53 protein-coding genes and 1 riboswitch (1 of these 54 cut by a window edge) are annotated in these 55,930 nt (G+C 73.8%); of the genes, 31 read left to right on the forward strand and 22 right to left on the reverse strand.

Features of this window, described 5'->3' with window-relative positions; translation table 11 throughout:
* Positions 1-132 precede the first annotated feature (132 nt).
* Positions 133-1,323, reverse strand: a complete 1,191-nt coding sequence (locus JJV70_RS07515; RefSeq protein WP_219046979.1) for a trans-acting enoyl reductase family protein — start codon at positions 1,321-1,323, stop codon at positions 133-135.
* A gap of 113 nt (positions 1,324-1,436) precedes the next feature.
* Here JJV70_RS07515 and JJV70_RS07520 point away from each other — a divergent pair, with 113 nt between their 5' ends.
* The 5 genes from JJV70_RS07520 to JJV70_RS07540 all read left to right on the forward strand — a co-directional run bounded on the left by JJV70_RS07520 (position 1,437) and on the right by JJV70_RS07540 (position 7,969).
* Positions 1,437-1,817 (forward strand): MmcQ/YjbR family DNA-binding protein, encoded by a 381-nt coding sequence (locus tag JJV70_RS07520; protein WP_219046980.1) that lies wholly within the window; start codon positions 1,437-1,439, stop codon positions 1,815-1,817.
* A gap of 139 nt (positions 1,818-1,956) precedes the next feature.
* Entirely contained in the window at positions 1,957-3,114 is a 1,158-nt protein-coding gene (locus JJV70_RS07525; protein ID WP_219046981.1) for a CaiB/BaiF CoA-transferase family protein, read from the forward strand.
* A gap of 117 nt (positions 3,115-3,231) precedes the next feature.
* Positions 3,232-4,374 carry an acyl-CoA dehydrogenase family protein gene (locus tag JJV70_RS07530; protein ID WP_219046982.1) on the forward strand — a complete coding sequence of 381 codons (1,143 nt, stop codon included), beginning with the start codon at positions 3,232-3,234 and terminating at the stop codon, positions 4,372-4,374.
* Between the two features lie 63 nt (positions 4,375-4,437).
* Entirely contained in the window at positions 4,438-5,652 is a 1,215-nt protein-coding gene (locus JJV70_RS07535) for an acetyl-CoA C-acetyltransferase (protein ID WP_219046983.1), read from the forward strand.
* 121 nt (positions 5,653-5,773) lie between these two features.
* Positions 5,774-7,969 (forward strand): 3-hydroxyacyl-CoA dehydrogenase NAD-binding domain-containing protein, encoded by a 2,196-nt coding sequence (locus JJV70_RS07540; protein WP_219046984.1) that lies wholly within the window; start codon positions 5,774-5,776, stop codon positions 7,967-7,969.
* Between the two features lie 27 nt (positions 7,970-7,996).
* On the opposite strand, the gene JJV70_RS07545 is transcribed toward JJV70_RS07540, so the two are convergent.
* On the reverse strand, positions 7,997-8,734 hold the full coding sequence (locus JJV70_RS07545; RefSeq protein ID WP_219046985.1) for a MerR family transcriptional regulator: 738 nt from the start codon (positions 8,732-8,734) through the stop codon (positions 7,997-7,999).
* 147 nt (positions 8,735-8,881) lie between these two features.
* Positions 8,882-9,910 carry a sphingomyelin phosphodiesterase gene (gene sph, locus JJV70_RS07550; protein ID WP_308294729.1) on the reverse strand — a complete coding sequence of 343 codons (1,029 nt, stop codon included), beginning with the start codon at positions 9,908-9,910 and terminating at the stop codon, positions 8,882-8,884.
* Between the two features lie 162 nt (positions 9,911-10,072).
* Between sph and JJV70_RS07555 the strand changes: the two genes are divergently transcribed.
* Entirely contained in the window at positions 10,073-10,441 is a 369-nt protein-coding gene (locus tag JJV70_RS07555; RefSeq protein WP_308294730.1) for a hypothetical protein, read from the forward strand.
* Here JJV70_RS07555 and JJV70_RS07560 read toward each other — a convergent pair.
* The gene (locus JJV70_RS07560) at positions 10,430-12,118 is read right to left on the reverse strand and encodes an ABC-F family ATP-binding cassette domain-containing protein (protein WP_219046986.1); all 1,689 of its coding nucleotides are present in this window, start codon (positions 12,116-12,118) and stop codon (positions 10,430-10,432) included. The two genes, JJV70_RS07555 and JJV70_RS07560, sit on opposite strands and share 12 nt — an antisense overlap.
* Positions 12,119-12,421: 303 nt before the next feature.
* On the opposite strand from JJV70_RS07560, the gene JJV70_RS07565 reads away from it, so the two are divergent.
* Entirely contained in the window at positions 12,422-13,096 is a 675-nt protein-coding gene (locus JJV70_RS07565) for a nitroreductase family protein (protein ID WP_219046987.1), read from the forward strand.
* 94 nt (positions 13,097-13,190) lie between these two features.
* Here JJV70_RS07565 and JJV70_RS07570 read toward each other — a convergent pair whose 3' ends face one another.
* The 3 genes from JJV70_RS07570 to JJV70_RS07580 form a co-directional block, all read right to left on the reverse strand.
* Complete coding sequence (locus JJV70_RS07570) at positions 13,191-15,563, reverse strand: Tex family protein (RefSeq protein WP_308294731.1); 2,373 nt, start codon at positions 15,561-15,563, stop codon at positions 13,191-13,193.
* A gap of 116 nt (positions 15,564-15,679) precedes the next feature.
* A complete protein-coding gene (locus JJV70_RS07575) occupies positions 15,680-16,543 on the reverse strand; it encodes a hypothetical protein (RefSeq protein WP_219046989.1) in 864 nt (287 codons plus the stop codon).
* A 33-nt stretch (positions 16,544-16,576) separates the two neighbouring features.
* The gene (locus tag JJV70_RS07580; RefSeq protein ID WP_219046990.1) at positions 16,577-17,380 is read right to left on the reverse strand and encodes an enoyl-CoA hydratase/isomerase family protein; all 804 of its coding nucleotides are present in this window, start codon (positions 17,378-17,380) and stop codon (positions 16,577-16,579) included.
* 348 nt (positions 17,381-17,728) lie between these two features.
* On the opposite strand from JJV70_RS07580, the gene JJV70_RS07585 reads away from it, so the two are divergent.
* Complete coding sequence (locus tag JJV70_RS07585) at positions 17,729-18,208, forward strand: ATP-binding protein (protein ID WP_219047123.1); 480 nt, start codon at positions 17,729-17,731, stop codon at positions 18,206-18,208.
* A gap of 131 nt (positions 18,209-18,339) precedes the next feature.
* On the opposite strand, the gene idi is transcribed toward JJV70_RS07585, so the two are convergent.
* Both idi and JJV70_RS07595 read right to left on the reverse strand, forming a co-directional pair.
* Entirely contained in the window at positions 18,340-18,885 is a 546-nt protein-coding gene (idi, locus tag JJV70_RS07590; protein WP_257573575.1) for an isopentenyl-diphosphate Delta-isomerase, read from the reverse strand.
* 83 nt (positions 18,886-18,968) lie between these two features.
* Positions 18,969-19,904, reverse strand: coding sequence for a cation diffusion facilitator family transporter (locus tag JJV70_RS07595; RefSeq protein ID WP_219047125.1), 936 nt, complete (start codon positions 19,902-19,904; stop codon positions 18,969-18,971).
* 449 nt (positions 19,905-20,353) lie between these two features.
* Here JJV70_RS07595 and JJV70_RS07600 point away from each other — a divergent pair, with 449 nt between their 5' ends.
* The 11 genes from JJV70_RS07600 to JJV70_RS07650 all read left to right on the forward strand — a co-directional run bounded on the left by JJV70_RS07600 (position 20,354) and on the right by JJV70_RS07650 (position 32,115).
* The gene (locus tag JJV70_RS07600; protein ID WP_219047126.1) at positions 20,354-22,171 is read left to right on the forward strand and encodes a DUF5941 domain-containing protein; all 1,818 of its coding nucleotides are present in this window, start codon (positions 20,354-20,356) and stop codon (positions 22,169-22,171) included.
* Positions 22,168-22,902 (forward strand): sugar phosphate nucleotidyltransferase, encoded by a 735-nt coding sequence (locus JJV70_RS07605; RefSeq protein ID WP_219046991.1) that lies wholly within the window; start codon positions 22,168-22,170, stop codon positions 22,900-22,902. The genes JJV70_RS07600 and JJV70_RS07605 overlap by 4 nt, the downstream gene beginning before the upstream one ends.
* Entirely contained in the window at positions 22,890-23,951 is a 1,062-nt protein-coding gene (locus tag JJV70_RS07610) for an iron-containing alcohol dehydrogenase family protein (protein ID WP_219046992.1), read from the forward strand. The genes JJV70_RS07605 and JJV70_RS07610 overlap by 13 nt, the downstream gene beginning before the upstream one ends.
* Complete coding sequence (locus JJV70_RS07615) at positions 23,929-24,708, forward strand: CDP-alcohol phosphatidyltransferase family protein (RefSeq protein ID WP_219046993.1); 780 nt, start codon at positions 23,929-23,931, stop codon at positions 24,706-24,708. Before JJV70_RS07610 ends, JJV70_RS07615 begins: the two co-directional genes overlap by 23 nt.
* Positions 24,709-24,761: 53 nt before the next feature.
* Positions 24,762-25,616, forward strand: a complete 855-nt coding sequence (locus JJV70_RS07620; protein WP_219047127.1) for a glycosyltransferase family 2 protein — start codon at positions 24,762-24,764, stop codon at positions 25,614-25,616.
* Positions 25,617-25,712: 96 nt separating this feature from the next.
* A complete protein-coding gene (locus tag JJV70_RS07625; RefSeq protein ID WP_219047128.1) occupies positions 25,713-26,624 on the forward strand; it encodes an ABC transporter permease in 912 nt (303 codons plus the stop codon).
* Positions 26,611-27,429, forward strand: coding sequence for an ABC transporter ATP-binding protein (locus JJV70_RS07630; RefSeq protein ID WP_219046994.1), 819 nt, complete (start codon positions 26,611-26,613; stop codon positions 27,427-27,429). The genes JJV70_RS07625 and JJV70_RS07630 overlap by 14 nt, the downstream gene beginning before the upstream one ends.
* 210 nt (positions 27,430-27,639) lie before the next feature.
* On the forward strand, positions 27,640-28,569 hold the full coding sequence (gene hpnC, locus JJV70_RS07635; protein ID WP_219047129.1) for a squalene synthase HpnC: 930 nt from the start codon (positions 27,640-27,642) through the stop codon (positions 28,567-28,569).
* 11 nt (positions 28,570-28,580) lie between these two features.
* Complete coding sequence (hpnD, locus tag JJV70_RS07640) at positions 28,581-29,588, forward strand: presqualene diphosphate synthase HpnD (protein WP_219046995.1); 1,008 nt, start codon at positions 28,581-28,583, stop codon at positions 29,586-29,588.
* Positions 29,585-31,045, forward strand: a complete 1,461-nt coding sequence (gene hpnE, locus JJV70_RS07645; protein ID WP_219046996.1) for a hydroxysqualene dehydroxylase HpnE — start codon at positions 29,585-29,587, stop codon at positions 31,043-31,045. Before hpnD ends, hpnE begins: the two co-directional genes overlap by 4 nt.
* Positions 31,042-32,115: a polyprenyl synthetase family protein gene (locus tag JJV70_RS07650; protein ID WP_219046997.1), complete on the forward strand. Its 1,074-nt coding sequence runs from the start codon at positions 31,042-31,044 to the stop codon at positions 32,113-32,115. The genes hpnE and JJV70_RS07650 overlap by 4 nt, the downstream gene beginning before the upstream one ends.
* A 77-nt stretch (positions 32,116-32,192) precedes the next feature.
* Here JJV70_RS07650 and JJV70_RS07655 read toward each other — a convergent pair whose 3' ends face one another.
* Complete coding sequence (locus JJV70_RS07655; protein WP_219046998.1) at positions 32,193-32,999, reverse strand: tyrosine-protein phosphatase; 807 nt, start codon at positions 32,997-32,999, stop codon at positions 32,193-32,195.
* A gap of 115 nt (positions 33,000-33,114) precedes the next feature.
* Between JJV70_RS07655 and JJV70_RS07660 the strand changes: the two genes are divergently transcribed.
* Positions 33,115-33,798: an alpha-ketoglutarate-dependent dioxygenase AlkB gene (locus tag JJV70_RS07660; protein WP_219046999.1), complete on the forward strand. Its 684-nt coding sequence runs from the start codon at positions 33,115-33,117 to the stop codon at positions 33,796-33,798.
* Positions 33,799-33,814: 16 nt separating this feature from the next.
* On the opposite strand, the gene JJV70_RS07665 is transcribed toward JJV70_RS07660, so the two are convergent.
* A complete protein-coding gene (locus JJV70_RS07665; RefSeq protein ID WP_374227255.1) occupies positions 33,815-36,001 on the reverse strand; it encodes a putative bifunctional diguanylate cyclase/phosphodiesterase in 2,187 nt (728 codons plus the stop codon).
* Entirely contained in the window at positions 35,998-36,810 is an 813-nt protein-coding gene (locus JJV70_RS07670) for an SAM-dependent methyltransferase (protein WP_219047000.1), read from the reverse strand. Before JJV70_RS07670 ends, JJV70_RS07665 begins: the two co-directional genes overlap by 4 nt.
* A gap of 251 nt (positions 36,811-37,061) precedes the next feature.
* Here JJV70_RS07670 and JJV70_RS07675 point away from each other — a divergent pair, with 251 nt between their 5' ends.
* Together JJV70_RS07675 and JJV70_RS07680 are read left to right on the forward strand one after the other, a co-directional pair.
* Positions 37,062-37,463 carry a ChaB family protein gene (locus JJV70_RS07675; RefSeq protein WP_219047001.1) on the forward strand — a complete coding sequence of 134 codons (402 nt, stop codon included), beginning with the start codon at positions 37,062-37,064 and terminating at the stop codon, positions 37,461-37,463.
* Between the two features lie 350 nt (positions 37,464-37,813).
* The gene (locus JJV70_RS07680) at positions 37,814-38,059 is read left to right on the forward strand and encodes a DUF6480 family protein (RefSeq protein ID WP_219047002.1); all 246 of its coding nucleotides are present in this window, start codon (positions 37,814-37,816) and stop codon (positions 38,057-38,059) included.
* A 54-nt stretch (positions 38,060-38,113) separates the two neighbouring features.
* Here the strand turns inward: JJV70_RS07680 and JJV70_RS07685 are convergent, their stop codons facing one another.
* Positions 38,114-39,199, reverse strand: coding sequence for an NAD-dependent epimerase/dehydratase family protein (locus JJV70_RS07685; protein WP_219047003.1), 1,086 nt, complete (start codon positions 39,197-39,199; stop codon positions 38,114-38,116).
* A gap of 140 nt (positions 39,200-39,339) precedes the next feature.
* Here JJV70_RS07685 and JJV70_RS07690 point away from each other — a divergent pair, with 140 nt between their 5' ends.
* The 3 genes from JJV70_RS07690 (at position 39,340) to JJV70_RS07700 (ending at position 41,021) form a co-directional block, all read left to right on the forward strand.
* The gene (locus tag JJV70_RS07690) at positions 39,340-39,681 is read left to right on the forward strand and encodes a hypothetical protein (protein WP_257573576.1); all 342 of its coding nucleotides are present in this window, start codon (positions 39,340-39,342) and stop codon (positions 39,679-39,681) included.
* A 221-nt stretch (positions 39,682-39,902) separates the two neighbouring features.
* Complete coding sequence (locus JJV70_RS07695; RefSeq protein WP_219047004.1) at positions 39,903-40,349, forward strand: SRPBCC family protein; 447 nt, start codon at positions 39,903-39,905, stop codon at positions 40,347-40,349.
* Between the two features lie 225 nt (positions 40,350-40,574).
* Entirely contained in the window at positions 40,575-41,021 is a 447-nt protein-coding gene (locus JJV70_RS07700; protein WP_219047005.1) for a hypothetical protein, read from the forward strand.
* Between the two features lie 25 nt (positions 41,022-41,046).
* Here the strand turns inward: JJV70_RS07700 and JJV70_RS07705 are convergent, their stop codons facing one another.
* From JJV70_RS07705 to JJV70_RS07735, 7 genes are all read right to left on the reverse strand, one after another.
* The gene (locus tag JJV70_RS07705) at positions 41,047-42,384 is read right to left on the reverse strand and encodes a transglycosylase family protein (RefSeq protein WP_219047006.1); all 1,338 of its coding nucleotides are present in this window, start codon (positions 42,382-42,384) and stop codon (positions 41,047-41,049) included.
* A 115-nt stretch (positions 42,385-42,499) separates the two neighbouring features.
* Positions 42,500-43,306 carry a DUF6227 family protein gene (locus tag JJV70_RS07710; protein WP_219047007.1) on the reverse strand — a complete coding sequence of 269 codons (807 nt, stop codon included), beginning with the start codon at positions 43,304-43,306 and terminating at the stop codon, positions 42,500-42,502.
* 467 nt (positions 43,307-43,773) lie between these two features.
* Positions 43,774-43,983, reverse strand: a complete 210-nt coding sequence (locus JJV70_RS07715; RefSeq protein ID WP_219047008.1) for a DUF2277 domain-containing protein — start codon at positions 43,981-43,983, stop codon at positions 43,774-43,776.
* A 19-nt stretch (positions 43,984-44,002) separates the two neighbouring features.
* Positions 44,003-44,647: an IucA/IucC family C-terminal-domain containing protein gene (locus tag JJV70_RS07720; RefSeq protein WP_308294733.1), complete on the reverse strand. Its 645-nt coding sequence runs from the start codon at positions 44,645-44,647 to the stop codon at positions 44,003-44,005.
* A 67-nt stretch (positions 44,648-44,714) separates the two neighbouring features.
* A complete protein-coding gene (locus JJV70_RS07725) occupies positions 44,715-44,984 on the reverse strand; it encodes a DUF1876 domain-containing protein (RefSeq protein ID WP_219047010.1) in 270 nt (89 codons plus the stop codon).
* Positions 44,985-45,092: 108 nt separating this feature from the next.
* Positions 45,093-46,583 carry a glycine hydroxymethyltransferase gene (locus tag JJV70_RS07730; RefSeq protein ID WP_219047011.1) on the reverse strand — a complete coding sequence of 497 codons (1,491 nt, stop codon included), beginning with the start codon at positions 46,581-46,583 and terminating at the stop codon, positions 45,093-45,095.
* Between the two features lie 30 nt (positions 46,584-46,613).
* Positions 46,614-46,709: riboswitch (ZMP/ZTP riboswitch) on the reverse strand.
* A 61-nt stretch (positions 46,710-46,770) separates the two neighbouring features.
* Positions 46,771-47,007: a hypothetical protein gene (locus JJV70_RS07735; protein ID WP_219047012.1), complete on the reverse strand. Its 237-nt coding sequence runs from the start codon at positions 47,005-47,007 to the stop codon at positions 46,771-46,773.
* A 298-nt stretch (positions 47,008-47,305) separates the two neighbouring features.
* Here JJV70_RS07735 and JJV70_RS07740 point away from each other — a divergent pair, with 298 nt between their 5' ends.
* Positions 47,306-47,728: an HIT family protein gene (locus JJV70_RS07740; RefSeq protein WP_219047013.1), complete on the forward strand. Its 423-nt coding sequence runs from the start codon at positions 47,306-47,308 to the stop codon at positions 47,726-47,728.
* A gap of 33 nt (positions 47,729-47,761) precedes the next feature.
* Here JJV70_RS07740 and JJV70_RS07745 read toward each other — a convergent pair whose 3' ends face one another.
* On the reverse strand, positions 47,762-49,306 hold the full coding sequence (locus tag JJV70_RS07745; RefSeq protein ID WP_219047132.1) for an ATP-dependent DNA ligase: 1,545 nt from the start codon (positions 49,304-49,306) through the stop codon (positions 47,762-47,764).
* Between the two features lie 240 nt (positions 49,307-49,546).
* Between JJV70_RS07745 and JJV70_RS07750 the strand changes: the two genes are divergently transcribed.
* From JJV70_RS07750 to JJV70_RS07770, 5 genes are all read left to right on the forward strand, one after another.
* Positions 49,547-50,041 carry a DUF309 domain-containing protein gene (locus tag JJV70_RS07750; protein WP_219047014.1) on the forward strand — a complete coding sequence of 165 codons (495 nt, stop codon included), beginning with the start codon at positions 49,547-49,549 and terminating at the stop codon, positions 50,039-50,041.
* Positions 50,042-50,504: 463 nt separating this feature from the next.
* Positions 50,505-51,095 carry a hypothetical protein gene (locus JJV70_RS07755; RefSeq protein WP_219047015.1) on the forward strand — a complete coding sequence of 197 codons (591 nt, stop codon included), beginning with the start codon at positions 50,505-50,507 and terminating at the stop codon, positions 51,093-51,095.
* A 40-nt stretch (positions 51,096-51,135) separates the two neighbouring features.
* Positions 51,136-52,554 (forward strand): hypothetical protein, encoded by a 1,419-nt coding sequence (locus JJV70_RS07760; RefSeq protein WP_219047016.1) that lies wholly within the window; start codon positions 51,136-51,138, stop codon positions 52,552-52,554.
* Entirely contained in the window at positions 52,551-53,657 is a 1,107-nt protein-coding gene (locus JJV70_RS07765; RefSeq protein WP_219047017.1) for a DUF917 domain-containing protein, read from the forward strand. Before JJV70_RS07760 ends, JJV70_RS07765 begins: the two co-directional genes overlap by 4 nt.
* Complete coding sequence (locus tag JJV70_RS07770; RefSeq protein WP_219047018.1) at positions 53,654-55,240, forward strand: CdaR family transcriptional regulator; 1,587 nt, start codon at positions 53,654-53,656, stop codon at positions 55,238-55,240. The genes JJV70_RS07765 and JJV70_RS07770 overlap by 4 nt, the downstream gene beginning before the upstream one ends.
* On the opposite strand, the gene JJV70_RS07775 is transcribed toward JJV70_RS07770, so the two are convergent.
* Positions 55,181-55,930 carry the end of a hydantoinase B/oxoprolinase family protein gene (locus JJV70_RS07775; RefSeq protein ID WP_219047019.1) on the reverse strand. It continues 1,017 nt past the right edge of the window, so the window shows 750 of its 1,767 coding nt (coding positions 1,018-1,767); its start codon lies beyond the right edge, outside the window; its stop codon occupies positions 55,181-55,183. The genes JJV70_RS07770 and JJV70_RS07775 overlap by 60 nt on opposite strands.

The following is a 55,930-nucleotide window of genomic DNA, read 5'->3' on the forward strand; positions in this document are numbered from 1 at the left end:
GCACTCAGCACCTGCACAGTCAGCCCAACGCGCACCAGCCACAACAGTTACGAGACAACCTTTAGCGCCACCGGCCGGGCGGGTGCGTCAAGGAAGGGGAAACGTCGCTGCGGCGTGACGCCCGCCCACGTCTCACACGCCGTGGTGCGTCACCCGGAACGTGAGGCCCGCCGCGACCAGCCGGTCGATCAGCGGGCGGCCCATCGCCACGGCTGTCGTCAGCTGGCCGGAGGTCTGAGGCAGGTCGTCGAAGGCCAGGCACAGCGCGGACTCGGCCAGCATCTTCGCCGTTTCGTCGTAGCCGGGATCGCCGCCGCTCACCTCGGTGGCGACGCGCTGGCCGCCGCCCTCCCCGAGGAAGCGGACGGAGAACGTGCTGCGGGCCCGGCGTTCCTCGCTCGGCCCCTCGCCCGGAGCCAGCCGCGCGGACAGGGCGCGGCGGGCGGCGGGCACCTGGGCGAGCGCCAGGACCCCGGCGATCCCCGCGATGCCGCCGAGGGCGACCGGCAGCTGCCGCACCGCCGCCGCGTGCCGGTAGCGGAAGTCGGGTCCGTAGCGCTCCAGAGCGGCGGCCGAACGGCCCACGATCTGCGCGTCGATGGTCGGCAGCGGCACCGCCCAGGCGTCCAGCAGCGGCGCCCGGCGCACGCCGCCGGTGGGCACCCAGACGCGGCGTCCGGCCAAACGCGGCTCGGCGCGGCGCCGCTCCCGGGCGGCGGCCAGCGTCTGGCGGCCGCGCGAGAACGCCTCCAGCGCGGAGGCGAGCGTCCCGCCGGAGAAGGAGGCGTTAGTGCGCACATAGCCGTCCACGCGCAGCGGCACGCCCTCGGGCAGGTGCTCCACGGTGTAGAGCACGCCGAGGTCGTGGGGCACGGAGTCGAAGCCGCAGGCGTGCACGAGGCGGGCGCCGGTGCGCTCGGCCGTGGCGTGGTGCCGCAGGTACATGGTGTCGACGAACTCCGGTTCGCCGCACAGGTCCACGTAGTCGGTGCCCGTTTCGGCGCAGGCGGCCACCAGCGGTTCGCCGTAGCGGATGTAGGGGCCCACGGTGGTCAGCACCACGGAGGTGTCAGCGGCCAGGCGGCGCAGGGAGGCGGGGTCGTCGGCATCGGCCGGAAGCAGCGGCAGGTCGGTCAGCTCGGCGCGGTCCGGGCGCAGGGCGGCCAGTTCGGCGCGGACGGCGGCCAGCTTCTCCGGGTTGCGCCCGGCCAGCGCCCACCGGCACCCGGGCGGCGCGTGTTCGGCGAGGTAGCGGGCGGTGAGGCGGCCGGTGAAGCCGGTGGCGCCGAACAGGACGAGGTCGTGGGCGGGGGTGGCGGGCAACGTGGGCTCCTTCGCCGGGTTGGTCAGGGCCTTGGGTGGTTCGGGGCTTGGCTGAGGCGCGCGCTCGGACGGCGCGGCGGGCGGATGTCGGTGGCCGCGCCTACGGTGACCGTATGGCCAAGAAAGCGGATGATCCACTGGTGGTGCGGGAAGCGGTGCGTGCGTTCGCCCTCACCCTGCCGGGTGCGTGGGAGGACTTCCCGTGGGGTGAGAGCGTGGTGAAGGTGGGCAAGAAGGTGTTCGTCTTCCTCGGTGTCTCCGACGGCAGTTACCCGCCCACCGTCACTTTCAAGCTGGCTGATCCCGAGGCGCACGAGCACGCGCTCAGCTGCCCCGGGGCCGAGCCGACCGGGTACGGGCTGGGCCGCTCCGGCTGGGTGACGGTGCCGCTGGAGCCGCGCGGCGCGCCCGGGGCCGACCTGCTGCGCGACTGGGTGGAGGACAGTTACCGGGCGGTCGCACCCAAGCGCTTGGCCGCCCAGCTGGACGGGTGAGCGCGGAGACCGGGGGGCCGAGGGGCCAGGGTGCGGTGTACCCGTCGGTAATCCGGGGGGCGGAAGGGCTTGTGCAAACGGGAACACGTTCTTAGCATCACCGGTGTTACATCAGTTGTGTCACACGACTGGGGGCCTGATGACAGCGGCGACAGCGCCCGGGCAGGGCCACGGCCCGCTCGCGGGCGTGCGCGTGGTGGAGCTGGCCGGGATCGGTCCGGGCCCGTTCGCGGCGATGACGCTGGGCGACCTGGGCGCCGACGTCGTGCGCGTCGACCGGCCCGGCGGCGCGGGGCTGGGCATCGACCCGGCCATGGACGTCACCGGCCGTAACAAGCGCTCCGTCCTGGTGGACTTGAAGTCGGCGACCGGCGCGGCCACCGTGCTCGACCTGGTGGCACGGGCGGACATCCTGATCGAGGGCTATCGTCCCGGCGTCGCCGAACGGCTCGGCGTCGGCCCCGCCCCGTGCCTGGAGCGCAATCCGGCCCTCGTCTACGGGCGGATGACCGGCTGGGGCCAGGACGGGCCGCTCGCCCCGCACGCCGGGCACGACATCGGCTACATCGCCCTCACCGGCGCGCTCGGCCTCACCGGCCCGGCCGACGGCCCGCCCTGCCCCCCGGCCAACCTGCTGGGGGACTACGCGGGCGGTTCCCTCTACCTCGTCGTCGGCGTGCTGGCCGCGCTCCACCACGCGCGGGCCCGGGGCACGGGTCAGGTGGTGGACGCCGCCATCGTGGACGGCACCAGCCACCTGACGGCGATGCTGCACGGCATGCTGGCCGCCGGGGCCTGGCAGGACGCGCGCGGCGTCAACCTGCTGGACGGCGGCAGCCCGTTCTACGGCGTCTACGAGACGTCCGACGGCAAGCACATGGCCGTCGGCGCCCTCGAAGAGCGCTTCTACGCGGAGTTCGTCCGGCTCCTGGGGCTGGACCCGGCCACCGCTGACCGCACCGACGTCCGCCGCTGGCCCGCGCTGCGCGCCGCCGTCGCCGAACGCTTCCGCACCCGCACCCGGCAGGAGTGGACCGCCGTCTTCGACGGCTCCGACGCCTGCGTCGCCCCCGTGCTCTCCCTGCATGAAGCCCCGGGGCACCCGCACCTCGCCGCGCGCGGCACCTTCGTGGAGCACGCCGGGATCACCCAGCCCGCGCCCGCACCCCGCTTCTCCGTCACACCCGGAGCCATCCGCACCGTCCCCGTCCGGCCCGGCGCCGACGCGGCGTCCGTCACCCGCGACTGGGACCTCCCGGACGGCGCCCTCACCACCCCCGCCGATGCCCCGCACTGAGCACGCCGCACCGAACCGCACACCACGACCCCGCCATACGAACGAAGCACCGCACCAGCACGCACCGAGCAGCACCTTTCCCGCCGCCCGCCGGGCCGCCACAGCCGCAGGAGCAGCATGCAGCGCGAGATCTACACCGAGGACCACGAGGCGTTCCGGGGAACGGTCAGGACGTTCCTGGCCAAGGAGGTCACGCCGCACTACGAGCAGTGGGAGCGCGCGGGCATCGTCAGCCGCGAGGTGTGGCGGGCCGCCGGACGGCAGGGTCTGCTGGGCCTGGCCGTCCCGCAGGAGTACGGCGGCGGGGGCGAGCCCGACTTCCGCTACAGCGCCGTGCTGGCCGAGGAGTTCGCCCGCGCGGGCGCCCCCGGGTTCGCCATCGGGCTGCACAACGACATCATCGGCCCCTATCTGCTCTCACTCGCCACCGAGGAGCAAAAGCAGCGCTGGCTGCCCGGCTTCTGCTCCGGCGAGCTGATCACGGCCATCGCCATGACCGAGCCGGGCGCGGGTTCCGACCTCCAGGGCATCCGGACCACCGCCCAGGACCACGGCGACCACTGGGTCCTCAGTGGTTCCAAGACCTTCATCTCCAACGGCATCCTCGCCGACCTCGTCCTCGTCGTGGCCAGGACCAGCCCGGAGGGCGGCGCTCACGGGCTGAGCCTGCTCGTCGTCGAGCGCGGCATGGACGGCTTCGAGCGCGGCCGCAACCTGGACAAGATCGGCCAGAAGTCCCAGGACACCGCCGAACTGTTCTTCCACGACGTGCGGGTGCCCAAGGAGAACCTGCTCGGCGAGCTGAACGGCGCGTTCGGGCACCTGATGACGCACCTGGCGCAGGAGCGCATGGCCATCGCGGTGGCCGCCATCACCGTCGCCGAGCACCTGCTGGAGACGACAACCGCCTACGTCAAGGAGCGCGAGGCGTTCGGACGGCCGATCGCCACGTTCCAGCACATCCGCTTCGAGATCGCCGAGATGGCCACCGAGTGCGCCGTCACCCGTGCCTTCCTGGACCGCTGCATCACCGAGCACGCGGCGGGGAAACTGGACGCGGTGCACGCGTCGATGGCCAAGTGGTGGTCCACCGAGCTGCAAAAGCGCGTCACCGACCGCTGTCTGCAACTGCACGGAGGCTACGGCTACATGAACGAGTACCCCGTCGCCCGCGCCTACACCGATGGCCGCATCCAGACCATCTACGGCGGCACGACCGAGATCATGAAGGAGATCATCGGCCGCTCGCTGCTGGCCTGACCCCCGAGCACCCCGCGCTCTTCCCGCAGCCCCTCGCAAGCCTCCAGCCGAAAGGCCGCACCCGTGAGCACCGAAGCGTACGTCTACGACGCCATCCGCACCCCGCGTGGGCGCGGCAAGGCGAACGGATCCCTGCACGGCACCAAGCCCATCGACCTCGTCGTCGGCCTCATCCACGAACTGCGCTCCCGCTTCCCCGGCCTGGACCCGGCCGCGATCGACGACGTCGTGCTCGGCGTCGTCAGCCCGCACAGCGACCAGGGCTCCGACATCGCCAAGATCGCCGCGATCGCCGCCGGGCTGCCCGACACCGTGGCCGGAGTACAGGAGAACCGCTTCTGCGCCTCCGGTCTGGAAGCCGTCAACCTGGCCGCCGCCAAAGTCCGCTCCGGCTGGGAGGACCTGATCCTCGCCGGTGGCGTGGAGTCGATGTCCCGCGTGCCGCTCGGCAGCGACGGCGGCGCCTGGGCCATGGACCCGATGACCAGCTTCGAGACCGGCTTCGTCCCGCAGGGCATCGGCGCCGACCTCATCGCCACCATCGAGGGCTTCACCCGGCGCGAGGTGGACGAGTACGCGGCCCTCTCCCAGGAGCGCGCCGCGCAGGCGTGGAAGGACGAGCGCTTCGCCCGCTCCGTGGTCCCCGTCCGCGACCGCGCCGGGCTCACCGTGCTCGACCACGACGAGCACCTGCGCCCGGGCACTACCGCCGACTCGCTGGCGGGGCTGAGGCCGTCCTTCGCGGCGATCGGGGAGATGGGCGGCTTCGACGCCGTCGCGCTGCAGAAGTACCACTGGGTGGAGAAGATCGACCACGTCCACCACGCGGGCAACTCCTCCGGCATCGTGGACGGCGCCGCCCTGGTGGCCATCGGCAACGCGGAGACCGGACGCCGCTACGGGCTCACCCCCCGGGCCCGCATCGTTTCCGCCGCCGTTTCCGGCGCCGACCCGACGATCATGCTCACCGGCCCCGCGCCCGCTTCCCGCAAGGCGCTCGCCAAAGCCGGGCTGACCATCGACGACATCGACCTGGTGGAGATCAACGAGGCGTTCGCCGCCGTCGTCCTGCGGTTCGTGCGCGACCTGGGCCTGAGCCTGGACAAGGTCAACGTCAACGGCGGCGCCATCGCCCTGGGGCACCCGCTGGGCGCGACCGGCGCGATGATCCTCGGCACCCTCATCGACGAGCTCCAGCGGCGCGAGCAGCGGTACGGGCTGGCCACCCTGTGCGTCGGCGGCGGCATGGGCATCGCCACCGTCATCGAACGCCTGTGAGGCACTGACGCCCACGCGCTCACGCGACGGGGCCCGCCCGGCGAGGACCCCACCCGGCGAGCACCGCACGCGGGAGCGCCCTTCGCCCGCCCCGCCCACACCTGCCAGGAGACAGCACGCCATGCCCGAGCCCACCACGATCCACTGGGACCGCGACGCCGACGGCGTCGTCACCCTCACCCTGGACGACCCGGACCAGTCCGCCAACACCATGAACGAGGCGTTCGCCGCCTCCCTCACCGCCGTCGCCGACCGGCTGGAGGCCCAGCGCGAGGAGATCCGCGGCGTCATCATCACCTCCGCCAAGAAGACCTTCTTCGCCGGCGGCGACCTGCGCCTGCTCATCCAGGCCACCCCGGACCACGCCGAGGAGGTCTACGCCCAGGGCATGCGCATCAAGCGCGACCTGCGCCGCATCGAGACCCTGGGCCGCCCGGTCGTCGCCGCCATCAACGGCACCGCGCTCGGCGGGGGCCTGGAGATCGCGCTCGCCTGCCACCACCGCGTCGCGCTCGACGTGCCCGGCAGCCGCATCGGCCTGCCCGAGTCCACGCTCGGCCTGCTGCCCGGCGGAGGCGGCGTCGTGCGCACCGTGCGGCTGCTGGGCATCACCGACGCGCTGCTGAACGTCCTCCTCCAGGGCCAGCAGTACGTCCCGGCCGCCGCGAAGGACAAGGGCCTGGTGCACGAGGTCGTCCCGGACGCCGGTGAACTCCTCACCCGCGCCCGCGCGTTCATCGACGCCCAGCCCGAGGCCGCCCAGCCATGGGACACCGACGGCTACACGATGCCCGGCGGCACCCCCGCACACCCCGAGCTCGCCGCGAACCTCCCGGCGTTCCCGGCCCACCTCAAGAAGCAGACGGGCGGCGCGCCCTACCCGGCGCAGCGCAACATCCTCGCGGCGGCCGTGGAGGGCGCGCAGGTCGACTTCGCGACCGCCGAGCGCATCGAGGGCCGCTACTTCACCGAACTGGCCACCGGACCGCTGTCGAAGAACATGATCCAGGCGTTCTTCTTCGACCTGCAGGCCGTCAACGCCGGGGCCAGCCGCCCCAGCGGCGTCCCCGAGCGCCGGGTGCGCAAGGTGGCGGTGCTCGGGGCCGGGATGATGGGCGCGGGCATCGCCTACTCCTGCGCCAGGGCGGGCATCGAGGTCGTCCTCAAAGACGTGTCGCCGCAGGCCGCCCACAAGGGCAAGGACTACTCCGCTGGCCTGCTGGACAAGGCGCTCGCGCGCGGCAAGACCACCCCGGAAAAGCGCGCGGCGCTGCTCGCGCGGATCACGCCCACCGCCGACCCGGCCGACGTCGCGGGCTGTGACGCCGTCATCGAGGCCGTCTTCGAGGACACCGCGCTCAAGCACAGGGTGTTCCAGGAGATCGAGCACCTCGTCGAGCCGGACGCCCTGCTGTGCTCGAACACCTCCACGCTGCCCATCACCGGGCTCGCCGAAGGCGTCGAGCGCCCGAGCGACTTCGTCGGCCTGCACTTCTTCTCGCCCGTGGACAAGATGCCGCTCGTGGAGATCGTGCGCGGCGAGCAGACCGGCGACGAGGCGCTGGCCCGCGCCTTTGACCTGGTGCGGCAGATCAACAAGACGCCCATCGTCGTGAACGACGCCCGGGGCTTCTTCACCTCCCGCGTCATCGGCCAGTTCCTCCACGAGGGCGTGGCCATGGTCGGCGAGGGCGTCCCGCCCGCCTCCGTGGAGCAGGCGGCGGCCCAGGCCGGGTACCCGGCCAAGGTGCTGGCGCTGATGGACGAGCTGACACTCACGCTGCCGCGCAAGATCCGCAACGAGACGCGGGCCGCCCTGCTGGCCGAGGGGGCCCGGTGGCCCGAGCACCCGGCCGAGAAGATCATCGACCGCATGGTGGACGAGTTCGGGCGGCCGGGCCGCAGCGGCGGGGCGGGCTTCTACGACTACGACGAGAACGGCAAGCGCACCCGCCTGTGGCCGGGCCTGCGCGAGCACTTCGGCACCATGGCCGGCTCCGGGGGCGGCACACCAAAGGTGCCGTTCGCCGACCTGCAAGAGCGCATGCTCTTCGCCGAGGCGCTGGACACCGTGCGCTGCCTGGAAGAGGGCATCCTCACCACCGTCGCGGACGCCAACATCGGCTCCCTCATGGGCATCGGCTTCCCGCCGTGGACGGGCGGCTGCCTCCAGTACATCAACGGCTACCCCGGCGGCCTGCCCGGGTTCGTCGCCCGCGCCCGCGAACTGGCCAAGCGGTACGGCGACCGCTTCACGCCGCCCGCGCTGCTGCTGGAGAAGGCCGAGCGCGGCGAACGCTTCACTGACGCGCGCTGAGCGCCCGGATCAGCTGAGTCCGCCCGTTCAGCCGCGCTCGCCGGACGTAAGCCGCGGGGCGCGCTCCCCTGGGAACGCGTCCCGCAGCTCGTCCCTGAGCGAGCGCTGGAACGCGGTGAGCAGCGCCTGCACCACCAGCGGCTGCATGTGCGCGGACAGCGACTTCATCGCCTCCACCTGGTCAGGGTCGGGACCGGTATCGCGGTAGGGCTCCCACACCTCGTCGCGGAACAGCTGGCTCAGCTCCCGGGCCACCTCACGGGCGTGGCCGAGCACCACGCGGCGGGCCGCCTCGATGGACTCCTGCGCGATCGGCACGTCCAGCAGCCGCACCCCCAGACGCAGCAGGCCGGGATCGACGAGGAAGCGGTCGGCGTCGCCGGTGCGCTCCAGCACACTCATCGCCGCCAGCCGGTCCACGTCCGCCTCCGCCAGCGCCCGTCCGCAGCGCCGCTCCAGCTGCTCGCGGGTCACCTCGTCCACGGTGTCCGGCATCCAGGAGGCCACCAGCGCGCGGTGGATGGCCAGATCGTGCGCGCTCAGCTCTTCCGGCAGCCGCTGCACGTAGCGCTCGATCGCCGCCAGCGTCATGCCCTGGCTCTGCAGCTCCTCGATGAGCGCCAGCCGGGACAGGTGCTCGTCCCCGTACCGTCCGACCCGGCGCGGCCCGATCTGAGGCGGCGGCAGCAGGCCCCGGGTGCTGTAGAAGCGGATGGTGCGCACGGTGACCCCGGCCCGGGCGGCCAGCTCATCGACGGTCATCATGGCGCAACACTATTGGTGTCACACCAGTGGTGTGAAGTTCCCCGGCCCCTCCCGGCGTCCGGTGAAGGCGCCCTGGAGGCCCGTGTCTGTCCCGTGTTGAGGTGTAGCTGGCCGGGGCCGGGGGAGGGGAGTGGGGCAGGGGCGTCCCTACCGGCCCACCACCGGGTAGTGGTCGGAGAGGTTGGTGTACGTGTACGAGCGGCCCCAGCTCCTGACCGTCCACGGGGCGGAGCGCTCGTCTACCGTCTCGTTGTGCCAGTCGGCGGGACGGGCGTGGCCCGCGCGGTGCAGGACGTGGTCCAGGTGCTCGCGGGCCGTACCGGGGTAGCGGTAGGCCGCGATCGAGTTGCGTACCGGGTCGAAGGAGTGGGCTGGCCCGGAGCGTCCGTCGGCGTCCACCAGGTCCGCGTCGGCCAGCATCGCCGCGTACTCCGCGCTGTGACTGTCGACGTTGAAGTCGCCCGCGACGATGACCTGTTCGGCGGCCGGGATGTCCTTGCCGTCCAGGAAGGCGTCCAGCTCCCGGAACTGGGAGGCGCGCACGCGCGTCGCCTCCCCCGCCGCGCAGCCGGAGTCGGTGGACTGGGCGTGAGTGCCCACCACGTGCACCCGCTCCCCGGCCACGTCCAGCACGACGTACACGAAGCCCTTGTTGGACCACCAGTCCGCGCCGCAGCCCTCGGCGTAGACGTACTGCTCCTGGCGCAGGATCGGCCATGTGCTGAGCACGCTCACCCCGCCGTCCTCCGGCGTCGTCGCCGAGTAGGAGCCGCCCGTGGCGTCCCAGCCGTCGCGGGAGCGGCCGAGCACCGGCGTGCGGTGCGGGTACTGCGCCGAGGCGCCGGACAGCAGCGCCTCGGAGGAGGAGTTGTCGAACGCTTCCTGGAGGACGACGACGTCGTGGCCGCCGAAGAAGTCCGCGCGCGGTATCCGCGCCGCCCGGTGGTCCTGCCCCCAGTTGGGGTACAGCGCCTTGCTGAACAGGAAGACGTTGTAGGTGAGCACCGACAGGCGCTCGGTGGCGGCGGACGCGGCGGGCGGCTCCGCCTGCGACATGGCGGGTGCGGCGGGCGCGGCGGCGGTGGCCGGGGCGGCTCCGCCGGCGGCTGTGGCGGCGAGGACGGCGGCGGCGACCGCGAAGCGGCGGACGGCGTGACGCACGGGATACTGCGGCACGGGAATCTCCTTCACACGGGGCAGCGGTGCCGCAATCCAAACAGCCACGATTACTCTCAGGTAACCCTCAGGAAGGCGAAAAGTGCACGGTACGCGGACGCGAGGCGATATTTCCCCGGGACCCGGGTACCCGAGAGGTCCCCGACCCTGGGAAGGTGACCCGTGCAGGCCGACCTCAACCGCGTCCTGGGTGCCGCCACCGTGCTCTACAGCGTGGCGATCACCGTCAAACCCGCCTGGCTGGCCCGGCCCTGCCGCCTGCGCACCGACGCCGACGGGGAGCCCTCGCGGGAGTCGGCGCTGCTGATCCGGGCGATCGGCCTGCGCGACACGGCCATCGGCGCCGCGATGCTGATGGCGGACGGCGCCCGGGCGCGGCGGGTAGCGACCGGGTGCCGCATCGCCGCCGACGCCACAGACGCCCTGCTCTTCGGCACCCTGCTCGCCGACCGCCCGGCCCGGGCCAAGGCAGCCGCGTTCGCCGCCGCGTGGGCGGCCCTGAACGCGCTGAGCCTGCGCTCAGCGCGCTGACCCCGGCGTCCCCGGCGGCGCGGCTGGCTCCACCGGCGGCACCTCGCTCAGCTCACCGTCCAGCCGCAGCCAGCGGGTGATGCCCAGCGTGCGCAGGAACGGCACGTCGTGCCCGGCGACGATCAGCGCCCCCTCGTAGGACTCCAGCGCGGCGGTGAGCTGTGCGACGGAGGCCAGGTCCAGGCTGTTCGTCGGCTCGTCCAGCAGCAGCAGTTGCGGCGCCGGTTCGGCCAGCATCAGCGCGGCCAGTGTCGCGCGGAACAGCTCACCGCCGGAGAGCGTGCCCACGAGCTGGTCCGCCCGCCCCTGCCGGAACAGGAACCGGGCGAGCTGCGCGCGGATGCGGTTCTCGCCGGCTCCGGGGGCGAACCGGGCCACGTTGGCCACGATGGAGCGCGAGGCGTCCAGCAAGTCCAGCCGCTGTGGCAGCATCCGCAGCGGGACGTGCGCCTGCACGCTGCCCTCAGCGGGGGCCAGTTGCCCGGCGATGGTGCGCAGCAGCGTGGACTTGCCCGCGCCGTTGGCGCCGACGAGGGCGACGCGCTCGGGGCCGTACACGTCGAACGTGGCCCGGGCGCCACAGCGCAGCACCGCGTCCCGCACGGTCAGCACCTGCCGCGCGGGGGGCACCTTCGTGAACGGCAGGTCCACTCGGATGCGTTCGTCGTCGCGGACCTGCTCGGCCGCCTGGGACAGCTGCTCCCGGGCCGCGTCCAGCCGCTGCTCGTGCAGGATGCGGTGCTTGCCCGCCGACTCCTGCGCGGTGCGCTTGCGCGCGTTCATCACGACCTTCGGCTCCCGCTTGTTGGCGTACATCTTGTTGCCGTACCGCTTGCGCGCGGCCAGCTTGGCGCGGGCCTCGGACAGCTCACGCTTCTGCCGCTGCACGTCGGCCTCCGCCACCCGCACCATGCGCTCGGCCGCGGCCTGCTCGGTGGCCAGCGCCTCCTGGTAGGCGGACAGGTTGCCGCCGTACAGCCGCAGCCCGCCCTCGTACAGGTCGGCGATCTGGTCCACGCGTTCCAGCAGCTCCCGGTCGTGGCTGACGACGACCAGCACGCCGTGCCAGGCATCCACCGCCGCGTACAGCCGGTGCCGCGCGCTCAGGTCCAGGCTGTTCGTCGGCTCGTCCAGCAGTAGCACCTGAGGGCGGCGCAGCAGCAGCGCGGCCAGCCGCAGCAGGACACACTCGCCACCGGAGACCTCGCCGATGGTGCGGTCCAGGCCGATGTGGGCCAGGCCCAGCCCGTCAAGGGTGGCGCGGGCGCGCTCCTCGACGTCCCAGTCGTCGCCGACGGCCGCGAAGTGCTCCTCGCCCGGATCGCCCGTCTCGATGGCGTGCAGCCCGGCGCGGGCCTCGGCGATGCCCAGCACCTGATCGACCCGCAGACCGGTGTCGAGGGTGACGTCCTGCGGCAGGTAGCCGACATCGCCGCACGCCCGCACGGTGCCGCTCTCCGGCGTCAGTTCGCCCGCGATCAGCTTCAACAGCGTGGACTTGCCCGTGCCGTTGCGCCCGATCAGGCCGGTGCGGCCGCCTTTGAGCGCGAAGGTGAGCCCGTCGAAGACGGCGGTGCCGTCCGGCCAGGCGAAGGCCAGGTCCGTGCCGGTCACGGAGGGAACAGCCGCGTCGCGAGGGGCAGAGCCGGAAAAGTTCGAATGCGAAGAGGTACTCATACGCGTCTCCTGCGTGCTGCGAAAGCGAAAGGGTGAGCAACGTAGGAAGACACCGGGTGACACCCGGGCAGCGCGGGAAGGGGCGCGGCGGGAGGCGGGCTCGCTCGGTGAGGTCGCACGCGTGGCACGGCGCGGGAACGCGCCGCATCAGCACACGGTGTCTTCGGACCTCAGAGGAGCAACGGCCTTCTCCGATCGGCGGCAACAGAACCAACGACCACGCTATGGGGCGGAGGTGGAGTCGGCAACGGATTTTCCGGCGGTGCCGTTTACGGCGGGCGCGCGGTGTGCTGTGCTGCGGGCATGGTGCAGACCAACGAACGTCCCCGGCCCTACCCCACCGTGCCGCTGACGCCCCTGACCGTCCCCGCCGAGGAGGCCGCCGACCGGGCCCGTGCCTTCCACGACGTCATGGCCCGCCGCCGCACCGTCCGCGACTTCGACACCCGGCCCCTGCCCGACGGCGTACTCGACTGGGCGGTGCGCACGGCCGCCACCGCGCCCAGCGGGGCCCACGTGCAGCCGTGGCGCTTCGTCGTCATCACCGACCCCGAGCGCAAGCGGCGCCTGCGGGAGGCGGCCGAGGCCGAGGAACGCGAGTTCTACGACCGCCGCGCCTCGGCGGAATGGCTGGAAGCCCTGGCCCCGCTCGGCACAGACTGGCGCAAGCCGTTCCTGGAGACGGCACCGGCCGTCATCGTCGTCTTCGAGGTGCACAAGGGGCCGCACACGCCGCGCCCCTACTACACCAAGGAATCCGTCGGCATCGCCGTCGGCCTGCTGCTGGCGACCCTTCACCAGGCGGGGCTGGCGACGCTGACCCACACCCCGAGCCCGATGCGCTTCCTCAACGAGGTATGCGAGCGCCCACCCGAGGAGCGCGCCGCCTACGTCGTCCCCGTCGGCTACCCCGCACCCGAAGCCCGCGTCCCCCACCTCCACCGCAAGCCGCTGGAGGACGTGGTGATACGGCTGTAAGCCATCACCCCTCCGGCGCGCCGGGTGGTGCGTGAGACGCTTGTGCCCGTCCGGTGAGGTGCCGGACGGGCACGGGGCAAGGGGCTGGCGGGGGTTACGCCAGACCGGCGCGGCGCAGGGCATCGGCCATGGCGTCGTTGGCTGGGGGAGGACCCTGGCGGCGCTGGCCGCCGCGCTGGTTGCCCTCGCGCCGCCGGGGCACGCCGCCACCGCGCTGGTCACCGCCGCGCTGGGCACCCCGCTGGCCGCCGCGTCCGGTGCCGGGGCCGCTCTTGCCGGACTCGTCGTCCAGCCGCAGCGTCAGCGAGATCCGCTTGCGGGCCTCATCGACGTCCAGCACCTTCACCTTCACGATGTCACCCGGCTTGGCGACGTCGCGCGGGTCCTTCACGAACGACTTCGACATGGCCGAAACGTGCACCAGCCCGTCCTGGTGGACCCCGACGTCCACGAACGCCCCGAAGGCGGCGACATTGGTCACCACGCCCTCCAGCACCATGCCCGGCGTCAGGTCGGCGATCTTCTCCACGCCCTCCTTGAACGCGGCCGTACGGAACGCCGGTCGCGGGTCACGGCCCGGCTTCTCCAGCTCGCCGAGGATGTCGGTGACAGTGGGCAGGCCGAACGTGTCGTCCACGAAGTCCGCCGCGCGCAGGCCGCGCAGCACCTTGGCGTTGCCGATCAGTGCCGCGACGTCGCCGCTGTCGGCCTGCGCCATGCGCCGCACCACGGGGTACGCCTCGGGGTGCACGCTGGAGGCGTCCAGCGGGTCGTCACCGCCGCGGATGCGCAGGAAGCCCGCGCACTGCTCGAACGCCTTCGGTCCCAGCCGCGGCACCTCCTTGAGCGCGGTGCGGCTGCGGAACGGGCCGCTTGCGTCGCGGTGGGCGACGATGTTCTCCGCCAGCGTGCCGCCGATGCCCGAGACCCGGGACAGCAGCGGCGCGGAGGCGGTGTTGACGTCCACGCCGACGCCGTTCACGCAGTCCTCCACCACCGCGTCCAGCGAGCGGGAGAGCTTCACCTCGGACAGGTCGTGCTGGTACTGGCCCACTCCGATGGACTTCGGGTCGATCTTCACCAGCTCGGCCAGCGGGTCCTGCAGGCGGCGGGCGATGGAGACGGCGCCGCGCAACGACACGTCCAGCTCCGGCAGCTCCTGCGAGGCGTACGCGGACGCCGAGTACACCGAGGCACCGGCCTCGGAGACCATGACCTTGGTCAGGTTCAGCTCCGGGGCGCGGGTGAGGAGTTCACCGGCGAGCTTGTCCGTCTCCCGGGACGCGGTGCCGTTGCCGATGGCGATCAGTTCCACGTCGTGCGCCGTGGCCAGCTTCGCCAGAGTGGCCAGCGCCTCGTCCCACTTGCGCTGCGGGGCGTGCGGGTAGACCGTGTCCGTCGCGGCGACCTTGCCAGTGGCGTCCACCACGGCCACCTTCACGCCGGTGCGCAGGCCCGGGTCCAGGCCCATCGTGGCGCGGCTGCCCGCGGGCGCGGCCAGCAGCAGGTCGCGCAGGTTGGCCGCGAAGACGCCGACGGCCTCGTCCTCGGCGGCCTGCCGTAGCCGGGTGCGCAGGTCGATGCCCAGGTGCACCAGGACGCGGGTGCGCCAGGCCCAGCGCACCGTCTCCGCGAGCCAGGCGTCGCCCGGGCGGCCGCGCTGGACGATGCCGAACCGGGCGGCGATCGCCTGCTCGTAGGGCGTCGGCCCGGGGGCGCTGCTGTCGGCATCGGTGTCCGGTTCCAGGGTGAGGTCGAGAACCTCCTCCTTCTCGCCGCGCAGCATGGCCAGCACGCGGTGCGAGGGCAGCGCGGTGAAGGGCTCGGCGAAGTCGAAGTAGTCGGCGAACTTGGCGCCCTGCTCCTCCTTGCCGTCCCGGACGCGGGCTACCAGGCGGCCCCGGTTCCACATCCGCTCGCGCAGCTCGCCGATCAGGTCGGCGTCCTCGGAGAACTGTTCGGTCAGGATCGCCCGCGCGCCCTCCAGCGCGGCGTCGGCGTCGGCCACGCCCTGACCGGCGTCCACGAACGGCGCGGCGGCGGCCCGGGGCTCGGCGGACGGGTCCGCCAGCAGCGCGTCCGCCAGCGGCTGCAAACCGGCTTCGCGGGCGATCTGGGCCTTGGTGCGGCGCTTGGGCTTGTAGGGCAGGTAGATGTCCTCCAGGCGGGCCTTGGAGTCGGCCGCGCGGATCCGGGCTTCCAGACGCTCGTCCAGCTTGCCCTGTCCGCGCACCGACTCCAGGATCGCGGCGCGCCGCTCCTCCAGCTCCCGCAGGTACCGCAGCCGCTCCTCGACGGTGCGCAGCTGCGCGTCGTCAAGCGTGCCGGTGGCCTCCTTGCGGTAGCGGGCGATGAACGGCACCGTCGAGCCGCCGTCGAGCAGTTCGACGGCGGCCCGCACCTGGCGCTCTGCGACGCCGAGCTCGTCGGCGATCCGGGCTTCGATGGAGATGGTCGTTGCGGTCACGCCCCGCATTGTGGCAGGCGGGGCCGACAGCGTGGGGGACCCCCGCGTCCGGGCCCGCCCGGCCTCCGCCTCCCGGAGCCCGCCTGACGGCGCACGCCCGGCCGCCTGACGCGCCCTCAGCCCTTGCCGAACACGCCGTCGGGGAAGGCGCCTGCCTCGAAGGCGGCCAGGGAGAAGGCGTTGCCCAGCTCGGTCAGCCGGGCCACACCGGTGGCACCCAGGTGCTCGTAGGGCGCCCGGTCCCGGCGGTCGGTCTCGGCCTCGATCTCCCGGCGCAGCGCCACACCGGCCTCGGTGAGCTCGCCGGAGGCGTCCAGCACGCCGCGCTCGCGCAGCCGTCCGGCGGCGGCGTCCCAGTCCTCCTGGGCGTAGCCCCGGGAGCGCATGGCCCACTTCGGGGTCATGCCCTTGCCGGTGGCGGAGTGGCTGACCTGCGCCTCCAGCCCGGTCAGGCCCGCGCCCATGAGCACCGCGAGGTGGCCGTCGCCGCGGTGCTCGCGCAGCAGCGTGGCCGCGTGCCACAGGGCCAGGTGCGGCTCCCCGGGCACCGGCAGGTCGGCGTGCGCGGCGTACAGCGGGCGGGCGCCGCGTTCGCACGCCTCGGCGGCGCGCAGGGCCAGCTGTGCGGCCTCGGCCAGGTCCTTCGACGCCACGGCCTCCTCGCCCAGCAGCCGTCGCAGGGTGCGGTCGGCGCCGCGCAGCCGGGCTGCCAGTACCTGCTGCGGGGTCGCCGTCTCCCAGGCCGCTGGCAGGTGCCGGGCGATGAGGTCGTAGCTGAAGCTGTAGAACGTCGCCGCGACGGTGCCGGGGCCCACGGCGCCCATGGCGGCGGCGCGGGAGACGAAGTAGGCGGCGGACCGGTCGGTGACACCGAGTGCCGCCAGCTCCCCGGCGGCGTCGGGGGAGAAGTAGACCGTCGAGTGCAGCGGGTTGATGGCGTGGTGGCAGCGCCGTCCGGCGCGCTCGTCGAGGTGCGTCATACCGGGCAGGGTACTGAGCAGTCGCTTAGCTGACTAGCGTGTCGTACGCGACTGGTCGGCGGCGCCGTGCGAAGGGGCGTCGAGCGCCCAGGTGAACCGTGGCGGGCGGCGCTCCAGGAACGCGGCGACGCCCTCGGCCGCCTCGTCGCCGCCCGCCGCCTCGCGCTGCCAGTGGGCGATCCGCTCCGGTGCCGCGGGCCCCGCCGCGAACTCCTTCGCCGCCGCCTGCGTCAGCTGCGAGCGCTGGGTCAGGACGCTGGTGAACGCCGCCACCCGGCTGTCCAGGTCCCCGGGGGCCAGCACCTCGTCCACCAGGCCAGTGCGCAAGGCGCGCGCGGAGTCGATCAACTCACCCGAGAACAGCAGGTACTTGGCGGTCGCCGGACCCACCAGGGAGACCAGGCGCCGGGTGGAGGCGGCGCCGTAGACGATGCCGAGCTTGGCCGGGGTGATGCCGAACACGGCCCCCGTGGCCGCGAACCGCAGGTCGCAGGCGACGGCCAGTTGGCAGCCACCGCCCACGCAGTAGCCGCGCACCGCCGCGAGCGTGGGCTTGGGGAAGGTGGCCAGCGCCTCCTCGGCGGCCAGTGCGAGGCCCTGCGGCGCGTCGTCTCCGCGTGGGGAGCCGCGCAGGGAGGCGATGTCGGCGCCCGTGCAGAAGGTCTCACCTGAGCCGGTCAGCACCAGGGCCCGCACCACCGCGTCAGCCGCCAGCCGGTCCAGCAGCGGCGGCAGCTCCCGCCACATCGCCGCCGTCATCGCGTTGCGCTTGGCGGGGTGGTGGAGGCGCACGGTCGCCACCGCGCCCTCCACCGTGCAGACCAGCCCTGACTCCATGGCCGCGATGCTAGCCGCGCCGCCGGCCCGGCCGGGGTGCGGGGCACGCCTGGGACACCGGGGCACGCGGCGAAGGAATGGCGAAGGAATGGGGACGCGGGGAGAGGGAACGGACGGACTTGGGTACGAATCCGGGCATGCGGCCCGGAAAGCCGCAACAACCGATCGCCTGCGCACCTCACGCGATCGTGATCGCACGTGAACGATCCGTGTCGTGCGAAAGATGGCCAGTTACGCACAGGTCCCGAACCGTGGCGCGGGGAGGCCAACACTCGAAGCACAGGCGGCCCGGCGGCGACGCGAGCGGGCCGCGCGGACGCGTGGAGACGAGGGCGGGTGCCGGTCGATATGGAGAGCAGCGGGAGAGCCCTGCAGCCACCCCCGGCGGGTGCGGTGGCCTACGAAGGCACCTGGCGGTTCACCGCCCCGGCGCTGGACTCCTCGGTGCCGCGGGTGCGGCACGCGGTGCGGGATCTCGTCAGACGGCAGGGCGCGCCCGTCTCCACCGAGGTGATGGATGGCCTGCTGCTCATCGTCTCCGAGCTGGTGACGAACTCCGTGCGGCACGCGGCGCTGCTCTCGCCCGAGCTGGGCGTCGAGATGTCGATCGGCTCTGGGTGGGTGCGGGTGGCCGTCGAGGACGGACACCCCTACCGGCCGAAGGCGCTGGCCGCCGACCCGGCCCTGGAGCACGTGGGCGGGCGCGGGCTGCTGCTGGTGAAAGCGGTGTGCGCGGAGTTCGCCGGCACATGCGACGTCGAGCAGACGGCGGCGGGCGGCAAGGTCATCTGGGCGTGCCTGCCGCTGTGGGCACCGGCACCGGCGTAGCCCGCACGTGAGGGTGCCTGCCCGTGAGCCCGAAGACCCCCGGACAGGGCGCCGGAAGACCGCCCGGGGCAGCACGCCGAAGGCGCGCCCCCGCAGCACACGAGCGCCCCCGCCTCCTCGCGAGGAACGGCCTACCACCCGGCCTCGGGGGCCACCGCGCGGATGCCGTCGCGGGCCGCGTCGAGGACGGTCAGGAACCAGGCGGAGAACGGGTCGCGCGCGTGCCGCGCGGCCAGTTCGTCCGGGGTGACGAAGGCGGTCTCCGCGATCTCGGCGGGGTCGGGCCGGGGCTCCGCCCGCACCAGTCCGGCGAACAGGTGGTTGTACTCGCTCTCCACCAGCCCCGACGCCGGGTCCGGGTGCCGGTAGGTCACCGTGCCCGCCTCCGCCAGCAGCACGGGCGCCACCCCCAGCTCCTCGCCGACCCGGCGGGCCGCCGCCACGAACGGCGGCTCGCCGGGATAGGGGTGCCCGCAGCAGGTGTTGGACCACACGCCGGGGGAGTGGTACTTGCCCAGCGCGCGGCGCTGGAGCAGCAGGCGTCCCGTGTCGTCGAAGAGGAAGACCGAGAACGCCCGGTGCAGATGTCCCGGCGGCTGGTGCGCGGAGAGCTTCTCCGCGGTGCCGGTCGTCACGCCGTCCTCGTCGACCAGTTCCAGCATGATCGGAGTTGTCATGGCGTCAGTCATACCGATCCTCGTCTTCCGGGGGCTCTCCCCAGTGTGCGTGATCGGGCGCCCGCCAGCTGTCACCCGCGGGGTCAGTGGCACACCTGGGCCTCGTGCGCCCAGTGGCCGCGCGGTTCGAGCTGGAACGTGCAGTGCGCGACGTCGAAGTGGGCGCCCAGACACGCCTGGAGGTCGTGCAGCACCCGGTCGTGCTCACCGGCTTCCAGCAGCTTGTCCTCGACCACGACGTGCACCGACAGCACGGGCATGCCCGAGGTGATGGTCCACACGTGCAGGTCGTGCAGGGACTCCACCCCGGTGACGTCGAGGATGTGCCGCCGCACTTCCGCCACGTCCACGTCCTTGGGCGCCGCCTCCAGCAGCACGTCCAGCGCCTCCCGGGCCAGCTTCACTGTGCGCGGTACGATCATCAGCGCGATGATCAGGGAGGCGACCACGTCGGCCCGCGTCCAGCCGGTGACGATGATCACTAGCGCGGAGGCGACGACGGCGAGCGAGCCGAGCGTGTCGGCCAGCACCTCCAAGAAGGCGCCGCGCACGTTCAGGCTCTCCTTCTGCCCCCGCATGAGCAGCAGCAGCGACAGGCAGTTCAGCGCCAGGCCGATCACACCGACGATGACGGTTGGGACACCCGGTACCTCGGCGGGTTCCTGGAACCGTTTCACCGCCTCCACCACGATGTAACCGCCCACCCCGAGCAGCAGCACGCAGTTCAGCAGCGCGGCCAGAATCTCTGCCCGGGCGAAGCCGAAGGTGCGCCGTTCGGACGCCGGCCGGGCGGCGAAGCCGATGGCGGCGAGCGCGACGGCGATGCCCGTGGCGTCGGTCGCCACGTGCCCGGCGTCGGCGAGCAGGGCCAGCGAACCGGTCAGCCAGGCTCCGACGAGCTGCACCACCAGCAGGGTGACGGCGATCACCAGCGCGATCAGCAGCCGCCCCCGGTACGCCGCCGAAGCGGTGCCGGACGTTCCCGGTGATGGCCCTGTGTGGTGGTGCCCCGCGCCCATGCGCACGCCTCCCGTTCCTCGGTTACGGACCCCAGTGAACTACGGGTCGGGGGTATGGGCAACGCGGCATTGAACACCGTTGTCATGTGCCCTGACCTGCGACTTTGTCGCGCAGCTCAGAGCGTTGCGACCCGCTTGCACCCGGCTGCGCGGGTGCCCGGCCGCGCGCGTGCGGCCGGAGCGTCCGACCGGCCCTGGCGCCCCGAGCACCCGCGCTCGCCGCGCACGTCACACCGGTCGCCAGAACCAAAGGCCGCGTAACGCGGGCAACCCCGAGCCGCTGAACGGGTGATGAACAGCCGCTTGTGAAATCGGATAGCCTCTGCCGGGCAAACACCGCCACCCCCTCGGCTGAACAGGCGGTCGGTGCGCCGCCCGGCGCTGCCCCGCTCTCAGCCGGAGACCGGCCGCACCTCACGCACCGGCCCGCTGTCAAGGAGTGAGTCCGCCTGCCGACCGCCATCCTCACCGGCCCCCCGGCCGCCGGATCGACGCTCGAGGGCGACCTGCGGTCGCTCGGCTTCACCGTGCGGACCGCCGCCGCACCGTCCGGCGTCGCCGCGCTCCTGGCCGCCGTGCCGGCGGCGGAGCGGGCCGCGGTCGTTGACCACCGCTTCACCGGGCACCCGCACAGCCTGCGCCTGGCGCTGACCGATCCGCGTTTCCCGGCCGCCGCGATCCCCGGTGCCGTCACCGCCCAGCCGCAGGCCCGCGGCGCTCTCGCCCGTGCTGTGGCCGCTGACCCCGACCCCCAGGCCGTCCCCGCCGCCCTGGAGACCGCTGGCGTCCCGGTGCACCGGCCCGACCTCGGCGTGCTCGTCGCCGCCGTCCCCGCCGACGCCGAGGCGCTGGCCGCCGCCCGCGCCGCCACCGCCGCCGTGGACGACGAGCGGGTGCGGCTGCGCTCGGCCGTGAAGTCCCGCGATGGGTTCTTCACCACGTTCTTCATCAGCCCGTACTCGCGCTACGTCGCCCGCTGGTGCGCCCGGCGCGGTCTGACCCCCAACCACGTCACCACGGCATCGCTGCTGGTCGCCCTGCTCGCCGCGGCCTGCGCCGCCAGCGGCACCCGGGCAGGCTTCGCCGCGGGCGGCGTGCTGCTCATCGCCTCCTTCCTGCTGGACTGTGCCGACGGCCAGCTCGCCCGCTACGCGCTGCGCTACTCCACGCTCGGTGCCTGGCTGGACGCCACCTTCGACCGGGCCAAGGAGTACGCCTTCCTGGCCGGGCTCGCGCTCGGCGCGGCCCGTGGTGGCGATGACGTGTGGGCGCTGGCACTGGGCGCCATGGTGATCCAGACCGTCCGGCACGTGGTCGATTTCTCCTTCACCGAGGGCAACCACTACGAAACGTCCGCCGGCCCACAAGGTGCCGATACCGGCGGTGCGGGGCACGCCAGCCCCACCGCCGCCCTGTCCGGGCGCCTGGACCGCGTCGGCTGGACGGTGTGGGCGCGCCGCATGATCGTGCTGCCCATCGGTGAACGCTGGGCGCTGATCGCCGTGCTCACCGCGCTCACCACGCCGCGCACCACGCTGGTCGTCCTCATCGCCGGGAGTGTGCTCGCCGCCTGCTACACCACCGCGGGCCGCGTGCTGCGCTCGGTCACCCGGCAAGCTCCCCGCACCGTGGGGGCCGCCCGCGCCCTGGCCGACCTGTGCGACGCCGGTCCGCTCGCCGAGCTGGCCGCCCGCACCGCGCCGCCCGCCCGGCGTCTCGCCCCGGTGTTCGCCGCGCTCGGCGCCGTCGCCGTCGCCGGCGCCGCGCTGTGGGCACCGGCGGGCTCCTGGATTCCCGTGGCCGCCGCCGCGCTGTACGTGCTGCTGTCCGGCTGGGCCGTCGCACGCCCGCTGGCCGGGCCGCTGGACTGGCTGGTCCCGCCACTCTTCCGGGCCGCCGAGTACGGCACGGTGCTGGCGCTGGCCGCTTCGTCCCAGGCGAACGCGGCGCCCGGGGTAAACACCGCGTTGCCAGTGGCTTTCTGCCTGGTGGCGGCGGTCGCCTACCATCACTACGACACGGTGTACCGCATCCGCGGTGGCGCCGGGGCCCCGCCCCGGCTGCTGGTGCGGGCCGTCGGGGGGCAGGAGGGCCGCACCCTGCTGGTCACCGTCGCCGCCGCCCTGTGGTCCGGCGGCACCGGCTTCCCCCTCGCGCTCTCGGTGCTCGCCGGGACCGTGGCTCTCGTGGTGCTCGCCGAGAGCATCCGCTTCTGGGTGTCCGCCGCGGCGCCCGCAGTACACGACGAAACAGGAGTACCCGCATGATCGGCCTCGTGCTGGCCGCTGGCGCCGGACGGCGTCTGCGTCCCTACACCGACACCCTCCCCAAGGCGCTCGTACCCGTGGACGGCGAGACCACCGTGCTCGACCTCACCCTGGGCAACTTCGCCGAGGTCGGTCTCACCGAGGTCGCCATCGTCGTGGGCTACCGCAAGGAGGCCGTGTACGCGCGCAAGGAGGAGCTGGAGAGCCGTTACGGTCTCAAGCTCACCCTGATCGACAACGACAAGGCCGAGGAGTGGAACAACGCCTACTCCCTGTGGTGCGCGCGGGATGTCATCAAGCAGGGTGTGATCCTGGCCAACGGTGACACCGTCCACCCGGTCTCCGTCGAGAAGACGCTGCTCGCGGCGCGCGGCAAGGGCCAGATCGTGCTCGCGCTGGACACCGTCAAGCAGCTCGCCGACGAGGAGATGAAGGTCGTCACCGACGACAGCGGCGGCGTCCGCAAGATCACCAAGCTGATGGACCCGGCCGAGGCGACCGGCGAGTACATCGGCGTCACCCTCATCGAGGGCGAGGCCGCCGAGGCGCTGGCCGACGCGCTGCGGACCACCTTCGAGCGCGACCCGGACCTGTACTACGAGGACGGCTACCAGGAGCTGGTCAGCCGTGGCGTCACGATTGACGTCGAGCCCATCGGGGACGTGCGGTGGGTCGAGATCGACAACCACGACGACCTCGCCAAGGGCCGGGAGATCGCGTGCCAGTACTGACCCGGCTCATCCCCTCGCCGGTCGTCGTCGATATCCGCCGGGGCGCGCTGGAGGACCTGGCCTCAGTGCTGGCCGACGAGCGGATCTCCGCCTCCGGCACGCTGGCCGTCGCCATCAGCGGCGGCTCCGGCGCGGCGCTGCGTGAACGCCTCGCGCCCGCGCTGCCCGGCGCGAGCTGGTACGAGGTCGGCGGCGGCACGCTGGACGACGCGGTCAAGCTCGCCGACGCCATGAAGTCAGGCCGCTACGACGCGGTCGTGGGCCTGGGCGGCGGCAAGATCATCGACTGTGCCAAGTTCGCCGCCGCCCGGATCGGCCTGCCCCTGGTGGCCGTCGCCACCAACCTCTCGCACGACGGCCTGTGCTCCCCGGTGGCCACGCTCGACAACGACGCGGGGCGCGGCTCCTACGGCGTGCCGAACCCGATCGCCGTCGTCATCGACCTCGACGTCGTGCGCCAGGCACCCAGCCGCTTCGTGCGCTCCGGCATCGGAGACGTGATCTCCAACATCTCCGCCGTCGCCGACTGGGAACTCTCCCACCGGGCCACCGGCGAGAAGATCGACGGGCTCGCCGCCGCCATGGCCCGGCAGGCCGGTGAGGCCGTCCTGCGCCACCCCGGCGACATCGGCGACGACGGCTTCCTCACCGTGCTCGCCGAGGGCCTGGTACTCACCGGTATCTCCATGTCGGTGGCCGGCGACAGCCGTCCCGCCTCCGGCGCCTGCCACGAGATCAACCACGCCTTCGACCTGCTGTACCCCAAGCGGGCCGCCAGCCACGGCGAGCAGTGCGGCCTCGGTGCCGCCTTCGCCATGCACCTGCGCGGCGCGCACCAGGAGTGCGGCCTGATGGTGGAGGTGCTGCGCCGCCACGGCCAGCCGGTGCTGCCGCAGGACATCGGCTTCGGCGTCGAGGAGTTCGTCACGGCCGTGGAGTACGCCCCCCAGACCCGGCCCGGGCGGTACACCATCCTCGAACACCTCGACCTGTCCACCGACCAGATCAGGGACGCGTACGCCGACTATGCCAAAGCCATCGGTAGCTGAACTCAGGCCGGTCGTCCACCCCGAGGGCGTCAAGGACCGGCGCAGCGGCGAGCACTGGGCCGGGCGGCTCTACATGCGCGAGATCTCCCTGCGCGTGGACCGCCACCTGGTAGGCACCCGCGTCACACCCAACCAGCTCACCTACGTGATGACACTCGCGGGCGTCCTCGCCGCCCCCGCGCTGCTGGTGCCGGGGATCTGGGGCGCCGTCCTCGGCGTGGTGATGGTCCAGCTCTATTTGCTGCTCGACTGTGTGGACGGCGAGATCGCGCGCTGGAAGCGGCAGTTCTCGCTCGGCGGGGTGTACCTGGACCGAGTCGGCGCCTACCTGTGCGACGCCGCCGTGCTGGTCGGCTTCGGCCTGCGGGCCGCCGACCCCTGGGGCACGGGGGGCGTGGAGTGGCTGTGGGCCTTCCTGGGCACCCTCGCCGCGCTCGGCGCCGTCCTGATCAAGGCGGAGACCGATCTCGTCGCTGTCGCCCGCCACCAGGGCGGGCTGCCGCCGGTCCAGGAAGCGGCGTCCGAACCGCGCTCGTCCGGGCTGGCACTGGCCCGCCGCGCCGCCGCCGCGCTGAAGTTCCACCGGCTGGTCCTCGGCATCGAGGCGTCGCTGCTGATCCTGCTCCTGGCCATCGTGGACGCCGCCCGGGGCGACCTGTTCTACACCCGGCTCGGCGTGGCCGTGCTCGCCGCCATCGCGCTGCTGCAAACCCTGCTGCACCTGGTGTCCGTCCTGGCCTCCAGCAGGCTCCGGTGAGCGGCGGCCCGGCGGGCACGGCCCCGCTCCGGCTCGGCGCGGTGATCCTCACCATGGGTGACCGGCCCGCGGAGCTGCGCGCGCTGCTGGAGTCCGTCACCCGGCAGGACGGTGACCCGGTACAGGTCGCCGTCGTCGGCAACGGCGCCCCGCTGCCTGAGCTGCCCGACCTCCCCGGCGGCCTGCGCACGCGGGAACTGCCCGAGAACCTGGGCATCCCCGGCGGGCGCAACGCGGGCGTCGAGCTGTTCGGGACCGGGGGGCGCGAGGTGGACGTCATCCTCTTCCTGGACGACGACGGGCTGCTCCCGCGCGCCGACACCGCCGAGCTGCTGCGCCAGGCGTTCGCCGACGACAGCCAGCTGGGCATCGTCAGCTTCCGCATCGCCGACCCCGCCTCCGGCGAGACCCAGCGCCGCCACGTGCCCCGGCTGCGCGCCGCCGCCCCGATGCGCTCCTCGCGCGTCACCACCTTCCTCGGCGGTGCCAGCGCGGTGCGCACGGCCGTCCTCCAGCAGGTCGGCGGGCTGCCCGACGACTTCTTCTACGCCCACGAGGAGACCGACCTCGCCTGGCGGGCGCTGGACGCCGGGTGGGAGATCGACTACCGGGCCGACCTCGTCCTGCACCACCCGAAGACGCTGCCCAGCCGCCACGCGGTCTACCACCGCATGGTGGCGCGCAACCGCGTGTGGCTGGCCCGCCGCCGCCTGCCGCTGCCGCTCGTCCCCGTCTACCTCGGCGTGTGGGTGCTGCTCACCCTGCTGCGCCGCCCCTCCCGCGCCGCGCTGCGCGCCTGGCTGGGCGGTTTCCGCGAGGGCTGGGCGACCCCGTGCGGTCCCCGGCGCCCCATGCGCTGGCGTACGGTGTGGCGCATGACCCGGCTGGGACGACCTCCCGTCATCTGAAATGCTCGGGTCTGAGAACATCAGCACCCGGCCCCCTCCACACCAGAGGACGTAAGTTTCACCGTGAGCGAGTCTGCGCACGAACGTGCGGTCGCCATGCACGCGCCCCCTCATCCCGACGACGCCCTGACGCCTGCCCAGCTGGCGGATAAGTACGGGCTGAGCGTCAGCGGCGCGCGCCCTTCGCTGCCCGAGTACGTCCGGCAGCTGTGGCACCGGCGGCACTTCATCGGAGCCTTCTCCCGGGCCAAGCTGCAGGCCCAGTACAGCCAGGCCAAGCTCGGCCAGCTCTGGCAGGTCGCCACCCCGCTGCTGAACGCGGCGGTCTACTTCCTGATCTTCGGGCTGATTCTGAACGGCAGGGAGGGAGTGCCCGGCGGTGACGGTAACTACGTGCCGTTTCTGGTGATCGGGGTGTTCGTCTTCACCTTCAGCCAGCAGTCGGTGCTCTCGGGCGTGCGGGCCATCTCCTCCAACCAGGGTCTGGTGCGGGCGCTGCACTTCCCCCGCGCCTCACTGCCCCTGGCCTTCGTGCTCCAGCAGCTCCAGCAGCTGCTGTACTCGATGGTGGTGATGCTGGTCGTGCTGCTGGCCTTCGGACAGCGCCCGGGTCTGTCCTGGCTGCTGGTGATCCCGGTGCTGGGACTTCAGTTCGTCTTCAACGGCGGCCTGGCCATGATCTTCGCGCGCCTCGGCAGCAGCACCCCGGACCTGGCCCAGCTCATGCCCTTCGTGCTGCGCACCTGGATGTACGCCTCCGGGGTGATGTTCCCGCTGCACCACATGCTGGTGACCAACGCGAAACTGCCGGTGTGGGCGGCCGACCTGATCGCGGCCAACCCGGCCGCGGTGTTCATGGACCTGATGCGTTTCGCGCTCATCGACGACTACACCTACGCCGACCTCACGCCTTTCCCGTGGCTTCTGGCCCTGGGCTGGGCGCTGCTCGCCGGGGTGTTCGGCTTCGTCTACTTCTGGAAGGCCGAGGAGCGGTATGGCCGTGGCTGACCCGACGACCCCCACGAACCTGGCGAAAGCCCCGCAGGCACCGGACCGGCGTCCGACGGTCATCGCGGACGACGTGCACATCGTCTACCGGGTCTATGGCGGCGCGCGCGGCAAGGGCAGCGCGACGGCGGCACTGAACCGGATCATGCGGCGCAAGCCCGGCGGCGGCCGGGTGCGCGAGGTGCACGCCGTCAAGGGCGTGAGCTTCACCGCCTACCGGGGTGAGGCCATCGGGCTGATCGGCTCCAACGGGTCGGGCAAGTCCACGCTGCTGCGCGCCATCGCCGGGCTGCTGCCGCCCGAGCGCGGCAAGGTCTACACCGACGGGCAGCCCTCGCTGCTCGGCGTCAACGCGGCGCTGCTCAACGACCTCACCGGCGAGCGCAACGTCGTGCTGGGCGGCCTGGCGATGGGCATGTCCCGCGAGGAGATCCGCGCGCGCTACCAGGACATCGTGGATTTCTCCGGCATCAACGAGAAGGGTGACTTCATCACCCTGCCGATGCGCACGTACTCCTCCGGCATGTCCGCGCGGCTGCGGTTCTCCATCGCCGCCGCCAAGGATCACGACGTGCTGATGATCGACGAGGCGCTGGCCACGGGCGACAAGAAGTTCCAGAAGCGCTCGGAGAACCGCATCCGGGAACTGCGCAGGGAGGCCGGGACGGTCTTCCTGGTCAGCCACAACAACAAGTCGATCCGGGACACCTGCGACCGGGTGCTGTGGCTGGAGAAGGGCGAACTCCGCATGGACGGCCCGACCGAGGTCGTCATGAAGGCCTACGAGGAGTTCACCAGCAAGTAATCCGTCCCGGGGTACCTCCCGGCGGTAGTTGAGGGGTTCGAGGAGAGCGCCGGGCGTCGCTCTCGCGGCCCGGGCGGAGCCCCAGTTCCGGGAGGGGCGCCCACCCCTCGCCCGCCCAGCGACAACCCCCCCCCGCGTGTCTGAAATGCAGATTATCTGGCAATCAAGGTAGAAACGAGGCGTGACGGCAGTGGAGAGGGGCCACGCGTGGTGACCGCCTGGACGCCCACGGCACAGGCCCCCGTGCGCGGCGTGCTCGACCAGGCGGCGGCGGAGAACTTCCCCGTGGCCCCCGCCTTCCTGCCCGCCGCCGGGCGCGCCGCCCTGCTGGCCGTCTACGGCTACGCCCGGCTGGTGGACGACATCGGCGACGGCGATCTGGCCCCCGGCGGCGCCGACGCCCGCCTGTTCGGCGTCCCGCCCGAGCACGCCGAGGACCGGCCCGCCCTGCTGGACGCCGCCGAGGCGGACGTCCACCGTCTGCTGGACGCCGCGCGGTGGCCCGGAGCGCCAGGCCCGCGTCACCCGCTGGTGCGCGCCCTGCTCCCCGCCGTCCGGGCCCACGCGCTGACCGCCGAGCCGTTCCTCGCACTGATCGAGGCGGGCCGACTCGACCAGCACCGCCACACCTACACCACCTGGGAAGAACTGCTCGGCTACTGCGCGCTGTCCGCCCACCCGGTGGGCCGCCTGGTGCTCGCCGTCACCGGCACCGCCTCACCCGAGCGGGTGCGCCGCTCCGACGCGGTGTGCACCGCGCTCCAGGTCGTCGAACACCTTCAGGACGTGGCTGAGGACCGCGCCCGTGGCCGCGTCTACCTCCCGGCCGAGGACCTGGCCCGCTTCGGCGTGCGCGAGGCGGACCTGGACGCACCGGTCACCTGCGCGGCGCTGCGCAGCGTCGTCGCCTGCCTGGCGGAACGTTCCTTCGCACTGCTGGACGAAGGCACCGGCCTGGTGGCGAGTGTGCCGGGGCGGCTGCGGCTGCTGCTGGCCGGATACGCCGGCGGAGGCCGCGCGGCCCTGCGCGCGCTGGCCGCCGCCCGCTACGACGTCCTGGCCGGGCCCCCCACCGCGGCCCGTCCCGCCGTGCTGCGCGAGACGGCGGCAGTCCTGATGGCCGCCCGACGAGTCCGATGAGGAGGCCCTCGATGACCCCGGCCACCAGCGCCCCCACGACCCCCGACCCCACGGGGGAATCCTCAGCCCCTGGCGGCGCCGGCCCCGGCCCCCAGGAGCCGCCCGCGCCCGTGCTGGCCGCCTACGGCTACTGCGAGACCGTCACCGCTCAGCAGGCCCGCAACTTCGCCTACGGCATCCGCCTGCTGCCCCCGCCCAAGCGCCGCGCCCTGTCCGCCCTGTACGCCCTCTCCCGCCGCGTGGACGACATCGGCGACGGCTTCCTGGACGCCGACACCAAAACCGCCCGGCTCGCCGACGCCCGCACCCTGCTCGCGCGCGTCCGCGACGGCGCCGTGGCCGCCGACGACACCGATCCGGTGGCCCTCGCCCTCACCGACGCCGCCCACCGCTACCCGGTGCCGCTGGACGCCTTCGACGAGCTGATCGACGGCGTCCTGATGGACGTGACCGCCCGCACCTACCGCACCTGGGACGACCTGCGCGACTACTGCCGCTGCGTCGCCGGAGCCGTCGGGCGGCTCACCCTCGGCGTCTTCGGCACCGCGCCCGGCGCCCCGGACGCCGCCCGCGCCCCCGAGTACGCCAACACCCTGGGCCTGGCCATGCAGCTCACCAACATCCTGCGCGACCTGCGCGAGGACGCCCGCAGCGGCCGCAGCTACCTGCCCTACGAGGAACTGGCGGCATTCGGCTGCGTGGGCGCCTTCGACGCGGCCACCGCCCCACCCGGCGCCGACCTCACCGGCCTCGTACACCACCAGGCCCGCCGCGCCCGGCGGCTGTTCGCCGAGGGCTACCGGCTGCTGCCGCAGCTCGACCGGCGCTCCGCCGCCTGCGTGGCGGCCATGGCCGGGATCTACCGCCGCCTGCTGGACCGCATCGAGGCCGACCCGGCCGCCGTGCTGCGCGGCCGGGTCAGCGTCCCGCCCCGGCAGAAGGCCCTCACGGCGGTTCGCGGCCTGACCGGGCTCGACGCCGCGCTGGTGCGCCGTGCCATCCGCCGGAGCGCCCGGTGAGCGACACGCTCGCCCCGGAAGGCGGCCAGGCGCCCGCCCGAGGCAGCGCCGTCGTCGTCGGCGGCGGACTGGCCGGAATCACCGCCGCCCTGCGGCTGGCCGACGCCGGGGTAACCACGACGCTGCTGGAAGCCCGGCCCCGGCTCGGCGGGCTGGCGTTCTCCTTCCGCCGCGAGACCCCGGCCGGAGTGCTCACCGTGGACAACGGCCAGCACGTGCACCTGCGCTGCTGCACCGCCTATCGCTGGTTCCTGGACCGCGTCGGGGCCCGGGCGCTGGCCCCGCTGCAACGCCGCCTGGACATCCCCGTGCTGGACGCTCGCACCCGCCGCGTCGGCCGCATCCGGCGCACCGCCGCCCCGGTGCCGCTGCACCTCGCGACCGCCCTCGCCCGCTACCCGCACCTGACCCCGGCCGACCGCCTGCGCGCTGCCCGCGCCGCGCTCGCCCTGCGCCGTCTGGACCCGGCCGACCCGGCGCTGGACGGTCAGGACTTCGGCACCTGGCTGCGCCGCCAGGGCCAGTCACCGCGCGGCATCGAGGCGCTGTGGGACCTGGTGGGCGTGGCCACGCTCAACGCCCGCGCCCGCGACGTCTCGCTCGCCCTGGCCGCCATGGTCTTCCGCACCGGCCTGCTCAGCGACGCCGGTGCCGCGGACCTCGGCTGGGCGCGCGTCCCGCTCGGCACACCGCACGACACCCTCGCCCGCCGCGCGCTCACTTCGGCGGGCGTCACCGTGCGCACCGGGGTGCGGGTGCGCGGGCTCGGGCAGCACCCCGGCGGACGCTGGCACCTGGACACCGGCCGCGCCCCCGGAGTCTCCCCGGAGTCCGCCGACGCCGTGGTGCTGGCGGTGCCGCAGGACCGGGCCGCCGCCCTGCTGCCCACCGGCGCCCTGCCCGATGCGGGCCGCCTCGCCCGCATCGGCACCGCGCCGATCGTGGGCGTGCACGTCCTGTACGACCGCCCGGTGCTGCGCCGCCCCTTCTTCGCCGCCCTCGGCAGCCCGGTGCAGTGGGTGTTCGACCGCACTCCCGCCTGCGGGCTCGCCCCGGACAGCGGCCAGTACCTCGCCCTGTCCCAGTCCGCCGCGCACGCCGACATCGACGCCCCCGTCCGCGTCCTGCGCGAGCGCTACCTCCCCGCGCTGGCCCGGCTGCTGCCCGCCGCCCGTACCGCCCGCGTCCGCGCGTTCTTCGTCACCCGCGAGCGGCACGCCACGTTCGCGCCCGGGCCGGGGGTCGAGCGCCTGCGGCCCGCCGCGCACACCAACGCACCGGGCATGTACCTTGCGGGCGCGTGGTGTGCCACCGGGTGGCCCGCGACGATGGAAGGCGCGGTCCGCAGTGGCCACGCCGCCGCGCGCGCGGCGCTGGCCCGCCTCGGGCACCCGCCCGGCGACACCCCCTGGGAGTCGCCGTCAGGACGACCGCTGAACGCGAAGGAGACCCTGTGAACCCGGTGCAACCGGCCCCCGCCGGCATCGACTCGGCCGCGGTGACCGCTCTGCTCACCCGCGGGCGCACGCTGCCGCAGCCCCTGCTCCGGGCCGCCGTGGCGCGCCTCGCGCCGCCCATGGACACGGTCGCCGCCTACCACTTCGGCTGGATCGACGCCGAGGGCCGCCCCGCCGACGGCGACGGCGGCAAGGCCGTGCGTCCCGCCCTCGCCCTGCTGTCCGCCGAAGCCGCCGGCGCCGGGCCCAAGACCGGTATCCCCGGCGCCGTCGCCGTCGAACTGGTACACAACTTCTCCCTCCTGCACGACGACCTCATGGACGGCGACGAGCAGCGCCGCCACCGTGACACCGTGTGGAAGGTCCACGGGCCCGCACAGGCTGTCCTCGCCGGCGACGCGCTGTTCGCGCTGGCCGGGGAGATCCTGCTGGAACTCGGCACCGCCGACGCCGCCCGCGCCACCCGCCGCCTGACCCGTGCCACCCGCGCACTGATCGACGGCCAGGCGCAGGACATCTCCTACGAGCACCGGGAACGGGTCACCGTCGAGGAGTGCCTGGAGATGGAGGGCAACAAGACCGGCGCGCTGCTGGCCTGCTCCGCCTCCATCGGCGCGGTGCTCGCGGGCGCCGACGACCCAACCGCCGACGCGCTGGGCGCCTACGGCCACCACCTGGGCCTGGCCTTCCAGGCCGTGGACGACCTGCTGGGCATCTGGGGCGACCCGCAGGCAACCGGCAAGCAGACCTGGAGCGACCTGCGCAAGCGCAAGAAGTCCCTGCCGGTCGTCGCCGCGCTCGGCGGCGGCGGCGCGGCGGCGCGGCAGCTCGGCGAGCTGCTGACGGCCGACGCGAAGAAGCCGCAGGCCGAGGTTGACGACTTCGACGAGGCGCAGTTCGCGACGCGGGCGGCGCTGATCGAGGAGGCGGGCGGGCGCGACTGGACGGCGGCCGAGTCCCGCCGACAGCACGGGGCCGCGGTGCGCGCGGTCTCCACCGTCGCGATGCCGTCCGCGGTCCGCGCGCAGTTCCTCGCCCTGGCCGACTTCGTCGTGGACCGCCAGCGGTAGCCCCCGCCCCTCCCCGGCCTCCGGCCCCTTTGGCAGTCCTGCCGCCCAGGGTGCTGGGGAGGCCAGGGGCTCAGGGGCTAGGCCAGGAAGCGGTCGCGGAGGGCCCCGCGCAGGGGGTCGGTCAGGCCCAGGCCCCGGGACAGGTAGGTGTCCACGTCGCCCCAGACGTCGGCGATCGTCGCGTACGCCGTGGCCAGGTACACCGGCCGCGCGTCGAAGAACGGCGCCAGCAGTTCCCGCACCTCGGGGTCGATCCCCTTGCGGTCCTCCGCCTCCAGCGCACCGTCCCCGCGGTGCACCTCGTAGCGGCGGTGCGGGGCGTTGGAGAGCAGATAGTCCGCTTCAATGGCCTCCTGCTCCACGCCCAGCGCCAGCAGGGTGATCGCGACGGACAGGCCCGCGCGGTCCTTGCCCGCCGCGCAGTGCATCAGCACGGGCACGCTGCCCTCGGCCAGCTCGCGCAGGACCCGGCCGTGCTCAGCGGTGCGGGTGCGCACGATGTCGGCGTAGCTCTCCTGCATGCGCGCCACCGCGCGCCCGTCGGCCAGCTCCTCGCGCAGCACCGCCACCTCGCCGTCGCGCACAAGCTTCCAGAACTCCACCCCGTGGGCCGGGTCGGTCAGCGGCATGTTGACGTTCCGCACGCCGGGCAGGGCGACGTCCGTGCCGTCCAGGGCGATGTCGGCGTCGTTGCGGAAGTCGTAGACCGTGTGCAGGCCGAGTCGGGTGAGGAAGGCCGCGTCCTGGTCGGTGGCGCGGGCCAGGTGGCCGCTGCGGAACAGCATGCCCTGGCGCACCCGGCGCCCGTCCGTGGTCGGCAGGCCGCCGAGATCACGGAAGTTGCGTACCCCGGCGAGCACGGGCTCCACGGCTTCGGACGTCACGGGCGGCTCCTCACACGAAGGCGGGCACAGATGATCACACTGAACGGCGTACCTTCCCGACGATACGACAGCGGTTACCCGGCAGTCAGCCAGCCGGGGTGCCTACGCTGGCCGGGTGAGCGCCGAACTCTTCCCGCGCCCCGCCGCCGGGGTGGCGCCCGGGGCCGTCCACCTGCCCGGATGGCTCGGGGCGGACGCCCAGCGCGAGCTGCTGGCCGCCTGCCGGGAGTGGGCACAACCGCCGGCCGGGCTGCGCACGGTGCGCATGCCGCGTGGCGGGCGGATGTCGGTGCGCCAGCTCAGCCTCGGCTGGCACTGGTACCCCTATGGCTACGCCCGCACCGTCGTGGACGGCGACGGAGCTCCGGTCAAGCCGTTCCCCACCTGGCTGGGTCAGTGGGCCAGGGACGCGGTGCGCGCGGCTCGCGGGGTGGACGACGCCCTGGGGGCCGCCGGGGACATCGCCGGCACCGCCGGCAGCACGGATATCGCGTACGACATCGCGCTGGTCAACTTCTACGACGAGCACGCGAGGATGGGCCCGCACCGCGACAGCGACGAGCGCTCTGGGGCGCCCGTGGTCTCCTTCAGCCTCGGCGACAGCTGTGTCTTCCGGTTCGGTACCGCCGAAAGCCGCGGGCGGCCCTGGACGGACGTGGAACTCGCCGGGGGTGACGCCTTCGTCTTCGGCGGACCGGCGCGCTACGCCTACCACGGAGTGCCGCGCACCCGGCCCGGCACCGCACCGCCCTGGCTGGGGCTGCGGGGGCGGGTGAACGTGACGGTCCGCGAGCGGTGACGGCACTCGCGGACGGCTAGCGCACGGCGGCCAGCGGCAACTCCACCGCCATGTGCTCCGGGGGGCCGGGGCGGGCGTAGAACCAGCCCTGCGCCGAGTCGCAGCCCAGCGCCCGCAGGTGCTCGGCCTGCGCCGCCGTCTCCACACCCTCGACCGTCACCGACAGGTCCAGCACGTGGGCCAGCGAGACGATACCCTCGACGATCTTGAGATCGACCGGGTCCGCCGGATGCTGCTGGAGGCCACGGGTGAAGGAACGGTCCAGCTTCAGCGTGCTGGCCGGGAGCCGGCGCAGGCTGGCCAGGTTGGAGTAGCCGGTGCCGAAGTCGTCCAGCGCGATGCCCACGCCCAGCTCCGCGAGCTGCCGCAGCGGCTTCAGCTCGGCGTCGTCGGCCCGGATCATCGCGGACTCGGTCACCTCCAGGCACAGCGAGTGCGGCGGCAGCCCGGCGTTCCGCAGCACCGCCACGGTGTCCGCCACCAGGTCCGGGTGGCTCAGCTGACGCGGCGAGAGGTTGACGTTGACGCGCAGCGGGCGGGCGCCGCCGATACCGCGCACCTGCCACTCGCACGCCTGCCGCACCGCCTCCTGCAGCACCCAGCGGCCCAGCGGCACGATCAGCCCGGTGTGCTCGGCCAGCGGAATGAACCGGTCCGGCCCCAGCACGCCGTGCCGCGGATGATCCCAGCGCACCAGCGCCTCCGCGCCCTCCACGCTGCCGTCGCTCATCCGCACCAGCGGCTGGTACTCGATGAAGAACTCATGCCCCTCCAGCGCGGCGGGCAGCCGGTTGGTGAGGCTGTGACGGCTGATGACCCGCGCGTCGGCGTCCGGGTCGGCCAGCTCGTAGCGGTTGCCGCCCTGCGCCTTCGCCCGGTACATGGTGATGTCCGCGCTGCGCAGCACCTCCGCCGCCGTCCGCTCGCCCGCCGGACCGTCCACGATGCCGATGCTCGCGCGCACCGGCAGCTCGCGGCCGTCCACCAGTACCGGCGTGGACAGCGCCTCCAGGGCCCGCTCGGCCAGGTCGGTGACGTCTCGCGAGCAGGAAGGGTCGGTGACCAGGGCCACGAACTCGTCACCCCCGATACGGGCGATGAGCTGGCCGGAACCGTTGACACACCCCTGCAGCCGCTCGGCGACGGCCACCAGCAGCTGGTCGCCCACCGCGTGGCCCAGACTGTCGTTGACCGTCTTGAAGCCGTCCAGATCCAGGTAGCACAGCCCGAAACGGGTCTCGGCGCCCCGGGCGAGTGCCTGCTCCAGCCGTTCGAAGAACAGGGTGCGGTTGGGCAGGTCGGTCAGCGCGTCGTGGGTCGCCTCGTACCGCAGCCGCAGGTGCAGCAGGCGGCGCTCGGTGATGTCCTCCATCAGCGCCAGCATGTAGCGCGGGGTGCCGTCCGGATCGCGGAGCAGCGACACCGTCAGGTGCGTCCACAGCACCGTGCCGTCGGGGCGGTGATAGGGCTTCTCGGTGCGGAAGTGCTCCCGCTCGCCGCGCACCAGCTCGTCGTACATGCGCCACACCGACGGGCCGTCGTCCGGGTGCACCCAGCTGGTGACCTTGCGGGCCCGGAGCTGCTGCTCGCAGTCCCCGAACATCGTGTACAAGGCCGAGTTCGTCTCCAGCACCGTGCCGTCGAGTGCCGCGATGCCGATGCCGATCGTCGCGCCCTCGAACACCGCGCGGAACCGCGTCTCGCTCTCGTGCAGCGCCCGCTCGATCTCCGCCTGCGCGGCCAGTGCCGCCCGCGACAGTGACTCCTGCTCCGCCCGCGTGCGCTCCTGCAGGGCCCGCGCGAAGCCCGCCGCGATCGCGTGCTGCAACCGGGCACAGCGGGCGCGGCCCTCCTCCGGCGGCAGCTCGGAGGGGTCCGCGCAGTACAGCAGCAGGTACGCGTCGACGACGCCGAGGATCTGCGGCAGCGCCTCGGGCGCCGTGCAGTGCGCGGCGACCAGCGCCGTGCCCACCGCGCGGGCCGGCCCGGGGTCGAAGGGCCGGGCGTGCAGCGTGGAGCCGAGAAGTTCGGCGAGCGGTACCAGATGCTCCTCGAACTCCGCCCGCGTCATGCACGTCGCCGTGGTCGGGTAGACCGCCCGGCTCCAGATCGTCGCGAAGCGCCGCAGCCCGTCGGGGTGCGGGCCGGAACCGGCCGGGCGGGGCGAACCCGGCCCGGCCGTATCCTTCGGACCTGTGTTCACGCTTTGCGTCCCACTCCGCCGAACCCGGTGAACACCACCGGGTCCTCCTGGTCGACTGGGCCGTCCGGACGCCAGTTCGGCATCGAGACCAGGCCGGGCTCCACCAGCTCGAACCCGTCGAAGAACGCCAGCACCTCGGCGCGCGAGCGCATCAGCAGGCGCGAGCCCACACTGCGGTACACGTCGGAGACCTCCCGCCCCTGCTCGGTGCTGTGCGGCCCGCCCTCGGTGGAGGCGTGCGTGAGGATCAGCAGCGAACCCGGCGCGAGCCGGTCCCGCAGCGCGGCCAGCGCCTTGCCGGGCTCCTCCTCGTCCTTGATGAAGTGCAGCAGCGCCACCAGTAGCAGGGCGACGGGACGCTCCAGGTCCAGCAGGCGCTCCACCGGCTCGCTGGCCAGCAGCGCCTGTGGGTCCCGGAAGTCGGCCGCGACCACGCCGGTGTTCGCGTTGCCTTCCAGTACCGCGCGGCTGTGCGCCACCGCCACCGGGTCGTTGTCCGCGTACACCACGCGGGCGTCGGGCGCCGCCGCCTGCGCCACCTCGTGCGCGTTGCCGAACGTGGGTATGCCGGAGCCGATGTCGAGGAACTGGGTGATGCCCTCGTCCACGGCGTAGCGCACGGCGCGGCGCATGAAGGCGCGGTTGGCCTGCATCACCTTGGGCAGCCCGGGGAACACCTCGATCGCCCGGCGCGCGGCCTCCCGGTCAACCTCGAAGTTGTGGGAGCCGCCCAGGTAGTAGTCGTAGATCCGGGACACGCTCGGCTGAGACAGGTCGATGCCCTGCGGGGCCCAGGAGGGACGTTCCATCAAAGACTCCTCATCACGGTGCACGATCGTCGGCGTATTGACGTTCGAGGGATGAGGCTACTGACCTGAGGTGCGTGGGAGTAAGGAAACGGAGACTCAATCTCCCGATACTGTCCTAATGTTGAGGGTTATGCCCGGTTCGTGGGGGCGGAATCCTCAGCCGGTGCGCCGACCTCCGGCCTCCTGAGCGCCTGTTTCCCGCCCCGGTGCGCGGGTACCCGCCGTTCGAACACCACGGGAGGTGAGCATCCGTGCCCGGACGCCAGGAACTGCCCTCGACCCTGCGCCGTTCCCCGCAGGGCGCGCAGCGCACGTGGGTCAAGGCACACGACTCGGCCGTCGAGACTTACGGCGAGGGCGAACGCGCGCACCGCGTCGCGTTCAGCGCCCTCAAGCACAGCTACGAGAAGGTAGGCGACCACTGGGAGCGCAAGGAGGGCGGCCGCAGGGGCCCCTCCGACCCCAGGGCCGCGCGGCCCCGCCAGCAGGGCGGGCGCAGCGGTCAGGGCGTTGACGAGAGCGCGAGCAAGCGGCATCTGTACGAGATCGCCCAGCGGCTCGACATCCCCGGCCGCTCAGCCATGACGAAGGGTGAGCTGCTGAGCGCGATCCGCAAGGCGAACCGCTCAGTCACGCGCAAGGCGCGGGAATAGCTCAGCCCGACCGTCCCACGCTCCGCCGCGCCTCTCCTCTCTGTGCCAGCCAGCGAGGTCTGGCCGTGCGGCGAGGCCGGAGGCGACACGCAGCCCACGGCCACCCGGCTGGGTACGCTGTGCCCAGCGGCCGGACTGCCGTGCGTCGGCAGCGCGGACCGTCTGGGGCGGGGCCTCGGCCGGGTAGCCGCGCGAGGCACGGGACAGGCCAGCCGGACCGCCGAACCCCCTGGCCCGCCGCAGCTCGCGCACTGGCGCCACGAAGTGGCTTCTTGCGCCGTCCGAGCCCCGCCACGGGAGCGAGGGGATGTTCATGTGTAGGTTCCCGGCCGGGGGATCACTCGCCGGGTATGAACGACAAGAACGTCTTGCCGCCGGACCCTGCCGACCGGGAGCCGAAGCGCTCTGTGGGCCGCCCGTCCGGGAGCGGGGTGCCGCCGGGCGAAACGCCGCCCGCTGAGGGCTCCACCCTGGATGCCGGGCCCGAGGAGACCTACAACCCGACCACGGGCTGGGCCCGTGGTCCGCTGATCGTGATCGCGCTCATCGTCGTCGTCTTCGTGGGCTACTTCGTCGCCCGCCTCTTTGCGACCTGAGCCGTTCGAGCCGTCCCCGGTGCCTCCAGCGTTCCCAGGCCCCGGGTGGTGCTCCTACTCGCGGCCCTTGACCGAAGTGGCGAACTCGCGCAGGCGGCCGCCCGCGCGGTGCGGACGCAACGGCGGCGTGGGCAGACCCGCGCCCGCGCGCAGCGCGCGGAGGAACTCGGCGAGGATCTGGGGGCCGGAGCGGCGCGGGGCCCAGTCCAGCTCCTCGCGGGCCCGCGAGGTGTCCATCAACGGCAGCCGCAGGAACGCGTCGAAGAGGTACGGCGACGCGGGTACCGCCCGCAGGCGCCAGGCCGCCCAGAGCGCGCCGCGCAGCGGGGCCGGGGGAAGCCGCACCGGGCGGGCGCCCAGCACATCCCCCAGCACCCGGGCGTCGATCGGCGGTTCGGCGGCCAGGTTGAACGCGCCGGAGACGTCCCGCAGCACCGCGCGGGTGAACGCGGTCGCCGCGTCGTCGGTGTGCAGCACCTGGAACCGCATCCCGGGCACGTCCGGCAGCACCGGCACCACACCGGGCCGCACCAGACGGTGGGGCAGGAACGGACCCATGAACAGGCGCCGCTGCTCCATCGCGGAGCTCTCCTTGAACATGAACGCGGGCCGCATGCGTGTCACCCGGATGCCGGGGTGCTCGCGTTCGAAGGCGTCGAGCAGGCGCTCCACGTACGCCTTCTCGCGGGTGTACGCGGCCTGGGGCCAGCCGTGCGTGGGCCAGGACTCGTCCGCCCGCTCGGCCTTGCCGGGGTCCGGCCAGGGCGAGTACGCGCCCACCGACGAGGAGTACACCAGCGCCGGGACGCCCGCCGTGGCCATCGCGCGCAGCACCCGCTCGGTGCCGACGACGTTGGTGCGCCAGGTGGTGGCGGGGGAGTGGGTGGGCTGGATCAGCCAGGCGAGGTGGATGACGGCGTCCGCGCCCTGGAGCAGCCCGGTCAGCCCGGCCTCGGCGTCCTCCGTACCGAGGTCCACGCTCGCCCACCGCACCTTGCTCGGCGTCCACTGCGGAACGCGCCGCGCCAGGCCCAGCACCGAGGCCACACCCGGTTCGGCCGCGAGGGCGCCGAGCACGCTCGTGCCGACGTTGCCGCTTGCGCCGGTCACCACCACCCGCAGTCCGTCGCTGTCGCTCACCGGGACCCCCTTTCGTTCACCGTCACCGGCCGCACGTCCGGAAGACGCGGCGAGTACCCCGCACCGGGTGGCCGGAAACGGCGCGGCCCGGCCGGATGAACTCTGTTTTCCGGTACGGGCGCGCGGGTACACGGCGCGCCATGCAGCAGCCTGACCCCTCCCGCGACCCGGACGCCGAGCGTGCGGGGCTGCTCGGCCGCGTCTCACCCCGCACCGGGAGGGAACCGGCGCGCGCCCACAGCGCCCTGCGGCTGCGCTGGCTGCTGAGCCTGCTGTTCACACCGCTGTTCATCGCCGGGGCGGTGCTGTTCTGGGCCTGGTCGGCGGCGTCCGGACCGATGGACGTGCCCACCGACACCTCCCTGCGGGTGCTTGCCGGGATCTTCACCTTCCTGGCCGTGTTCGCGTTCGCGGACCTGCTGGTGGTACAAGGCCGCCTGCACCGCGCCAGGCAGCGCGCCCGCCGCCGCGCCGGGCACTGACGCGCCGCACCCTGAACCCCGGGCCTGTCCGTCCGGTCCGCCCACCACGCCCCGCCCCGCCGGGAGTCTTCACCCCGGGTGCACAACCGCCGTGCCCGCCGACCGCGCTGCCCGCCCCGCCGCGCTGGCTGCCCGTCGTCCCTGAGCGATGAGGCGTGAAGCCACCCAGCCCGGGTACGCGGCAGGCCGTGCCACGCAACACCAGCGACTCAGGAGGTGCCATGTCGCACATCGAGGAATCCATCGAGCTCGACGTTCCCGTGTCCACGGCCTACAACCAGTGGACACAGTTCACGGACTTCCCCCACTTCATGGAAGGAGTCGAGCGCGTCGACCAGGTGACCGACACCTCCACCCACTGGGTGACGAAGATCGCCGGGGTGGAGCGGGAGTTCGACGCGGACATCACTGAGCAGATCCCCGACGAGCGGATCGCGTGGACCAGCCGCAACGGTCCCAAGCAGGCCGGAGTCGTGACCTTCCACCACCTGACGCCGGGCCGTTCCAAGGTGATGCTGCAACTGGAGTACGCACCGGAGTACTTCACCGAGGCGGTCGGCGACGCGCTCGGCTTGGTCAAGCGCAAGGCAGCCGGTGACCTGGAGCGGTTCAAGAAGTTCATCGAGAGCCGGGGCACGGAGACCGGCGCCTGGCGCGGCGAGGTCTGATCCACACCGGGCCGCCCCCGGCGAACCCGGCCACGCGCAGCAGCCCCCGGCACCAGGACGTGCCGGGGGCTGCGCGCTGCCGGACCGCCGCGGCCACGGGGAGCCGGGGGCCACGCCTGCCCCGCGGTCGGCGCGCGTCCGGAGGGCACGGTGTTATTCCGCCCTGGTCAGGGGTACGCGAGCGGCGGCGAACCGTGATCGTGCAGGAGACAGAAGGAGGCCGTCATGACGGAACCGAACCCGGAGAGCAACGACCCCGGCAGGAACCCCGAGGACGAGGGCATCCCCGACCTGCAGGACGGGTGGCCCAAGGCGCAGCAGGCCGAGGACCCGCAGCAGATGCCGGTTCCCGGCGACCGCCCGGTGGCGGCCGAAAGCCACGGCACCACGCCCAGTGAGCAGCGCGAGGGCGAGTCGCTGGACGCCCGGCTCGCGCAGGAGGAACCGGACGTGGACGAGGAGACCGGCGCGGCCGGTACGCCGGACCCGGAGGCGGGCCAGATCAGCGACGAGCGGCTGCCCGGCACCCCGTCCGGTGACCACCTCGTCGGCCACGAGTCCCCAGCGGCCGGGCTGCCCGCCGAGGAGCGCGCCCTGCACATCGAGAGCATGGACGAGGCCGACGCACCACCCTCGGACCCGGAGGAGAATCCGGCGGACGAGCAGCGGTGAGCGCCCGCCGGGGGCACCGGCGTCCTCAGATGGTCACGCCGTTTGCCCGCAGGTAGGCGAGCGGGTTGATGTCCGAGCCGTAGCCGGGCCCCGTGCGGATCTCGAAGTGCAGGTGCGGACCGGTGGAATTCCCGGTGTTGCCGGAGCGCCCGAGCGTTTTCCCGGCGCCCACCTGCTGCCCGGCCCGCACGGAGATCGCCGAGAGGTGGGCGTACTGGCTGTAGCGCCCGTCGTGGTGCCGGAGCACCACCTGGTAACCGTAGGAACCCGCCCAGCCCGCCGAGACGACGGTGGCACCGGTAACGGCCCTGACGGAGGTGCCCGTCGGCAGGGGGAAGTCCACGCCGGTGTGGTAGCCGGAGGACCACGAGCTGCCGCTCACCCGGTAGGCGGTGCCGGCGGAGGCGCCGGGCACGGGCGCGGAGAACGCCGGGGTGGAGGGGCGCTGGGCGGCCCGGTTCCCCGCCGAGGCGGACCGCTCGGGCTTCGGTTCGGGCTTCGCCTCCTGCTTCGGTTCGGGCTTCGGTTCGGGTTTCGGCTCGGGGTTCGCCTTGGATTCTGGGGCCGGTGGCGTCGCCTCGGACTGCTTGGGCTGCTCGCCGCTGTGGGCCTTCTCCGCCTTCTCCGCCTTCTCCGCCGTCTCCCGCGGTGCCTTCGGACGCGTGCGCTCCGGTGCCTTCTGCGGCGTCCGGGCGGGTGGACCGGCAGCGGTCAGGCGCAGCTGCTGACCGGGGAAGATCAGGTGCGGGTCATCGCCGATCGTGGCGCGGTTGCGCTCGTACAGCGCGGGCCAGCCGCCGGTGACGTCGTGTTCCTGTGCGATCGTGGACAGGCTCTCGCCGGGGACGACGTCATGGGTGGCGTTGCCGCGCTGGTGCTCCTGCCCGTGGGGGCCGTTGTCCGCGGCGGGCCGCTGCCGTGGTACGGCGGCCGGGCGGGCGACGGTGCGGGTCGCGGAGTCGCGGGCGGCGCGCGGCTCGGCGGCGTCGCGGGTGAGACCGGCGCGGGGACCGCACTGGGGCCAGGCCCCGGGCCCCTGTCCGGCAAGAACCTTCTCGGCCACCGCTATCTGTTCGGCCGGTGACGCCTGGTCAGCCCGCACGGCGTAGGACCCGCCGCCGTACTCTTCCCAGGTGGACTGCTTGAACTGCAGCCCGCCGAAATATCCGTTGCCGGTGTTGACGTGCCACCGGCCGCTGCTCTCGCAGGCGGCGACCTTCTCCCAGGTGTCCACCGGGGCGGCCTGCGCGTGGCTGACGCCGATGAGCGGCAGCGCGATACCCGCGCCGGAGGCCGTCATCGTCAGCGAGGCGCGGGAGGCCCGGCTGGGTCGGTAACGGCGGTGACGTCCACGGGGGGCCATGGGTTCCTCCCACACCTGCGCTGCTCACGCACTCCAAAGGGGTCCCGTGTGCACGGGAGTTGACGGGCGCGTCAAACGTAGAGCCGAGCAGGTGGCCCCGGCAACCAGTTCCGCCTCATTCGCCAAAAGCCGCGCCCGCGCCGTGCGCTGTCACGTGCCGCTCTGCGGCGCGGGCCGCGCCCGTGGCGTCGGCGTAGACCTCGCAGACCAGGTGCCGGTCCTCGGTGAAGTCGTGTTCCAGCTCGAACAGGCTGACTTCGCGCCCGTCGTCGAGGAGAAACGCGTGCTCGTACACCGAGCAGAACGCGTTCGGCCCGGCGGGTCCGAACGGCTGCGCCACGCGGCTGATCGTGTGCCGGATCGCCGTGGTCAGCAGCCGGGTCGTCTCCTCGCCCGGCTGGTCGGTGTTCCCGGCGCGGCGCAACAGCCGCCGGGCGTGGTCGGCCGAGTCCCGCTCGGTGAAAGCGCGGTGCCCGGACTCGGGCACGGACAGGCCGAGTTCGGCCAGCAGCGCCGGGCTCGGCTCCTGTGCGCCCTCCCCGGCCACCGCCTCCAGCGAGTCCGGCCCCCGGCCCGTCATGCGCTGGTGGACGCGGCTCTCCGCCTCCTGGAGCGCGGCGAAGTCCGGGTAGACCTCGAAGGTGACCTGAACGTCCCCGTCGGTGTCGTGGCGCAGCTCCCACAGCACCAGCACGGTGTGGTCGGCGAAGGTGAAGGTGTACTGGTAGGTCGAGCAGCGCAGGGCGGGCGGCGGGTTGCGGTGCTGCCGCCACGAGCGCAGCTGGACATCGCAGCGGACGGCGGAGGCCAGCCGGGCGGCCAGCATGTCGCTGATCTCGAAGGAATTGCGGGCACGGGCGAGGAGTTGCGCCAGGTGGTCACCCGGCGCTGGCCCGCCCGCACGCCGCGCCGGCTCGTTCATCGTGGCCTCCCGGGGGCGCGGAGTGAGGAGATGTGTTCCCACTACAGTGAATACCCAAAGTAGCGATGCCCCGTCACCTGGAGCGCAAATTGGCTGACTTGTGCGGGTTCCGTGGCTGATGTGAGCCCAGGAAGTTACGTTCCGTGTTCTCGTCCCCTCCCGCGACGAAGCCGCGAGGCGCCCCAGTTCCGGCTGCGCCCCGGCCCCACCGCCGTCTCTCCCGCCGCTCTGCGCCGGGCGTGCGCGCGGTACTCGGACGGGTGGTGAAGGGCTCGTGCGGCGCCGATCACGTGGACGTACCGACAGGCGGTGCGCATCCCAGATGGCCGTGCGTTCGTCTCAGCCCCGCCCCTTTGCCCGGGGAAGGCCCCGTTCCCCTGCGTTCCCCCGACGACCTCCCCGTCATGCCTTCGGGCATGCCCTCAGATACCGGAGGCGGGGGACAGCCCAGGAGGGGTGGGCCGTGGCTAGCCGCCGCGGACGCGCAGGTCCGCCAGCAGTCGCCGCGTCGCCGCCGTCACCTCCGCCACCGCGCGGTCGAACGCGGCCGCGTTGTGCGCGGCGGGCGCGCGGAAGCCGGAGACCTTGCGGACGTACTGGAGCGCGGCTGCCCGCACGTCCTCCTCAAAGACCTGCTCGGTGTACGGCGGACGCAGCGTCTTGATACTTCGGCACATACTCCCGACGGTACGCCGCTCACCGCCTCGGCGGCGTTGTGAAACAGCAGTCCCCGCAGACACTGCCGCCGGGCGCCCGGTAGTACAGGCAGCAGGTGGAGCGCCGGAACCCGCCCGGGCCGAGCTGTCCGGTACCGGCCAGCGGCGGCGCGGCCAGCAGGTCAGCGACCCACGTCTCCGCCCGCGCCGGGCGGCCCAGCTGGATGAGCGCACCGGCGAGCGCGGAGGCGGCGTTGCCCCACAACAGCCGGGCGGAGACGCGCACCTCCGCCCGCGTCGCCGCGAGGAGCGGCACCAGGTGAGCGTCCAGCACCGTGGCTCGCAGGTGCGTCACGGGGTCCGCGGGCGGCGGCACCGGCGCGGCGGGTGTCAGCCACAGATCGTCCGGGGTGCTGTGGGACGGGTCCCAGCGCAGCAGCGCGGGGGAGAGGTCGGGCGGCGGTTCGCCGCGCACGCAGGGGGCCAGCGTGATCGACCACAGGCGCGCGGCCAGCCCCAGGTAGGCGATGGACGCGGCCACGCGCGGCTCCGGTGCCCCCAGCCGCGCACCCACCAGCGCGAGGCGCGACCGCAGCGGTCCGGCGGCCCCGGCGTACAGCTCGGCGAGCGGGCGGGCGGAACCGTCCGGCGGGGGGCCGGAGCGCAGCGCGAAGAAGCCTTCCACGCCGCGCACCCTACGCGCCGCCCAGGCCGGCGACGGCGCGCGGGGTCACCGCACCCGCTCAGCGGGTTCAGCGCACGAGGTGCGCGGGCTCGTGGGTGACAGCCTCGATCTCGTGCCCGGCCTTGGCCAGCAGCTGGTGCGACAGGTCGCGCAGCGCCCGGGCCGCGGCGATCTCCTCGCCCACCTTCTGCTGGGCCGGGTCGCTGGGGTAGCGGTCGGCCCGGCCGTGGGACTTGAGCTCGCTGCCGTCCTGCAGCCGCATCAGGCAGGAGGCGCGGGTCTTGTCGCCGTCCTCCCAGAACTCCATCTCGATATTCATCCCGACGATCGTTTCCATGGGACTCACCTCCACCGCGTGGTCCTTCCAGGGTGCGGCATCCCCGGGCGGCGGGCTACTCCAGCCGGGGCAGCGCGACCCCCTGCGCGTCGGGCGAGCCGGGCCGGGTCAGGACAGGTCCACGCCCGGGTAGAGCGGGTACCCGGCCAGCAGGTCGGCGGCGCGGCCCCGCACCTGGTCAGCGACGCCCTCGGTGAGGGTGTAGCGCGCCTTGGAGGTGCCCTGGGGATCGGTGCGGCCGAGCACCGTGTGGATGAGGTCGGCCACCTCGTCCATCTCCGGCTCGCCCAGACCGCGGGTGGTCAGGGCCGGGGTGCCGATGCGCACCCCGGAGGTGTACCAGGCGCCGTTGGGGTCGGCGGGGATGGCGTTGCGGTTGGTGACGACTCCGGCGTCCAGCAGCGCGGCCTCGGCCTGGCGGCCGGTGAGCCCGTAGGACCCGGCGACGTCGAGGAGCACCAGGTGGTTGTCGGTGCCGCCGGTGACCAGGCGGGCGTCGCGGCGCCGCAGCCCGTCGGCCAGTGCGCGGGCGTTGTCCACGACGCGCTGGGCGTAGTCGCCGAACTCCGGCTGCCGCGCCTCGGCGAGGGCGACCGCCTTGGCGGCCATGACGTGGGGCAGCGGGCCGCCCAGGACCATGGGGCAGCCACGGTCCACCTGGTCGGCGAGGCTGTCGTCACACAGCACCATGCCGCCGCGCGGGCCGCGCAGGGACTTGTGCGTGGTGGTGGTGACGATCTGGGCGTGCGGTACCGGATCGAAGTCGCCGGTGAGGACCTTGCCCGCGACGAGTCCCGCGAAGTGCGCCATGTCAACCATGAGCGTGGCCCCGACCTCGTCGGCGATCTCGCGCATGATCCGGAAGTTCACCAGCCGCGGGTACGCGGAGTACCCGGCGATGAGGATGAGCGGCCGGAACGCGCGGGCGGCGGCGCGCACCGCCTCGTAGTCCAGCAGGCCGGTGTCCGGATCGGTGCCGTAGGAGCGCTGCTCGAACATCTTGCCGGAGATGTTGGGCCGGAATCCGTGGGTGAGGTGACCGCCGGCGTCCAGCGACATGCCCAGCATGCGCTGGTTGCCGAAGGCCCGGCGCAGCTCGGCCCAGTCGGCCTCGGCGAGGTCGTTCACCTGGCGCACGCCCGCCTTCCGCAGCGCGGGCGCCTCCACGCGCTGCGCCAGCACGGCCCAGAAGGCGACCAGGTTGGCGTCGATGCCTGAGTGCGGCTGCACGTAGGCGTGGCGGGCGCCGAACAGCTCGCGGGCGTGCTCGGCGGCCAGCGACTCGACGGTGTCCACGTTGCGGCAGCCCGCGTAGAAGCGGCGGCCGATGGTGCCCTCGGCGTACTTGTCGCTGAACCAGTTGCCCATGGTCAGCAGTACGGCGGGGGAAGCGTAGTTCTCGGAGGCGATGAGCTTGAGCGAGGCGCGCTGGTCGGCGATCTCCTGCCCGATCGCGTCGGCGACGCGGGGCTCTACGCCACGGATGACCTCCAGCGCGGTGCGGTAGGCGACGGTCTCCGGGGTGGCGGCGTCCGCCGGTGCCCAGCGGGCATCCGGCGCGGACGCGGACGACGGGGAGGAGGGGAAGGGGGTGGCCACGGGAACCTCCAGGAGGCGGCGGGAACGTGCTCCGGCGGCCCAGGCGCGCGGCAGCACACATCAGCGTTGATGGAGCCGCTCCCCAATGGTCAGTCCCATTTCCTCGCGCCAGTCACGGCTCGCGACCGAGCGTACCAAGCCCGCCTGGGGCCCGCCCCGCACGCCGTGTCCCCGAACGCGGGCCGCGTCAGGCGTGGTCGACCAGACTGGCGTGACCCTGCACCCGGGCACAGTGCGCGCAGCAGAAGAACTGGCCGTCCGACTGGACGCCGTGGCCGAGAATCCGGCACGAGCAGTTCTCGCAGACCGGCGCCATGCGCTGGGCCATGCACTCCAGGCTGTCGAAGACGTGCACCGCGCCGCCCTGGGCGTGGACCTCGAAGGACATCTCGTACTCGTTGCTGCAGACCTCACACACGGCCATGGCGCCCGTCACTCCTCGCGTAGGGGCGCGGGCCCCCTTGCCGGACCCGCGCCCGCCCCAGCATGGCCGTGGCCGCGCGGACCCGCCGCCACGACGCGAGAGCCGCCCACCCGCACCACCCCATAGGTCTATGCCCCTACCCCATCCGGCAGGCGACGCGCTCCACCCGGACCTCCGGTCCCCGGCCCACACCCGGAACGCCGTGGCTGACCCTGCCCAGCCCCGCCACCGAACCGGCCGCGACGGGGGTGCGGGCGCGCCCCGTCCGGCCGCGTGACACGCAGGGCAGACTGAGCGCATGAGCTGCCTGTTCTGCCGCATCGTCCGCGGCGACGAAGCCGCCCACCACGTGTACCAGGACGAGCACACCACCGCCTTCCTCGACGTCCGCCCCCTGTTCCCCGGCCACACCCTCCTCGTGCCGCGCACGCACCGCGAAACCCTCACGGACCTCGCCCTGGAGGAAGTGGGCCCCGTGTTCGCCGCCGTGCAGCGCGTCGCCCGCGCCGTCCAGCGGGCGATGGACGCCACTGGCACCTTCGTCGCCGCGAACAACCACGTCAGCCAGTCCGTGCCGCACTTCCACGTGCACGTCGTCCCGCGCAACCCCAAGGACGGCCTGCGCGGGTTCTTCTGGCCGCGCAGGCCGTACGCCGACGACGCCGAGGCCGCCGACGTCGCCGCCCGCATCCGCGCCGCGCTCACCGAACCGCCATCGTGAAGGCCGGGCCGGACAGCGAAACCCTGGGGACACCTAATCCGGCCCCGGAGCGTACGCGCGTACCGTCTCCACGGTGTCCGCGTCCCCGGGCCGCTTGTCCTCGCGGTACCGCAGGACGCGGGCGAAGCGCAGCGCCAGTCCCTCCGGGTAGCGCGGCGAGCGCTGGACGCCGTCGAAGGCGATCTCCACCACCAGCTCCGGACGCACCCGTACGCCCCACGGCTCGTGGGCTACGGCCAGTTCCCCCAGCCGCTCGGTCTGCCAGGCGAGCAGCACATCGGTGAGTCCCTTGAAGGTCTTGCCCAGCATGGCGAAGGAGCCGTCGGCGCGGCGGGCGCCCAGGTGGAGGTTGGACAGCTTGCCGGTGCGCCGGCCGTGTCCCCACTCGGCGGCCAGCACCACCAGGTCGAGGGTGTGCACGGGTTTGACCTTCAGCCACGCCGCGCCCCGGCGCCCGGCGCTGTAGGCGGAATCCAGCGCCTTGACCACCACGCCTTCGTGTCCGTGGGCGAGGACGTCCTCGGTGAAGGCGCGGGCGGCGGCGCGCTGCTGGCCGTCGGCCGGGTCGGGCACCGCGTGCCGGCGTACCCGCAGCGGTGCGGGGACGAGGCGTGCCAGCTCCGCGTGCCGCCGCTCGGCGGGCTCGTCCAGCAGGTCGCGGCCGCCGAGGGCCAGCAGGTCGAAGAAGACAGCCGAGACCGGCAGCGCGGTGCGGGCGGTGGCCACGTCGGTGCGGGAACCAACACGGGCGGCGATGTCCTGGAATGGCCGGGGGCGCCGCGTCTCGTCCAGCGCGATCACCTCACCGTCCAGGACGGCCTGGTCCACGGCCAGCTCCCGGGCCGCGCCGACGACTTCGGGCAGCCGCTCGGTGATCTCGTCCAGCGTGCGGGTGTAGACGCGGACGTGGTCGCCGTCGCGGTGCACCTGCACCCGGATGCCGTCGAGCTTTTCCTCCACGGCACACGGGCCGAGCCGGTCCAGTGCCTCGTCCACCCCGGCGGCGGTCTGCGCGAGCATCGGCTGTACCGGGCGGCCGACGGTGAGCCGGAAATCGGCGAGCGCGGCGGGGCCGTGGCCGAGGAGCGCCTCGGCCACGGCGCCCAGCGACCCGCCGAGCATCACCGCGCGCCGGACCTCGCCGGCGTCGGCCCCGCGGGCGGCGGCCAGCCCCTCCACGGCGAGCGCGTCGAGCGCGCCCTGGCGCAGCTCACCGGTGATCAGCCGGACCAGGAAGTCCTGCTCCTCCTGTGTCGCGGCGCCCAGGAGCGCGTGCAGGCGGTCGCGTCGTTCCGCTTGCGCGCCCTTGCCGGAGACGGCGGCGATGCCGTCCAGCGCCGCGTGCACCTCACCGAGCGTCAGGCTCGGCGCGGCGGCGGGCGGCACGGACTCGGCCAGCGTCCGCCAGCCGACCCCGATGCGCCGCTGCGGCAGCCGTCCGGCCAGGTAGGTGACGGCGACGGGCGCCTCGGCGGGCTCGGCGGCCCGGAACAGCCCGGCCAGGTGGGCCACCTTCGCGGAGCGCGCGGAGGTAGCCGCCACGGCGCGGGACGTGCGGGCCAGATCGGCGAGCAGCATGGCCCCATCCTCGCGCAACGCCCGCCTCCTTGCCCGTGCGGACCACCTGTGGCGCACAGCGCGTCCCCCAGGGCCGCGCCCGCCTCGCCCGTCCGCCGCTCACCCCGCGCCCTTCCGCCTGCGGCAGAGGTGTGCGCGTCAGGTTCCGGGGATACCTCGTAGGCTCATCGGTGGACCGGAGGTCAACCTCGGGCTGGCACGCGTGCTGGACCGTATCGAGGTGCTGGTGGAGGAGTGCGCATGGCTGACACCCCACGGCGGAGCCGCGCCCGGGACCGGGACGCGGAAGGGCGTGCCCGCAACGCCCGGCCGCGCGACGGCCTCGGTCGCCCCCTGCCCTACGGCAGCCCCGGTGTCGAGCGGCAGGCGGAGGGCGTGGTGCGTACCCCGGCGCAGGCCCTGGCGGAGGCACAGCGCCTGCTGGACGCCGGGCGGCCCTTCCACGCGCACGAGGTGCTGGAGGACGCCTGGAAGGCGGGGCCGCCCCAGGAACGGGAGCTGTGGCGCGGCCTGGCCCAGCTGGCCGTCGGCGTGACGCACGCGGCGCGCGGCAACCCCACCGGTGCGGCCGCCCTGCTGCGGCGCGGCGCGGCTTCCATCGAGCCGTACGCCGCCGCACCGCCGCACGGGGTGGACGTGGCCGGGCTCAGCGCGTGGGCGGCGGCACTGGCCGGGGAACTACCGGGGGCGGCCGCGCCGTCCGCCGCCCGGGTGGCGCCACGGCTGCGCGGGTGACAGGTCGGGGGCGGGGCGCGGCGAAGGACGAGCGTCGTAACGGTTCCCGTTCTCCCCGTCACGGATGGTGCGGACGGTTGACGCTGTTTTGTAACCGCTGGTAACGCCTGTTGAGCTGCACTGGAGGCCGGGGAGCCGGGGTGTGCTGCGGCCATCCTGGGCGCCGCGCCCACTCCTGCCCATCTCACCTGTGCACGGTGCACAGGCGGCGGGTTCGGCATCCCACTAGCGTCCGGTCTCGTCCGTGCACCACCTACGCCTGTGCACGGCACGCCCGTGCACCACACACGCGCCGCCGGACCACCGTCACCCGCGGGCTGGCCGCGCTCGCACCGCTGGGGGCCGTTATGCAGAGGGTGGTCGAGCCGTCACCGTATCGCCGTACGCGCCGCGAGGGAACAGGACCGTGGGGCGCCCCCAGACGGTCCGTCCGGGCGGACCGTCTGCCGCGGGGCAGCCTCTCATGAGGACCGCGTCGCCTTTACCGTGGCATGTTCTGTTCGGCGAGGCACCGCCGCCAGAATTGCGCGGCTACCAGGGCAGCGTCGTGCAGGCCCCCCGGGGCAGCGCGCTGGAGGCCCTGCAGGCCATGCGGCAACACGGCGCCGGTGTCGGCGCGCTGCTGGTCTGCCTCGTGCACGAACTGGCCCATGTCCCCATCGCGCCCGAGGACGGCCCCTGGCAGTGGCCGCCGCCCAGCGCGCTGTGCCGCCGCCGGATAACCCGGTGCAGCTCCGGGGACGGTAGTGCCCTGGACTACCGGCCCTGCACCGCCCGCTTCTGGCTCCGCCCACCCGAGACTCCCGGCGTCCTGACGGACGGTCACGCCTTCTACGACACGCTGTGCCGCGTCCGTTCCCTGCGCCGGCGTTCCCCCCAGGCCCAGTTCCCAAGGCCCGCTCCGGTGCCGTTGCCCACCCCCGGCATTCCCTACGAAGACGTAAGTCCGCAAGAATCACCCCACGGGCCACACCCGTCCCACGGGCCGGACCCGCAGCACCACCAGCACCACCCGCAGGATGTGGACGACCTGTACCACCGCTGGACGTCGTGAGGCGCGCTGCGCGCCGCCACGGCCCGTACGGAGGGAACGCATGCGCATCGGGGTCCGGCTGGACGCCCGCGAGCTCCACGCCGCACTGCTGGACGGTGACCGCGTGCACGGCGCGGCCACCGCACCCGTCAGCGGTGCGGCGTTCCCGCATGCCGCGGCCGACCGGGCGCTGCGCGGGCTGATCGCCGCCGCGGCCGCGCCCGTCACCTCCGTGACCTGGGACATCTCCGGCCGCCTCGCGGCAGCGCTCACCACCGCGACGAGCGAACGCTCAACCCACCTAGGTTCCACGAGGGGTGACGACGCGTCCGCGTGCGGTGAAGACCAGCAGGCGGCAGCCGCCGTGCGGCCGGTGGGAGCGCTGCGGCTCGTGCCCCGGCCGCCCGCCGTGCCGGCGGCGGGGGACCACCCGGCGCCCCTGGTGCGCGCGCTGGTCGCCGGCCGCGGCAGCGCACCCGGCGGCCACGACCTGTTCGGCACCGAACTGGCCCCGCTGGACCGGGCAGCAGTGCTGCGCCGTGCCGAGACCATGACGCGGGCCGGGCTGACCACGGTGGCCGTCACCGCCACCGGCGCCACCGCCCGCCCCGACCACGAACTGGAGGCCGCGGCGGCCATCCTCGACCGCTTCCCCCGGCTGCGGCTGTGCCTGTCCCACGAGACCGGCGGCCTCGGCCTGCTGGAACGCGAGGCCACCACCGTCATCAACGCGGCCCTGCTCGACCCCGCCGAGGCGCTGATATCCGGCGGTGAGCAGACCACGAAGGCGCTGCCCGGCGCGCCCGCCTGCTGGTTCGCCACCTCAGACGGCGGCCGGGTCTCCGGCCGCCGCCTCAGCTGGCTGCCCGTGCTGGGACTCGCGGCCAGCGGGGCCGCCGCCCTCACCGCCGCCGCCCGGCTGGCGGGCACCCCTGACGCCCTGGTGCTGCTCATCGCGGGCGGAGCGCTCACCGTGGGCCAGGTCCGCGAGGGGCTGCCGCACGTGGAGGCCGACCTGCCCGGCGTCGAGGGCGTCCGCATCGCCGCGCCCCAGCCGGTGCTCAGCACCGCGCCCGCCCGCTGTGGCGGCACCGCGCTGCTGGCCGCGCGCAGCCGCCACACCGCCGACGTCATCGCCGTACAGGACGAGGCACAGGCCCGCGTGGCGGAGGACTTCCTGCGCCTGACACATGGCCAGGCCCGGTTGCTGCGCCCCGACGCCGACCTGGCCGCCGCCGGTGCCGCCTGCACCGAACCGGGCGCCTGGCTCGATCTGCTGGTGCCCGTCGGTACCGGACAGACGCTCCCGGAGGTGCAACTCCAGGCCGAACAGCGGGCGCTGGACCTGGTGGCCGCGCACGGCGCCGAGCCCGGCTCCGCCCGCATCGTGCGCTCCTCGGCCACGGCCGTCGGCTACCTGCTCATCTACCGGCTGCAGATCCGGGCGGTCAGCACCCCGGTGCCGGGGGCCGCCCCATGACGGCCCCCGGCCCCCTGCGGCACATCGCCGCCCGCGACGTGCCAGTCCTCGTCGCGGGGAACGAACTGCTCAGCTCCGGCCGCGGCGCCGGCGGTCTGGACGGGCTGGCCCTGTGCGTCGAAGCGCTGCTGGACCGCCACGGCCCGGTGCCGCTGATGCCGCTGGACGGGTTGTCACCCGACGCCCGCTGCGCCGCCGTCGGCGCCGTCGGCGGCTTCGCACCGCTGATGGAACTGCCCTTTGGCGGAGACGAGTTCGCCACCGCCGTGCGCGTGCTGGAGGACCGCACCGGGCACCCGCTGGACGCCGTCGTCGCGCTCAACTCCGCAGGCCCCAACGCGCTCGTGCCCATCGCGGCCGCCGCCGCACTCGGGCTCCCCCTGGTGGACGGCGACGGCATGGGCCGCATCCTGCCACTCATCCACCAGACCACCTACGCCCTGGCCGGACTGCCCGTCACCCCGTTGGCCGCCGTCAGCGCCGCCGGGGACAGCGTAGTGCTGACCAGCTCCACCGCCCGGGCCGAACGTCTCCTGCGCGGCCTCGTCGACGCCGCCGGCGGTCTGATGACGTGTGCCATGTACCCCGCGACGGCGGGCCAGCTGCGGCACGCGGCGATCCGCGGGTCCACCAGCCGCATCATGCGCATGGGCGAGCTGCTCACCACGCAGCCCCGCCACCCGGCCGTGCTGGCCGGGCTCAGCCGCACCGTGGGCGCCCGGCTGCTGGCCAGCGGCCGCGTCGTCGCCCTGGACCTGCCCAGCCCCACCGCCTCCGCGCAGCAGTACCCTTCGATGCCGACCAGCATCGTGGTCTCCGACCCCGCCGCGGATGGCCCCGTGGTACGCCTGGAGGCGCAGAACGAAATCCTGCTGGCGCTGATCGACGGTGCCGTGGTCGCCGCCGTACCGGACGTGGTGTGCCTGCTGGACCGGCAGGCTCTGCGGCCGGTCGGCGTGGAGGGCGTCGCCGTAGGAGACCACGTGGACGTGCTGGTCATCCCGGCCGCACCGATGTGGCACAGCGCCGCCGGGCTCGCCCTGGCCGGGCCGCGGGCGTTCGGGTTCCCGGTACGCCACCCCGACGAGGAAGGCAGTCGATGAGCCGCAGCCGGCCCTCCGGTGCGCTGACCGTGGCCGAACTGGTGCGCTTTGGCCCGCTCAGCGGTGCCCGCACCTGTGCCGAGGACCACCTGGACCGTCCGGTCACCGGTGTCAGCCTCGTCTCCGATCTCGACCAGGCCCGCCGCTGCGCCCCGCAGACGGCCATGGTGCTCCACCCGGTCGCCGCCCAGGGCAGCTGGGCGCTGGAGGCCGCTCTGCGGTTCGCCTGGGAACGCAACGCCTCCTGCGTGGTGGCGCCGGTGGCCGTCCCCATCACCGGGTCCACGCCGCAGCTCGCCGAACGGCTGCGGATGCCGCTGCTGTCGGTGGCCGATCCGCCCCGGCTCGCACTGGACCTGGCCGTCGCCATCGCCGACACCGACGCCGCCCGCGACCGGCTCATCGCCCGCTGCGCCGTCCTGTTCGGCGAACGCTCCAGCCTGCGCGGCATCGTCGGCGTCCTCAACGCGGAAGTACCCGGGGCGGTGGCCGCGCTGCGCACCCATGACGGCTACCTGCTCGCCGGACGGGCCGCCGCCGGACGCCCGCACGACGCGGCCCCCGCCGAGGGCCGCCGCGTCACCGTGCCGGTGCCGGGCCCCGACGGGCGGCCGTGGGCGGTGCTCGTGGCCCAGCTCGGCGAGTCCGCCCCCGCCTGGGCCGAGACCGTCACGACCATCCTCGAACTCGCCCGCGCCCCCCTCACCGCGGCCGGCGCCGGGCTGCGGCTGTCCCTGTCCCACCAGGCCGGGCGGGACCGGCTGCTGCTGGAGACCCTGCTGCGCGGCGACACCAGCCCGCCGCGGGAACACCCCTGGCCCGACGACGCCGGGCAGCCCGAACCCCACGCCCCGGACGGCTCCGAGGAAGCGGACGGCGGCGGACTGCCCGCCGAACAGCTCGCCCGCGAGGCGGGCTGGCCCGTGGACGGACGGCATGTGGCCGTGCGGCTCCGTCCCGCCCGCCCCGGCACCGCCGACCTCGACGGCGTCGCTCCCGGCGTCATCGCCGCCTGGCAGAGCGGCCGCTTCACCGCCCCGCTCGTGGCCGGACGCGACGGCTGGACCACCTGGTTCACCGGCAGCGACGCCGAGCACGTCGTCCGCCTGGTGCGGCGCAGGCTCGCCCAGGCCCGCATCCCGCTGCCGCTGAGCGCGGGCGTCGGCGAAGTGGGCGAAGGCGTGGAGGGGTTGCGCCGTTCCGTGCGCGAGGCCGCGCTCGCCGCGACGGCCGCCGGTCACCTCGGCCCCGGCACCGTCGAGCGGTACGGCAGCCTCGGACCGCGCGCGGTGCTGGCCGCGCTGCCGGTCACCGAGGTCGCCGCCGCCGCGCGCACCCTGCTCGCGCCGCTGCTGGACGACGCCAAGTCCGGCGTGCTGCTGGCCACGCTCGCCGCGTTCCTGGACTGCGCCGGGTCCACCGGGGCCGCCGCCGCGCGCCTGGGCGTGCACCGCAACACGGTGCTGGGCCGGCTGGAGCGCGTCCGGGCCCGGGGCGTGGACCCGGACGCGCCCGACCACCGGCTAGCCCTGCACCTGGCCTGCCACGCCCTGCTCAGCACCGGCGAAAGGGGCACCGGCTGACGCGCCGTAGACCTCGGCCGCACGGGCCGCCGAGACCTGGCCGTCCAGCACGTCCGCCCGCACCGCACCGGGGTCGCGCTCGGCCGCGTCGCCGTACCCGCCGCCGCCCCCGGTCAGGCAGCGCACCACGTCACCGGCGCGCAGCCGCACGCCGTTGCACTTCAGCAGCCGCCGTTCGTCCGGCCCCCCGGGGTTGATGATGACCTTTGGCGGCACCGCGTCCTGACCCCCCGCCAGGCCCCACGCCGGGGTCACCGAGCGCTCGAACCACAGCGACACCGTGCAGTCGGCCAGCGCCCGGTACTCGCGCACCACCCCGTTGCCGCCGCGCCAGCGCCCGGCGCCGCCGGAGTCCGGGCGGATGCCGTAGTGCGTGACCCGCAGCGGATAGCGGGCCTCGAACACCTCCACCGGCAGGTCCTTCAGCGAGCCGTTGACGTTGTTGATCAACGCGTCCTGCCCGTCCGAGCCCCGCCAGGCGCCCCAGCCGCCGAGCGTGGCCTCCAGGCTGACGTAGGGCCGGGCCACCCGCGGATCGGTGCCCGCGAACGTCACCACCATCGAGTCGCCGTGGCTGGCCGCCGCCACCCGGTCGGGCAGCGCGGGCGCCAGCGCCTTGGCCACCAGGTCGATCAGCAGCCCCAGGTGCGAGAAGTACCACTGGCACGCGGCCGGGGGCTGGGCGCCGAA

Origin of the sequence: Streptomyces sp. JJ66 (assembly GCF_019303495.1) — a bacterium.
Classification (GTDB): domain Bacteria; phylum Actinomycetota; class Actinomycetes; order Streptomycetales; family Streptomycetaceae; genus Streptomyces.

What these genes read in the sequence shown, in the direction of transcription:
- JJV70_RS07520 (WP_219046980.1), top strand. Translation starts at nt 1,437, where the DNA reads ATGGCCAAGAAAGCGGATGATCCACTGGTGGTGCGGGAAGCGGTGCGT.
- JJV70_RS07525 (WP_219046981.1), top strand. Translation starts at nt 1,957, where the DNA reads ATGACAGCGGCGACAGCGCCCGGGCAGGGCCACGGCCCGCTCGCGGGC.
- JJV70_RS07530 (WP_219046982.1), top strand. Translation starts at nt 3,232, where the DNA reads ATGCAGCGCGAGATCTACACCGAGGACCACGAGGCGTTCCGGGGAACG.
- JJV70_RS07540 (WP_219046984.1), top strand. Translation starts at nt 5,774, where the DNA reads ATGCCCGAGCCCACCACGATCCACTGGGACCGCGACGCCGACGGCGTC.
- JJV70_RS07545 (WP_219046985.1), bottom strand. Translation starts at nt 8,734, where the DNA reads ATGATGACCGTCGATGAGCTGGCCGCCCGGGCCGGGGTCACCGTGCGC.
- JJV70_RS07560 (WP_219046986.1), bottom strand. Translation starts at nt 12,118, where the DNA reads ATGAGTACCTCTTCGCATTCGAACTTTTCCGGCTCTGCCCCTCGCGAC.
- JJV70_RS07565 (WP_219046987.1), top strand. Translation starts at nt 12,422, where the DNA reads ATGGTGCAGACCAACGAACGTCCCCGGCCCTACCCCACCGTGCCGCTG.
- JJV70_RS07575 (WP_219046989.1), bottom strand. Translation starts at nt 16,543, where the DNA reads ATGACGCACCTCGACGAGCGCGCCGGACGGCGCTGCCACCACGCCATC.
- JJV70_RS07580 (WP_219046990.1), bottom strand. Translation starts at nt 17,380, where the DNA reads ATGGAGTCAGGGCTGGTCTGCACGGTGGAGGGCGCGGTGGCGACCGTG.
- JJV70_RS07585 (WP_219047123.1), top strand. Translation starts at nt 17,729, where the DNA reads ATGGAGAGCAGCGGGAGAGCCCTGCAGCCACCCCCGGCGGGTGCGGTG.
- idi (WP_257573575.1), bottom strand. Translation starts at nt 18,885, where the DNA reads ATGACAACTCCGATCATGCTGGAACTGGTCGACGAGGACGGCGTGACG.
- JJV70_RS07595 (WP_219047125.1), bottom strand. Translation starts at nt 19,904, where the DNA reads ATGGGCGCGGGGCACCACCACACAGGGCCATCACCGGGAACGTCCGGC.
- JJV70_RS07605 (WP_219046991.1), top strand. Translation starts at nt 22,168, where the DNA reads ATGATCGGCCTCGTGCTGGCCGCTGGCGCCGGACGGCGTCTGCGTCCC.
- JJV70_RS07615 (WP_219046993.1), top strand. Translation starts at nt 23,929, where the DNA reads ATGCCAAAGCCATCGGTAGCTGAACTCAGGCCGGTCGTCCACCCCGAG.
- JJV70_RS07620 (WP_219047127.1), top strand. Translation starts at nt 24,762, where the DNA reads ATGGGTGACCGGCCCGCGGAGCTGCGCGCGCTGCTGGAGTCCGTCACC.
- JJV70_RS07625 (WP_219047128.1), top strand. Translation starts at nt 25,713, where the DNA reads ATGCACGCGCCCCCTCATCCCGACGACGCCCTGACGCCTGCCCAGCTG.
- JJV70_RS07630 (WP_219046994.1), top strand. Translation starts at nt 26,611, where the DNA reads ATGGCCGTGGCTGACCCGACGACCCCCACGAACCTGGCGAAAGCCCCG.
- hpnD (WP_219046995.1), top strand. Translation starts at nt 28,581, where the DNA reads ATGACCCCGGCCACCAGCGCCCCCACGACCCCCGACCCCACGGGGGAA.
- JJV70_RS07670 (WP_219047000.1), bottom strand. Translation starts at nt 36,810, where the DNA reads ATGGAACGTCCCTCCTGGGCCCCGCAGGGCATCGACCTGTCTCAGCCG.
- JJV70_RS07680 (WP_219047002.1), top strand. Translation starts at nt 37,814, where the DNA reads ATGAACGACAAGAACGTCTTGCCGCCGGACCCTGCCGACCGGGAGCCG.
- JJV70_RS07690 (WP_257573576.1), top strand. Translation starts at nt 39,340, where the DNA reads ATGCAGCAGCCTGACCCCTCCCGCGACCCGGACGCCGAGCGTGCGGGG.
- JJV70_RS07695 (WP_219047004.1), top strand. Translation starts at nt 39,903, where the DNA reads ATGTCGCACATCGAGGAATCCATCGAGCTCGACGTTCCCGTGTCCACG.
- JJV70_RS07700 (WP_219047005.1), top strand. Translation starts at nt 40,575, where the DNA reads ATGACGGAACCGAACCCGGAGAGCAACGACCCCGGCAGGAACCCCGAG.
- JJV70_RS07705 (WP_219047006.1), bottom strand. Translation starts at nt 42,384, where the DNA reads ATGGCCCCCCGTGGACGTCACCGCCGTTACCGACCCAGCCGGGCCTCC.
- JJV70_RS07710 (WP_219047007.1), bottom strand. Translation starts at nt 43,306, where the DNA reads ATGAACGAGCCGGCGCGGCGTGCGGGCGGGCCAGCGCCGGGTGACCAC.
- JJV70_RS07715 (WP_219047008.1), bottom strand. Translation starts at nt 43,983, where the DNA reads ATGTGCCGAAGTATCAAGACGCTGCGTCCGCCGTACACCGAGCAGGTC.
- JJV70_RS07725 (WP_219047010.1), bottom strand. Translation starts at nt 44,984, where the DNA reads ATGGAAACGATCGTCGGGATGAATATCGAGATGGAGTTCTGGGAGGAC.
- JJV70_RS07735 (WP_219047012.1), bottom strand. Translation starts at nt 47,007, where the DNA reads ATGGCCGTGTGTGAGGTCTGCAGCAACGAGTACGAGATGTCCTTCGAG.
- JJV70_RS07740 (WP_219047013.1), top strand. Translation starts at nt 47,306, where the DNA reads ATGAGCTGCCTGTTCTGCCGCATCGTCCGCGGCGACGAAGCCGCCCAC.
- JJV70_RS07745 (WP_219047132.1), bottom strand. Translation starts at nt 49,306, where the DNA reads ATGCTGCTCGCCGATCTGGCCCGCACGTCCCGCGCCGTGGCGGCTACC.
- JJV70_RS07750 (WP_219047014.1), top strand. Translation starts at nt 49,547, where the DNA reads ATGGCTGACACCCCACGGCGGAGCCGCGCCCGGGACCGGGACGCGGAA.
- JJV70_RS07755 (WP_219047015.1), top strand. Translation starts at nt 50,505, where the DNA reads ATGAGGACCGCGTCGCCTTTACCGTGGCATGTTCTGTTCGGCGAGGCA.
- JJV70_RS07760 (WP_219047016.1), top strand. Translation starts at nt 51,136, where the DNA reads ATGCGCATCGGGGTCCGGCTGGACGCCCGCGAGCTCCACGCCGCACTG.
- JJV70_RS07765 (WP_219047017.1), top strand. Translation starts at nt 52,551, where the DNA reads ATGACGGCCCCCGGCCCCCTGCGGCACATCGCCGCCCGCGACGTGCCA.
- JJV70_RS07770 (WP_219047018.1), top strand. Translation starts at nt 53,654, where the DNA reads ATGAGCCGCAGCCGGCCCTCCGGTGCGCTGACCGTGGCCGAACTGGTG.